We start from the raw sequence: 56,273 nt of genomic DNA, 5'->3' as shown, positions 1-56,273 counted from the left end.
TGTCACTACATGATGGGCGGTATCCCGACCAAAGTCACCGGCCAGGCGTTGACCGTGAATGAGAAGGGCGAAGACGTGGTGATCCCGGGCCTGTTCGCGGTAGGCGAAATCGCCTGCGTATCGGTCCACGGCGCCAACCGTCTGGGCGGCAACTCGCTGCTCGACCTGGTGGTCTTCGGCCGCGCGGCGGGCCTGCATCTGCAGGAATCCATTGCCGAGCAGGGCACGCTGCGCGACGCTAGCGAATCCGATATCGAAGGCTCGCTGGATCGCCTCAACCGCTGGAACAACACCCGCTCTGGTGAAGATCCGGTGGCGATTCGTAAAGCGCTGCAGGAATGTATGCAGCATAACTTCTCGGTGTTCCGCGAAGGCGATGCGATGCACAAAGGTCTGGAGCAACTGAAAGTGATCCGCGAGCGCCTGAAAAACGCCCGTCTCGACGATACCTCCAGCGAGTTCAACACCCAGCGCGTTGAGTGCCTGGAGCTGGATAACCTGATGGAAACCGCCTACGCGACCGCCGTATCCGCTAACTTCCGTACCGAGAGCCGTGGCGCCCACAGCCGCTTCGACTTCCCGGATCGTGATGATGAAAACTGGCTGTGCCATTCCCTGTACCTGCCAGAGTCGGAATCCATGACGCGTCGTAGCGTCAATATGGAACCGAAACTGCGTCCGGCATTCCCGCCGAAGATTCGTACTTACTAATGCGGAGACAGGAAAATGAAACTCGAGTTTTCAATTTATCGCTATAACCCGGATGTTGACGACGCTCCGCACATGCAGGATTACACCCTTGAAGCGGAAGAAGGTCGCGACATGATGCTGCTGGATGCGCTGATCCAGCTGAAAGAAAAAGATCCGTCGCTGTCGTTCCGCCGCTCCTGCCGTGAAGGGGTCTGCGGGTCCGATGGTCTGAACATGAACGGGAAAAACGGTTTGGCGTGCATCACGCCAATCTCCGCGCTGAATCAGCCGGGCAAGAAGATTGTTATCCGTCCGCTGCCAGGATTACCGGTTATCCGTGATTTGGTGGTGGACATGGGGCAATTCTATGCACAATATGAGAAGATTAAGCCTTACTTGTTGAATAATGGGCAAAATCCTCCGGCTCGCGAGCATCTGCAGATGCCTGAGCAGCGTGAGAAACTCGACGGGCTGTACGAGTGTATTCTGTGTGCCTGCTGTTCGACCTCGTGCCCGTCGTTCTGGTGGAACCCGGACAAGTTCATCGGCCCGGCTGGCCTGCTGGCCGCGTATCGCTTCCTGATCGACAGTCGCGATACCGAAACCAGCGAGCGCCTGGACGGCCTGAGCGATGCTTTCAGCGTATTCCGCTGTCACAGCATTATGAACTGCGTCAGTGTGTGTCCGAAGGGGCTGAACCCGACTCGCGCCATCGGCCATATTAAGTCGATGCTGCTGCAGCGCAGCGCGTAAGCAACACGGTCTGTCCCGGATGGCGCTAGCGCTTATCCGGGCTACCAAAGCAGTAGCCCCGGCAAGCGTTAGCGCCGCCGGGGGATATAGCAGGAAATCTTTAAAAACCGCCACAAGATGTACCAGTAATCGAGGCGTTCAGTGCGAGGTAAGGCGGCAACTGAGCGCATCCCCGGGAGCATAGTGAACTATGTGACCGGGGTAAGCGAAGGCAGCCAACGCAACCGCAGCCTGAACGCTGAAGATTAATGGCAGTTTTTAAAGGTTCCTTAGCGGATAGAAACCACAACTCGTCCGCAACAAGTGAACCCCGGCACGTGCACTCGGTGTGCGTGGTAGTTTCTACGGCGAAATAAGCATATGAATGCTTAAGGGATCACGATGCAGAACGGCGCAATGAAAGCCTGGCTGGACTCTTCTTACCTCTCTGGTTCGAACCAGAGCTGGATAGAACAGCTCTATGAAGACTTCTTAACCGATCCTGACTCTGTTGACGCCAACTGGCGTTCAATGTTCCAGCAGTTACCTGGCACCGGAGTTAAACCGGATCAATTTCATTCCAAAACGCGTGATTATTTCCGTCGACTGGCGAAGGATGCCTCACGTTACACTTCTTCGATTTCCGACCCAGACACCAATGTGAAGCAGGTTAAAGTCCTGCAGCTCATCAACGCATACCGTTTCCGTGGCCACCAGCATGCGAATCTCGATCCGCTGGGGCTGTGGAAGCAAGAGAGAGTGGCGGATCTCGATCCGGCCTACCACGATCTGACCGAGGCCGATTTCCAGGAAAGCTATAACGTAGGTTCATTTGCCATCGGTAAAGACACGATGAAGCTGGGCGAGCTGATTGCCGCCCTCAAGCAAACCTACTGCGGCTCCATCGGCGCGGAATACATGCATATCACCTCTACCGAAGAAAAACGCTGGATCCAGCAGCGCATTGAATCGGTAGCTGGCAAAGCGAGCTTTACCGCGGAAGAGAAAAAACGCTTCCTCAGCGAGCTGACCGCCGCGGAAGGTCTGGAGCGCTACCTCGGCGCCAAATTCCCGGGGGCGAAGCGCTTCTCGCTGGAGGGTGGCGACGCCCTGATCCCGATGCTCAAAGAGATGATCCGCCATGCAGGCAAAAGCGGCACCCGCGAAGTGGTGCTGGGCATGGCGCACCGCGGCCGTCTGAACGTGCTGGTCAACGTGCTGGGTAAAAAACCGCAGGACCTGTTCGACGAGTTCGCGGGCAAACATAAAGAACACCTCGGCACCGGCGACGTGAAGTACCACATGGGCTTCTCTTCCGATATGGAAACCGAAGGCGGTCTGGTGCACCTGGCGCTGGCGTTTAACCCGTCGCACCTCGAGATCGTCAGCCCGGTGGTTATCGGTTCCGTACGCGCCCGTCTGGATCGTCTGGACGAGCCAAGCAGCAACAAAGTTCTGCCTATTACCATCCACGGCGACGCCGCCGTCACCGGCCAGGGCGTGGTTCAGGAAACTCTGAACATGTCCAAAGCCCGCGGTTACGAAGTGGGCGGTACCGTGCGCATCGTTATCAACAACCAGGTGGGCTTCACGACCTCTAACCCGCTGGATGCGCGCTCAACGCCGTACTGCACCGACATCGGTAAAATGGTGCAGGCGCCGATTTTCCACGTCAATGCGGACGATCCGGAAGCGGTCGCCTTCGTCACCCGTCTGGCGCTTGATTTCCGCAATACCTTTAAACGCGATGTCTTCATTGACCTGGTGTGCTACCGCCGTCACGGCCACAACGAAGCCGATGAGCCGAGCGCAACCCAGCCGCTGATGTATCAGAAGATCAAAAAGCATCCGACTCCGCGCAAAATCTATGCTGACAAGCTGGAGCAGGAGAAGGTGGCGACTCTGGAAGATGCGACCGAGCAGGTTAACCTCTACCGCGATGCGCTGGATGCCGGCGAATGCGTGGTGCAGGAATGGCGTCCGATGAATATGCATTCCTTTACCTGGTCGCCGTACCTCAACCACGAGTGGGACGAGAGCTATCCGGATAAAGTTGAGCCGAAACGTCTGCAGGAATTGGCCAAACGCATCAGCACGGTACCGGAAGGTATCGAAATGCAGTCCCGCGTGGCGAAAATTTACGCCGACCGCCAGGCGATGGCGGCAGGCGAGAAGCTGTTTGACTGGGGCGGCGCTGAAAATCTGGCCTACGCCACGCTGGTTGACGAAGGTATTCCGGTTCGTCTGTCCGGCGAAGACTCCGGCCGCGGCACCTTCTTCCACCGTCATGCGGTGATCCATAACCAGACCAATGGTTCAACCTACACGCCGCTGCAGCATGTCCATAACGGCCAGGGCCAGTTCCGCGTTTGGGACTCGGTACTGTCTGAAGAAGCGGTGCTGGCGTTCGAATATGGTTACGCCACCGCCGAGCCGCGCACTCTGACCATCTGGGAAGCGCAGTTTGGCGACTTCGCCAACGGTGCGCAGGTGGTGATCGACCAGTTCATCTCCTCCGGTGAGCAGAAGTGGGGAAGGATGTGCGGCCTGGTGATGCTCCTGCCGCACGGTTACGAAGGCCAGGGCCCGGAGCACTCCTCCGCGCGTCTGGAGCGTTATCTGCAGCTGTGCGCTGAACAAAACATGCAGGTCTGCGTGCCGTCCACGCCGGCACAGGTTTATCACATGCTGCGTCGCCAGGCGCTGCGCGGTATGCGTCGTCCGCTGGTGGTGATGTCGCCGAAGTCGCTGCTGCGTCATCCGCTGGCGGTCTCCAGCATGGATGAGCTGGCGAACGGCACTTTCCTGCCGGCTATTGGTGAAATCGATCAACTTGATCCGCAGGCTGTGAAGCGCGTTGTGCTGTGCTCTGGTAAGGTTTACTACGACCTGCTGGAACAGCGCCGCAAAAACGAGCAAAAAGATGTCGCTATCGTTCGTATCGAGCAGCTCTATCCGTTCCCGCATCAGGCGGTGCAGGAAGCGCTGAAAGCGTATGCGCACGTGCATGATTTTGTCTGGTGCCAGGAAGAGCCGCTCAACCAGGGCGCATGGTACTGCAGCCAGCATCACTTCCGTGAAGTGATTCCGTTTGGGGCCTCTCTGCGTTATGCAGGCCGCCCGGCCTCCGCCTCTCCGGCGGTAGGGTATATGTCCGTTCACCAGAAACAGCAACAAGATCTGGTCAATGACGCGCTGAACGTCGATTAATTAAAGGATACACAATGAGTAGCGTAGATATTCTGGTTCCCGACCTGCCTGAGTCCGTAGCTGACGCAACCGTCGCCACCTGGCACAAAAAACCGGGCGACGCGGTCGTCCGTGACGAAGTTCTGGTCGAAATCGAAACTGACAAAGTGGTACTGGAAGTACCGGCATCAGCGGACGGCATTCTGGATGCAGTGCTGGAAGACGAGGGCGCCACCGTCCTGTCTCGCCAGATCCTTGGCCGCCTGCGCGAAGGCAACAGCGCAGGTAAAGAAAGCAGCGAGAAAGCCGATGCGAAAGCGTCCACTCCGGCGCAGCGTCAGCAGGCCTCTCTGGAAGAGCAGAACAACGACGCGCTGAGCCCGGCGATCCGTCGTCTGCTGGCTGAACACAACCTTGACCCAGCGGCCATCAAAGGCACTGGCGTCGGCGGCCGTCTGACCCGCGAAGACGTTGAGAAACATCTGGCGAAAGCCCCGGCGCCGGCAGAAGCCAAAGCGCCAGCCGCCGCCCCGGCAGCCGCGCCGGCGCCGCAGCTGGGCCACCGTTCGGAAAAACGCGTCCCGATGACCCGCCTGCGTAAACGCGTAGCCGAACGTCTGCTGGAAGCGAAAAACTCTACCGCCATGCTGACGACCTTTAACGAAGTCAACATGAAGCCCATCATGGATCTGCGTAAGCAGTACGGTGAGGCGTTCGAAAAACGTCATGGCATCCGCCTGGGCTTTATGTCCTTCTACGTGAAAGCGGTAGTGGAAGCGCTGAAACGCTATCCGGAAGTGAACGCTTCCATCGATGGCGACGACGTGGTGTACCACAACTACTTCGACGTCAGCATGGCCGTATCCACTCCGCGCGGTCTGGTCACCCCGGTGCTGCGTGACGTCGACCTGCTGGGCATGGCGGATATCGAAAAGAATATCAAAGAGCTGGCAGTGAAAGGCCGCGACGGCAAGCTGACCGTAGACGACCTGACCGGCGGTAACTTCACTATTACCAACGGCGGCGTCTTCGGCTCCCTGATGTCCACGCCGATCATCAACCCACCGCAGAGCGCTATTCTGGGTATGCATGCCATTAAAGACCGTCCGATGGCGGTCAATGGCAAGGTAGAGATCCTGCCGATGATGTACCTGGCGCTCTCCTATGACCACCGTCTGATCGACGGACGTGAATCGGTAGGCTTCCTGGTGGCGATTAAAGAGCTGCTGGAAGATCCGACCCGTCTGCTGCTGGACGTGTAGTCAGCAAGCGTATTACCTACCGTAGGCCGGATAACACGCGTTAGCGCCGTTATCAGGCCTACAGGTTTAAAGATAATTACACCCTGAAGGATGGACTGAACACATGAACTTACATGAATATCAGGCAAAACAACTTTTTGCCCGCTATGGCTTACCGGCGCCGGTGGGTTATGCCTGTACTACTCCGCGTGAAGCAGAAGAAGCCGCTTCAAAAATCGGCGCGGGTCCGTGGGTAGTGAAATGTCAGGTTCACGCTGGTGGCCGCGGCAAAGCGGGCGGTGTGAAAGTAGTTAAGAGCAAAGAAGAGATCCGCGCATTTGCCGAGCACTGGCTGGGCAAACGTCTGGTGACCTATCAAACAGATGCGAACGGCCAGCCGGTTAACCAGATCCTGGTTGAAGCGGCGACCGATATTGACAAAGAGCTGTACCTGGGCGCGGTTGTTGACCGTAGCTCCCGTCGCGTGGTGTTCATGGCGTCTACCGAAGGCGGCGTGGAAATCGAGAAAGTGGCGGAAGAGACCCCGCACCTGATCCACAAGATCGCCATCGATCCGCTGGCGGGCCCGATGCCTTACCAGGGTCGTGAACTGGCGTTCAAACTGGGTCTGGAAGGTAAACAGGTTCAGCAGTTCACCAAGATTTTCATGGGTCTGGCGACCATTTTCCTTGAGCGCGACCTGGCGCTGATCGAGATCAACCCGCTGGTGATCACCAAGCAGGGCGACCTGATCTGCCTCGACGGCAAACTGGGCGCTGACGGCAACGCGCTGTTCCGCCAGCCGGATCTGCGCGAAATGCGCGATCAGTCTCAGGAAGACCCACGTGAAGCGCAGGCGGCGCAGTGGGAACTGAACTACGTCGCGCTGGACGGCAACATCGGCTGCATGGTTAACGGCGCAGGCCTGGCGATGGGTACCATGGACATCGTTAAGCTGCACGGCGGCGAACCGGCTAACTTCCTCGACGTAGGCGGCGGCGCGACCAAAGAGCGCGTGACCGAAGCGTTCAAAATCATCCTCTCTGACGACAACGTTAAAGCGGTGCTGGTTAACATCTTCGGCGGCATCGTGCGTTGCGACCTGATCGCTGACGGCATCATCGGCGCGGTAGCGGAAGTAGGGGTTAACGTTCCGGTTGTGGTTCGTCTGGAAGGTAACAACGCCGAACTGGGCGCGAAAAAACTGGCTGACAGCGGCCTGAATATTATTGCAGCGAAAAGTCTGACGGACGCAGCACAGCAGGTTGTTGCCGCAGTGGAGGGGAAATAATGTCAGTTTTAATTAATAAAGATACCAAGGTTATCTGCCAGGGCTTCACCGGTAGCCAGGGGACCTTCCACTCTGAACAAGCGATCGCTTACGGTACGCAAATGGTTGGCGGCGTGACGCCAGGCAAAGGCGGCACCACTCACCTGGGCCTGCCGGTGTTCAACACCGTGCGCGAAGCCGTTGAAGCGACCGGCGCGACCGCGACCGTGATCTACGTTCCGGCGCCGTTCTGCAAAGATTCCATCCTGGAAGCGATCGACGCGGGCATTAAGCTTATCATCACCATCACCGAAGGTATCCCAACGCTGGATATGCTGACCGTGAAGGTGAAGCTGGACGAAGCGGGCGTGCGTATGATCGGCCCGAACTGCCCGGGCGTTATCACTCCGGGCGAGTGCAAAATCGGCATCATGCCGGGTCACATTCACAAGCCGGGTAAAGTGGGCATCGTTTCCCGTTCCGGCACCCTGACCTATGAAGCGGTTAAGCAGACCACCGACTACGGCTTCGGCCAGTCTACCTGCGTCGGTATCGGCGGCGACCCGATCCCGGGCTCCAACTTCATCGATATCCTGAAGATGTTCGAGGAAGATCCGCAGACCGAAGCGATCGTCATGATCGGTGAGATCGGCGGCAGCGCGGAAGAAGAAGCGGCTGCTTATATTAAAGATCATGTCACTAAGCCGGTTGTTGGCTACATCGCGGGTGTTACCGCGCCGAAAGGCAAGCGTATGGGCCACGCGGGCGCTATCATCGCCGGCGGTAAAGGTACAGCGGATGAGAAATTCGCAGCGCTGGAAGCGGCGGGTGTGAAAACTGTTCGCAGCCTGGCCGACATCGGCGAAGCGCTGAAAGCTATTATCAAGTAAACCCTCTCTGCTTGTCCGCAAGCAGAAATCTGTCCGATTTCGACATGGTTGGCCACCGTCAGGTGGCCTTTTTTGTGACCGTTATCCCGTCTCGTCAGAACCGCAGCGCCAACAACGAATTGATTTTCTGCGAAAAGCCCTATCTATCATATTGATTTAATTTATTATTTAATAAGTATTTTCTATGCGCTGTAGTGGCTAAAAAAAAATATACCCCGGCTGTACCGTAGGGAAACAAAAGCGGCAGCGAAAAAGCGTGGGGCAGGGGATAAGGAAGCAGATAAAATACTGTGAGCGGTCTAACATTATTCGGATCGGTTCCTTTTTTTTGTTTTTTTTCCACGACGTTAAATAATATTACCTATGATTCTCATATCTCTCTTTTTAGTAACTGGAAAAGCCATAGTTTAAACACTTAATTAACATTAAGTTCACCAATATTCTTTATTGGGCTACATAATTAACACATAGAGTAAAAATTGATTTATATCAATACTTAATCCTTGGAAAAATCCCTCAAAAAACGTTAAATTGTCTCAAGTCAAATTGGCTGAATTCAGCCATCTTCACTATATATTGATCACCGTCGAAAAATGTAAAACTGGAACAATAAAAACATATTTATTGTAAGGTTATTGCGGCGTAATATATTGGGGAATCAATTGGGTTTTTCGTTAACGTATTTGTAACCTTACCCTGGCATGGTTTTACCTTCGATTGAAACCTGCTGTGGACGGGCGACAAATAAATTTGTATTGGGGCATGCGTATGAGCCAGAGCTTCTCGGTTCATTTTCGGAGTCTTCATGCGATGAGCAAGGAGTCATGATGTTAGATATAGTCGAACTGTCGCGCTTACAGTTTGCCTTGACCGCGATGTACCACTTCCTGTTTGTGCCGCTAACGCTCGGTATGGCGTTCCTGCTGGCCATCATGGAAACGGTCTACGTCCTTTCCGGCAAACAGATTTATAAAGATATGACCAAATTCTGGGGCAAGTTGTTTGGTATCAACTTCGCGCTGGGTGTGGCGACCGGTCTGACCATGGAGTTCCAGTTCGGGACTAACTGGTCGTATTACTCACACTACGTGGGCGATATCTTTGGTGCGCCGCTGGCCATTGAAGGTCTGATGGCCTTCTTCCTCGAATCCACCTTTGTAGGTCTGTTCTTCTTCGGTTGGGATCGTCTGGGCAAAGTTCAGCACATGGCCGTCACCTGGCTGGTTGCGCTGGGTTCCAACCTCTCCGCGCTGTGGATCCTTGTCGCCAACGGCTGGATGCAGAACCCTATCGCATCGGACTTCAACTTCGAAACCATGCGTATGGAGATGGTCAGCTTCTCTGAACTGGTGCTCAACCCGGTCGCCCAGGTGAAATTCGTTCACACTGTGGCGTCGGGCTATGTCACCGGCGCGATGTTCATCCTGGCGATTAGCTCCTGGTACATGCTGAAAGGTCGCGACTTCGCCTTTGCCAAGCGCTCCTTTGCCATCGCAGCCAGCTTCGGTATGGCGGCGATCCTCTCCGTTATTGTGCTGGGTGACGAATCCGGTTACGAAATGGGTGACGTGCAGAAAACCAAACTGGCGGCTATCGAAGCAGAGTGGGAAACCCAGCCTGCGCCGGCGGCCTTCACCCTGTTTGGTATTCCCGATCAGAATGCGCAGACCAACCACTTTGCGATCCAGATCCCCTACGCGCTGGGCATCATTGCTACCCGCTCGGTGGACAAGCCGGTTATCGGCCTCAAGGATCTGATGGTTCAGCACGAAGAGCGTATCCGTAACGGCATGAAAGCCTACGCGCTGCTGGAACAGCTGCGCGCCGGTTCAACCGATCAGGCCGTGCGTGACCAGTTCAATAACGTGAAGAAGGACCTCGGTTATGGCCTGCTGTTGAAGCGCTATACCCCGAACGTCGCTGACGCCACGGAAGAGCAGATCGCCAAAGCGACCAAAGACTCCATTCCAAGCGTCGCACCGCTGTACTTCGCCTTCCGTATCATGGTGGCGTGCGGCATCCTGATGCTGCTGATTATAGGCGCCTCCTTCTGGAGCGTGATCCGTAACCGCATCGGCGAGAAAAAATGGCTGCTGCGCGCCGCATTCTACGGCCTGCCGCTGCCGTGGATTGCCGTGGAGTCGGGCTGGTTTGTTGCCGAATACGGCCGTCAGCCGTGGGCGATTGGTGAGGTCCTGCCGACGGCGGTGGCTAACTCATCATTAACCGCGGGCGATCTGATCTTCTCAATGTTGCTGATCTGCGGTCTGTACACGCTGTTCCTGGTGGCTGAACTGTTCCTGATGTTCAAGTTTGCCCGCAAAGGACCTAGCAGCCTGAAAACCGGCCGCTATCACTTTGAACAGTCCTCTGCGGCTATTCAGTCGGCACGCTAAGACAGGAGTCGTCAAATGATCGATTATGAAGTATTGCGTTTTATCTGGTGGCTGCTGATTGGCATTCTGCTGATTGGTTTTGCCGTCGCCGACGGGTTCGACATGGGGGTGGGCATGCTCACCCGCTTCCTCGGCCGCAACGACACCGAGCGTCGGATTATGATCAACGCCATCGCCCCGCACTGGGACGGTAACCAGGTGTGGCTGATCACCGCCGGCGGCGCGCTGTTCGCTGCCTGGCCGATGGTTTACGCCGCGGCGTTCTCTGGCTTCTATGTGGCGATGATTCTGGTGCTGGCCTCGCTGTTCTTCCGTCCGGTCGGTTTTGACTACCGTTCCAAGATCGAGGACACCCGCTGGCGCAACATGTGGGACTGGGGCATCTTCATCGGTAGCTTCGTGCCGCCGCTGGTGATTGGCGTGGCCTTTGGCAACCTGCTGCAGGGCGTGCCGTTCCACGTCGATGAATATCTGCGTCTGTTCTATACCGGTAACTTCTTCCAGTTGCTGAACCCGTTTGGTCTGCTGGCCGGTATCGTCAGCGTGGCGATGATCCTGACTCAGGGCGCCACCTACCTGCAGATGCGTACCGTAGGCGAACTGCACCTGCGTACTCGCACCGTTTCCATGGTGGCGGCGCTGGTGACGCTGGTCTGCTTCGCGCTGGCGGGCGTGTGGGTCTACTACGGCATCGACGGCTATGTGGTGAAATCGGTGATTGACCATACCGGCCCGTCTAACCCGCTGACCAAGGAAGTGGTGCGGGAAGCTGGCGCGTGGATGGTGAACTTTAACAATATGCCAGCGCTGTGGGCGGTGCCTGCCCTGGGCGTGGTGTTGCCGCTGCTGACCGTCGTTTCGACCAAAGCGGATAAAGGTGCCTGGGCATTCCTGTTCTCCTCGCTGACCCTGGCCTGCATCATTCTGACTGCCGGTATCGCGATGTTCCCGTTCATCATGCCGTCCAGCACCATGCTGAACGCCAGCCTGACAATGTGGGACGCGACCTCCAGTCAACGGACGCTGAACCTGATGACCTACGTGGCGATTGTTTTCGTGCCGATCATTCTGGCCTACACCAGCTGGTGTTACTGGAAGATGTTTGGCCGCATCACGCGCGAAGACATCGAAAAGAATACCCACTCGCTGTACTAAGGTAAGGAGCTATATATGTGGTACTTCGCATGGATTTTGGGAACGCTTCTTGCCTGTGCTTTTGGGGTCATTACCGCGCTGGCGCTTGAGCACGTGGAAGCCACCAAAGCCGGGAAGAAAGAAGAAATCTGATGAAATTTATCGCTACTCTGTACGCGATAATGGACAAGCGCCCGCTCCGGGCGCTTTCCTTATTGATGGCGCTGCTGCTGGCTGGCTGCATTTTCTGGGATCCGTCGCGCTTTGCGGCGAAGACCAGCGAGCTGGAAATCTGGCATGGTTTCTTGCTGATGTGGGCGGTTTGCAGCGGCGTTATTCACGGCGTGGGCTTTCGCCCGCGTGCCGTTCACTGGCAGGGGATTTTTTGTCCGCTTATCGCTGATATCGTGCTCGCTTTAGGTCTCTTCTTTTTCTTCTTTTGAATAAGAGATCTCTGTTAATGCTATGGGCTTGCATAAGCCCATAAAAATTTACGCCCCGTTTACTTTCCCCCATTCCAAAGCACCTTTCCCGCGCGTATAGTAGCGAAGTTTGAAAGCTCTAACCTTTTTTTGCATTACCGGGATGTAAAGTGAATACAACGCTGTTTCGATGGCCGGTTCGGGTCTACTACGAAGATACCGATGCCGGTGGTGTGGTTTACCACGCCAGTTACGTCGCTTTTTATGAAAGAGCACGCACAGAGATGCTGCGCCACCATCACTTTAGTCAACAGGTGCTGTTGGCTGAACGCGTTGCCTTCGTGGTTCGCAAAATGACGCTGGAGTATTTTGCCCCCGCCAGACTCGACGACATGCTCGAAGTCCAGACGGAAATTACCTCGATGCGCGGCACCTCTTTGGTTTTCACGCAGCGAATCGTCAACGCCGAGAATACAGTGTTAAACGAAGCTGAGGTTCTCATTGTGTGCGTTGATCCACTCTTAATGAAGCCACGTGCGCTTCCCAAGTCTATTGTCGCGGAGTTTAAGCAGTGACTGACATGAATATCCTTGATTTGTTCCTGAAGGCGAGCCTTCTGGTAAAACTTATCATGTTGATTTTGATTGGTTTTTCTATCGCTTCCTGGGCTATCATTATTCAGAGAACGCGTATCCTTAACTCGGCCGCGCGTGAAGCTGAAGCGTTCGAGGACAAATTCTGGTCCGGGATCGAGCTCTCTCGTCTGTACCAGGAGAGCCAGGGGCGTCGCGATAACCTGACCGGTTCGGAACAAATCTTCTACAGCGGTTTCAAAGAGTTTGCACGCTTGCATCGGGCTAACAGCCATGCGCCGGAAGCGATTGTCGAAGGGGCATCGCGCGCGATGCGTATTTCGATGAACCGCGAACTGGAAACGCTGGAGACCCATATTCCGTTCCTCGGCACCGTAGGCTCGATCAGCCCGTATATCGGTCTGTTCGGTACCGTCTGGGGGATTATGCACGCCTTTATCGCCCTTGGCGCGGTGAAGCAGGCCACCCTGCAGATGGTGGCGCCAGGTATCGCCGAAGCGCTGATCGCCACCGCGATTGGTCTGTTCGCCGCGATCCCGGCGGTCATGGCGTATAACCGCCTGAACCAGCGCGTGAACAAGCTTGAACTGAATTACGACAACTTTATGGAAGAGTTCACCGCTATTCTGCACCGTCAGGCCTTTACCACCAGCGAAAGCAATAAGGGGTAAGCCATGGCCAGAGCACGTGGACGCGGACGTCGCGAACTGAAGTCCGAGATCAACATCGTTCCGCTGCTGGATGTCCTGCTGGTGCTGCTGCTGATCTTTATGGCAACGGCGCCGATCATTACGCAGAGCGTGGAAGTCGATCTGCCGGACGCCACGGAATCGCAAGCGGTGAAAAGCAATGACGATCCGCCGGTGATTGTGGAAGTCTCCGGGGTAGGGCAGTACAGCGTGAAGGTGGGGCAGGAGACGCTGTCCCAGCTGCCGCCGGAGCAGGTGATTGCCGAAGCGAAGCGTCGTCTTGAAGCCAATGAAAAAACGGTATTCCTGATCGGCGGTGCGAAAGACGTCCCTTACGATGAAATTATTAAAGCGCTGAACCTGTTGCATAGTGCAGGGGTTAAATCGGTCGGCTTGATGACCAAACCTATTTAATCGCTTCAGGTAGGTGCGTCCGCGCGGCGTCCGGTGGCGGGTATCGCTCGCCGTCGGTGCGCATCGCGGATACAGGCGAACAGTTTTTGGGAACCGATAGTGTCAAAGGCAACCGAACAAAACGACAAGCTTAAACGAGCGATCATCATTTCAGTCGCGCTGCACATCATTCTGATCGCGCTGCTGATCTGGAGTTCGTTTGACGAGCATCTGGATGCCTCTGCCGGCGGCGGCGGCGGATCGTCGATTGATGCCGTCATGGTCGATCCGGGGGCGGTGGTAAATAACTATAACCGTCAGCAACAGCAGCAGGCCAGCGCACGTCGCGCCGCTGAACAGCGTGAAAAACAGGCGCAGCAGCAGGCGGAAGAGTTACGTGAGAAACAGGCGGCGGAACAGGAGCGGCTGAAACAGCTCGAACAGGAGCGGCTGCAGGCGCAGGAAGCGGCGAAAGAAGCGAAGGAGCAGCAGAAGCAGGCTGAAGAAGCGGCTGCCAAGGCTGCCGCGGCGGCAAAAGCCAAAGCGGACGCACAGGCAAAAGAAGCGCAGGAAGCCGCTGCCAAAGCGGCCGCCGAGGCGAAAGCGAAGGCGGATGCCCAGGCGAAAGCGGCAGAACAGGCGGCGGCCAAGGCGGCTGCTGACGCGAAGAAGCAGGCCGAAGCCGCTGCAGCGAAAGCCGCTGCCGAGGCGAAGAAACAGGCGGAAGCTGAAGCGGCGAAAGCTGCGGCCGAGGCGCAGAAGAAAGCGGAAGCGGCGGCTGCGAAGAAAGCGCAACAGGAAGCGGAGAAAAAAGCCCAGCAGGAAGCGGCTAAGCAGGCGGCAGCTGAAAAAGCGGCTGCCGAAAAAGCCGCTGAGAAAGCCGCCGCGCAAAAAGCGGCCGCTGAGAAGGCCGCCGCCGAGAAAGCCGCAGCCGCTGAAAAAGCGGCGGCAGCGAAAGCGGCTGCAGCAGAGAAGGCTGCAGCTGATAAAGCGGCCAAAGCGGCAGCAGCAAAAGCCGCGGCGGCGAAGAAAGCGGCGGCTGCGAAAGAAGCGGACGGCGTTGACAACCTGCTCGGCGATCTGAGTTCTGGTAAGAATGCGCCTAAAACAGGCGGTGGGGCCAAAGGAAACAATGCCTCCGCTGCCGGGAGTGGTAATACTAAAAACAGTGCCTCAGGGGCTGATATCAACAACTATGCCGGACAGATAAAATCGGCGATTGAAAGTAAGTTTTATGACGCATCGTCCTATGCGGGCAAAACATGTACCTTGCGTATCAAACTTGCTCCTGACGGCCTGTTGTTAAATATACAGTCCGAAGGTGGTGATCCTGCTCTGTGCCAGGCCGCTCTTGCCGCAGCCCGACAGGCTAAGTTTCCGAAACCACCTAGCCAGGCAGTATATGAAGTCTTCAAAAATGCGCCACTGGACTTCAAACCTCAGTGACATTTTTCCCCGTGCAAACGGGGAAAAACAATCTATGGTAGTCACAGGGTTTTGGTAGTTTTGTATATTTGAGTTTGTTAACATTCTGCTAAATTATCGTGGGCTTTCTGCCCGGATAAGGGAGATATGATGAAGCAGGCATTACGAGTAGCATTTGGTTTTTTAATGCTGTGGGCGGCGGTGCTGCACGCAGAAGTACGTATCGAGATCACCCAGGGGGTGGACTCGGCGCGCCCTATCGGCGTGGTACCGTTCCAGTGGGCCGGCCAGGGCGCTGCGCCGGAAGATGTCGGTGGTATCGTGGCAGCTGACCTGCGCAACAGCGGTAAATTCAATCCGCTGGATCGCTCTCGTCTGCCGCAGCAGCCGACCAGTGCCCAGGAAGTGCAGCCTGCTGCCTGGTCTGCGCTGGGTATTGACGCCGTAGTCGTCGGCCAGGTCACGCAAAATCCGGATGGTTCTTATCAGGTTGCGTATCAACTGGTGGACACCGGCGGAGCGCCGGGCACAACGCTGGCGCAAGGTTCTTTTAAAGTCACTAAGCAGTACCTGCGCTATGCGGCGCACGCGGCCAGCGACGCGGTATTTGAGAAGCTGACCGGCATCAAGGGCGCCTTCCGTACCCGTATCGCCTACGTGGTGCAGAAAAACGGCGGCCAGTACCCTTACGAACTGCGCGTGTCCGACTACGATGGTTACAACCAGTTCCTGGTTCACCGTTCCTCCCAGCCGCTGATGTCCCCGGCCTGGTCTCCGGACGGTTCTAAACTGGCCTACGTTACCTTTGAAAGCGGTCGTTCTGCGCTGGTGGTTCAGACCCTGGCGAACGCCTCTGTGCGTCAGATCGCCTCCTTCCCGCAGCACAACGGCGCCCCGGCGTTCTCACCGGATGGTTCTAAACTGGCGTTCGCGCTGTCGAAAACCGGTAGCCTGAACCTGTACGTAATGGATCTGGGATCGGGTCAGATTCGTCAGGTGACCAACGGTCGCAGCAACAACACCGAACCAAGCTGGTTCCCGGACAGCCAGAATCTGGCCTTCACTTCTGACCAGGCAGGTCGTCCGCAGGTATATAAAGTCAACATTAATGGCGGCACGCCGCAGCGTATCACCTGGGAAGGTTCTCAGAACCAGGACGCCGACGTGAGCGCGGATGGTAAAACCATGGTAATGGTCAGCTCGGCCGGCGGTCAGCAGCACATTGCCAAACAAGATCTGGAAACGGGTGGTGTACAGGTTCTGTCATCAACGTTTTTAGACGAAACGCCAAGTCTGGCACCTAACGGCACTATGGTAATCTACAGCTCTTCTCAGGGGATGGGATCCGTGCTGAATCTGGTTTCTACAGATGGGCGTTTCAAAGCGCGTCTTCCGGCAACTGATGGACAGGTAAAATCGCCTGCCTGGTCGCCGTATCTGTGATAATAAATAATTGATTATTAAAGGAATCAAAGAAATGCAACTGAACAAAGTGCTGAAAGGGCTGATGATCGCTCTGCCGGTTATGGCAATCGCGGCATGTTCTTCTAACAAGAACGCCAGCAACGACCAGAGCGGTGAAGGCATGCTGGGTGCCGGCACTGGTATGGACGCTAACGGTAACGGCGGCAACATGTCTTCTGAAGAGCAAGCTCGTCTGCAGATGCAGCAGCTGCAGCAGAACAACATCGTTTACTTCGATCTCGACAAGTACGATATCCGTTCTGACTTCGCTGCTATGCTGGACGCGCACGCTAACTTCCTGCGCAGCAACCCGTCCTACAAAGTGACTGTAGAAGGTCACGCGGATGAGCGCGGTACGCCGGAATACAACATCGCTCTGGGTGAGCGTCGTGCTAACGCCGTTAAGATGTATCTGCAGGGCAAAGGTGTTTCTGCCGATCAGATCTCCATCGTTTCTTACGGTAAAGAAAAACCAGCAGTACTGGGTCATGACGAAGCGGCATATGCCAAAAACCGTCGCGCCGTACTGGTTTACTAAGAGAATTGCATGAGCAGTAACTTCAGACATCATTTATTGAGTCTGTCGTTACTGGTTGGCATAGCGGCCCCCTGGGCCGCTTTTGCTCAGGCGCCAATCAGTAGTGTCGGCTCAGGCTCGGTCGAAGACCGCGTCACTCAACTCGAGCGTATTTCCAATGCTCACAGCCAGCTTTTAACCCAACTCCAGCAACAACTCTCTGATAACCAGACTGACATTGATTCTCTCCGCGGGCAGATCCAGGAGAACCAGTACCAGCTGAATCAGATCGTTGAGCGCCAGAAACAGATTCTGCTGCAGATAGATAGTCTGAGCAGCGGTGGCGGCGCAGCATCAGGTGCGCAGGCTCCGTCGTCTTCTGGCGATCAGAGCGCGGCTGCCACCAGCGCAGCGCCAGCGGCCACCTCAGGCGCCCCGGCGATGACCGGCGATGCGAACACCGATTATAATGCCGCTATTGCCCTGGTGAAGGATGCCTCACGCCAGGATGACGCGATGGTGGCGTTTCAAAACTTCGTCAAAAAGTACCCGGATTCAACCTACCAGCCAAACGCTAACTACTGGCTCGGGCAGTTGAACTACAATAAGGGGAGAAAAGACGACGCGGCGTTTTACTTCGCTTCGGTGGTGAAGAACTACCCGAAATCGCCAAAAGCGCCTGACGCGATGTTTAAAGTCGGCGTGATCATGCAGGACAAAGGTGATACCGCGAAAGCGAAAGCGGTTTACCAGCAGGTGATCAATAAATTCCCCGGCACCGACGGTGCGAAACAAGCGCAAAAACGACTTAATGCTCTTGGTTGATTACGGCATGACCAGAAATCGTGTTATTTCTGGTCTTGTCGCCTGAATCGCCAGCAGTTAAGTGATCTTTATCGAAATTTTAGTTGCGCTGAATTCTGAAATCAGTAATATATGCCGCCGTTGCCAAGGGATATCAAACAAGCCCAAAGCAATGCCAGAGTGGGTCGTTAGCTCAGTTGGTAGAGCAGTTGACTTTTAATCAATTGGTCGCAGGTTCGAATCCTGCACGACCCACCAATCGTTCTGGTGGAACGCGATAGTAAAACGTGAAGGATAACGTTGCGTCAGCAACGGCCCGTAGGGCGAGGCGAAGCCGAGTCATCCTGCACGACCCACCGCTTAGTAGTATCCAGCGTAGTATCGGGTGATTAGCTCAGCTGGGAGAGCACCTCCCTTACAAGGAGGGGGTCGGCGGTTCGATCCCGTCATCACCCACCACCGGGTCGTTAGCTCAGTTGGTAGAGCAGTTGACTTTTAATCAATTGGTCGCAGGTTCGAATCCTGCACGACCCACCATCTTTAACATCGAACGTCGGTGTTAAACGTGAAGGATAACGTTGCTTCAGCTACGGCCCGGAGGGCGAGCGAAGCGAGTCATCCTGCACTCCAATCATTTTTATGATGGGGTAGGTGGACGCAGTATCGGTAGTATCCAGCGCAGTTTCGGGTGATTAGCTCAGCTGGGAGAGCACCTCCCTTACAAGGAGGGGGTCGGCGGTTCGATCCCGTCATCACCCACCACTCGGGTCGTTAGCTCAGTTGGTAGAGCAGTTGACTTTTAATCAATTGGTCGCAGGTTCGAATCCTGCACGACCCACCAATTTCAGCATTTAACTCAGATGCTGAACGTGAAGGATAACGTTGCGTCAGCAACGGCCCGAAGGGCGAGGCAAAGCCGAGTCATCCTGCACGACCTACCAATTTCTGAATTGGTGTCGAGTGAAATTATTCAGGTAGTACCAGAGCGGGTCGTTAGCTCAGTTGGTAGAGCAGTTGACTTTTAATCAATTGGTCGCAGGTTCGAATCCTGCACGACCCACCAATTTCAGCATTTAACTCAGATGCTGAACGTGAAGGATAACGTTGCGACAGCAACGGCCCGAAGGGCGAGGCGAAGTCGAGTCATCCTGCACGACCCACCATCCTGAATGATGGCAGCAGTAAAATCCCGCAAGGGGTCGTTAGCTCAGTTGGTAGAGCAGTTGACTTTTAATCAATTGGTCGCAGGTTCGAATCCTGCACGACCCACCAATGTAAAAAGGCGCCCTAAAGGCGCCTTTTTGCTATGCGCAGAACTCAACGATTCGACAAAATTGTCGGGAACAATTTTGAACAACGCGGCAGCGTTGGCCCGCAGGGCGAGTCTCAGGATGAGACGAGTTTATCTGCAGCAGGTTCGAGTCGAACGCAGTGAGACAACGGAGCCGCTTGCGGCGACGGCCCGCAGGGCGAGGCGAAGCCGAGTCATCCTGCACGACCCACCAATGTAAAAAGGCGCCTTTTTGCTATCTGCATTTCCCTGCCACTCATCAATGTTAATAATTTCTTAATTCATCATTTTCCCACGGTCACGCTGCGCTTACCGTGCCTGCACAGGATACGAACCGGTCGTTCGGGCATATGCGCAGCACCGTCCCCGGGAAAAGGGTCTGATGTACAAAATTCATCACGACTTTTAGCTCGTAATCGGCTATCTTGTTTAGCATATAAAACACCATGACCGTGTTAAGCCGCCGAAAGGCCATAAAGACGGTTGTAGAGTTAAGCCAGTAAAACGAGATTGCATGATGAGCGTAATGTTTGATCCTGAAACGGCGATTTATCCTTTCCCTGCTAAACCGCAGCCGCTGACCGTCGACGAAAAGCAGTTTTACCGCGAAAAAATCAAGCGCCTGCTGCGCGAGCGCGATGCCGTGATGGTGGCGCATTACTACACCGATCCTGAAATTCAACAGCTGGCGGAAGAGACCGGCGGCTGTATCGCCGACTCGCTGGAGATGGCGCGCTTTGGCGCCCGCCATTCGGCCTCCACGCTGCTGGTCGCCGGGGTGCGTTTTATGGGGGAAACCGCCAAAATTCTCAGCCCGGAAAAGACCATTTTGATGCCGACCCTGAACGCCGAGTGTTCATTGGATCTGGGCTGTCCGATTGAGGAATTCAACGCCTTTTGCGACGCCCATCCTGACCGCACCGTCGTGGTCTATGCCAATACGTCCGCCGCGGTGAAGGCCCGCGCCGACTGGGTGGTGACCTCCAGCATCGCCGTGGAACTCATTGACCATCTGGATAGTCTTGGTCAAAAGATCCTCTGGGCGCCGGACCGCCACCTTGGGCGTTACGTTCAGCGTCAGACCGGCGCAGACGTGCTGTGCTGGCAGGGGGCGTGCATCGTGCACGACGAGTTTAAAACCCAGGCGTTGATACGGATGAAGGCTCTGCATCCCGAAGCCGCCGTGCTGGTCCATCCCGAGTCGCCGCAGGCGATCGTTGAGATGGCCGATGCCGTAGGCTCCACCAGCCAGCTGATTGCGGCGGCGAAAAGCCTGCCCCAGCGCCAGCTGATCGTGGCCACCGATCGCGGTATTTTCTATAAAATGCAGCAGGCGGTGCCGGAGAAAACGCTGCTGGAAGCGCCCACCGCCGGCGAAGGGGCGACCTGTCGCAGCTGCGCGCATTGTCCGTGGATGGCGATGAATGGCCTGAAAGCCATTGCCGAGGGGCTCGAGCAGGGCGGCGCTGAACATGAAATCCATGTCGACGAAGCGCTGCGAACCGGCGCATTAATTCCCCTTAACCGGATGCTGGATTTTGCGGCTACACTACGGGGATAACCTATTGTCGCGTCGCCAGACGCTGAGGGGAGGAAATGGATTTTTTTAGCACGCAGAATATTTTAGTACATATACCCATCGGCGCTGGGGGGTACGATCTCTCCTGGATAGAGGCCGTGGGGACGATTGCCGGGCTGTTGTGTATCTGGCTGGCGAGCCTGGAGAAGATCAGTAACTATGCTTTCGGGCTGGTCAACGTCACGCTGTTCGCCATCATCTTCTTTCAGATCCAGCTGTACGCCAGCCTGCTGCTGCAGCTGTTCTTTTTTGCCGCTAACGTTTACGGCTGGTATGCATGGTCGCGACAAAGCAGCAACCATGAGGCTGAGCTGCAGATCCGCTGGCTGCCGCGCAGCAAAGCGCTGGGCTGGCTGGCGGGCTGCGTGGTAGCGATCGGCTTGCTGACCCTGTTTATCAACCCGTTCTTTGCTTTCCTGACGCGGATCGCGGTCAGCCTGATGCAAGCGCTCGGTTTGCAGGTCACTATGCCGGAACTGCAGCCGGATGCTTTCCCGTTCTGGGACTCCTGCATGACGGTGCTGTCGGTGGTGGCGATGATCTTAATGACCCGCAAGTATGTTGAAAACTGGCTGCTGTGGGTGATCGTCAACGTGATAAGCGTGGTGATTTTTGCCCGTCAGGGCGTCTATGCCATGTCGCTGGAATACCTCTTGCTGACGTTCATTGCGTTGAACGGCAGCCGGATGTGGATAAACAGCGCGCGTGAGCGAGGTTCTCACGCGTTTTCTGGCTAATGGTGGTGGTGATGATCGTGCCCGGCGTGCATCGTGTTGAGATGGCACTCCGGGCCGCTGCAGGGCTGGTACTCCATCTGCACCGTGGCATGCGCAATTTCATATTTATGTTCCAGGAAATGCAGGATGCGGTTGAGTAACGCGTCATGGTCGTGCGGTGGAACGACCTGTACATGGAGCGTCATCACCGGTTTTTCCCCCACCAGCCAGACGTGGACGTGGTGAACATCGCGTACCTCCGGGATAGAGCGACGGATATCCCGCTGCAGGGCCGCCACATCCAGCGAACGCGGCGCGCCTTCCAGCAATTCATTCAGACTCTCTTTCAGTAATCGCCAGGCACTACGTAATACCAGGCAGGAAACCAGCACGGAAAGAATCGGGTCGACAGGCGTCCAGCCGGTGGTGAGGATCACCACGGCCGCCACGATCGCGCCGACCGAGCCCAGCAGGTCGCCAAGCACGTGTAGCGCTGCGGCGCGTACGTTAAGATTCCGCTCCTCGCTACCCCGATGTAGGATCCAAAACGCCAGCACGTTGGCCAGCAGACCGGCGACTGCAATGACCATCATCGTCACGCCGGCTACCGGTTGCGGATGCTGGAAGCGCTGAATCGCCTCCCAGACAATCAGCATGGTGATCACCACCAGAGCAATAGCATTGAGAAACGCCGCCAGGGTGGTTAAACGCAACCAGCCAAAGGTATGGCGGGCATTTGGTGGGCGGCTGGCGAAGCGAACCGCCAGCAGCGCAAACAGCAGAGCGGCGGAGTCGGTGAGCATATGGCCGGCATCCGCCAGCAGGGCCAGCGAGCCGGAGATCGCGCCGCCGACGGCTTCAATCAGCATAAAGCCGGCGGTGACGATAAACGCCCATAGCAGCCGGCGGGCGTTGCTGTTATCCGGAGCCTGGACAGAGGAGTGCGAATGCGAGTGCGCCATAGTGTCGTCCCTTAATAGTTATCATTATTACGCTATGACATCATAAACAGAGAGCGATAAAAAACGAAGAAAAGGCGAGACCGGCTCGCCTTTTCTTCGATCTGCCCACCTCATATGTTACTGGGTGGTGCCGTCGGTTTTGCTGTTGTCTTGGGTCGTATTGCCGCCGTTGTCCAGTTTTTTACCGGTGTCCGGACAGCGGCCGTCTTTACACATCGAGTTTTTATGTACCTCATCGCTCGACATATTATCCTGGGTCATCGTCGAGCCCGTGGTGCCCCCAGAGCCAGAGTTGATCTGACTATTGTCCACGTTGTTCGGCGCCACGTTCTCACGGGCATCCGGCGCCACCTGACCGGCATCCGCGGAAGAGTTGGCCTGGCCATTATTGGACTGGGCGCCGGTGTCTGCCGCCAGGGCCGCGCCGCTGGCAAGACCTAAGGTGGCGGTGAGCAAAAGGGTCGTCAGTTTTTTCATATTCATCGGATACTCCTGTTAAGCCGGGAAGGGGAAATGCGCTTCCCGCGGTGAGTGTGCCAGGGATCTGACTCGCTATGGTTTAAGACTCCGCAGACGATCGCAGTGTCACTATATAATCCTGAAACGTAAGACTTAATTAGCTTTAACAGTTAAATATTGTAGTTCATGAGCCTGGTTTCGCTACTTTATGGCGTATTTTTGCCTATTTCCAGGATTATTCCATCACTACTGTAAAATCACGTTTACACTATTTCAGCGAAGAGATAGATTGGAGGGATTGCATTTCATTGAATAAGTATGGCAACGCTGGAAAGAAGATGAATTATCAGAACGACGATTTACGCATTAAAGAGATCAACGAATTATTACCTCCCGTTGCGCTCCTGGAAAAATTCCCTGCTACCGAAAATGCTGCAAACACCGTTGCACATGCTCGCAAAGCGATCCATCAGATCCTCAAAGGCGACGATGACCGTCTGCTGGTGGTGATTGGGCCTTGTTCTATTCACGATCCGGCAGCGGCGAAAGAGTATGCCGCCCGCCTGCTGACCCTGCGCGAGGCGCTGAAGGGCGAGCTCGAGATCGTCATGCGGGTCTATTTTGAAAAACCGCGCACCACCGTCGGCTGGAAAGGGCTCATCAACGATCCCCATATGGATAACAGCTTCCGCATCAACGACGGGTTGCGCATCGCGCGCAAACTGCTGCTGGACATTAACGACAGCGGCCTGCCGGCGGCGGGGGAATTCCTCGATATGATCACCCCGCAGTATGTCGCCGATCTGATGAGCTGGGGCGCCATTGGCGCGCGAACCACCGAATCCCAGGTGCACCGTGAGCTCGCCTCCGGACTCTCCTGCCCGGTGGGCTTTAAAAACGGTACCGATGGCACCATCAAGGTGGCTATCGATGCGATTAACGCCGCCGGCGCGCCGCACTGTTTCCTGTCGGTCACCAAGTGGGGCCACTCCGCCATCGTGAATACCAGCGGTAACGGCGACTGCCATATTATTTTGCGCGGCGGCAAAGAGCCTAACTACAGCGCGAAGCACGTGGCGGAGGTGAAAATCGGTCTGGCGAAAGCGGGTCTTCCGGCCCTGGTGATGATCGACTTCAGCCATGCCAACTCCAGCAAGCAGTTCAAGAAGCAGATGGAAGTGGGCGCCGACGTATGCCAGCAGATCGCCGGCGGCGAGCGCGCCATTATGGGCGTGATGATTGAAAGCCATCTGGTGGAAGGCAACCAGAGCCTCGAGAGCGGTGAACCGCTGACCTACGGCAAGAGCGTCACCGACGCCTGCATCGGCTGGGAGGATACCGAAACGATCCTGCGTCAGCTGGCGGAAGCGGTGAAAACCCGCCGCGGCTAAGGTACTCCGCGCTAGCGCAGGTCATAAAAAAAGCGTGGAGATTTCCACGCTTTTTTGTTCTCACCAGGAGAAATTACTTCGCTTTACCCTGGTTGGCGACGGCAGCAGCTTTCGCCGCGATCTCTTCCGCGTTACCCAGATAGTAATGTTTGATCGGCTTGAAGTTTTCATCGAACTCATATACCAGCGGTACGCCGGTCGGGATGTTCAGTTCGAGGATCTCGTCTTCGCCCATGTTGTCGAGGTATTTCACCAGCGCGCGCAGGGAGTTACCGTGAGCGGCGATGATCACGCGCTCACCGCTTTTCAGGCGCGGCAGAATGGTTTCGTTCCAGTAAGGCACGACGCGGTCGATAGTCAGCGCCAGGCTTTCAGTGGTCGGCAGTTCGGCGTCGGTCAGTTTTGCATAGCGCGGATCGTGGCCCGGGTAGCGCTCGTCGTCTTTGGTCAGCTCCGGCGGAGTGACAGCGAAGCCGCGACGCCACTGTTTAACCTGCTCGTCACCATATTTCTCAGCGGTTTCCGCTTTGTTCAGGCCCTGCAGCGCGCCGTAATGACGTTCGTTCAGCTTCCAGGATTTCTCAACCGGCAGCCAGGCCTGATCCAGTTCGTCCAGCACGTTCCACAGGGTGTGGATGGCACGTTTCAGCACGGAGGTATAAGCAAAATCAAAGCTGAAGCCTTCAGCCTTCAGCAGTTTACCCGCTGCTTTCGCTTCGCTAACGCCTTTCTCGGACAGATCCACGTCGTACCAACCGGTGAAGCGGTTTTCGTTGTTCCACTGGCTTTCGCCATGACGAACCAGTACCAGCTTAGTTACAGCCATTCTCTCACTCCTCTCTACACGCCATCCCTCGCGCCGCGAACGGTGCGCTGAATGTGATGGTGTATGTGTTATTGATTGATAACTATTCTCATTATATTGCCGTGATTTGGCGCACGGCAATGCTTATCCCTAACCATAGCGAAAATAGTGGCGCAGTGTAAGGTGCTTGTAATACACAGGTTATTTTTTTGTCCTTTGGTGACGGAAAATAGAGCAGGTTGCTGAAAAAAGAGGCGGCAGAGAGGAGGGCGGGGACGAAAAGCAGCGCCCCCTGATGGAGGGCGCTGGCGATTATCGGGCGATAAACTGATATTCCGTCAGGCTGACGTACTCCTGGCCCGGACGTAATACACAGTCCGGCTGCGGCCATTGCGGATGGTTCGGCGAATCCGGCAGGAATTCGCTCTCCAGCGCCAGTCCCTGCCAGTCGGCGTAGGGCTCCGTCGTCTGCGACGGGGTGCCGCCGAGATAGTTGCCGGAGTAAAACTGCAGCGCCGGAGCGGAGGTATAGACCGTCATCTGCAGCTTGCCATCCTGCGACCAGACCTGTGCCGCAGGCTGGCTGGCGTCGCCTTTGGCATCCAGCAGGAAGGCATGATCGTATCCCTTCACCTTTTGCTGATCGGCATCCGCGAGGAAGTCGGCGGCGATGGTTTTCGGCTGGCGGAAATCAAAGCTGGTGTTAGCAACATCTTTCAGTTCGCCATCCGGGATACCGTCGCTTTCCACCGGCAGATACCTCTGGGCGAGGATCTGGAGCTGATGCTGGCGCACATCGCTCTGCTCACCGTCGAGGTTGAAATAGACGTGATTGGTCATATTCACCGGGCAGGGTTGGTCCACGGTGGCGCGATAGGTAATCGCGATGCGGTTATCGTCGGTCAGACGATAGTGCGCGGTGGCCTGCAGGGTGCCCGGAAAGCCTTGATCGCCATCGGGCGAGGTCAGGGCGAACAGCACTTCCTGCTCGTCGGCGCGGACAATGCGCCAGCGGCGCTTATCAAACCCTTCCGGGCCGCCGTGGAGCTGGTGGCCCGCGTCGTTTGACGGCGTGACGTTGACGACCTGGCCGTCAAGCGGGAAGCGGCTGTGGCCGATACGGTTGGCGTAGCGGCCTACCGAGGCGCCAAGAAATGCGGCCTGGCGAGCATAGTCTTCCAGCTTTGCGCAGCCCAGCAGCGGTCGGCGCAGGCTGCCATCGGCCAACGGCACCTCGGCGCTGAGCAGCGTCGCGCCCCAGTCCGCCACGGTGACGGTCATCCCCGACTTATTGCGCAGGGTCACCTGCTGCCATGGCTGACCGTCCGGGGCCAGCGCGGTGGTTTGCGTTAGCATTGCCCGGCCCCCTGTGACGGTTTGCAGACATAGAATGTCTCTTTAATACCGGTTTTCGCTTCATACTCGTTGGCAACGGCCTGCTGAACGGTATCGACCAGATCTTCCGGGATTAACGCTACCACGCAGCCGCCAAAGCCGCCGCCGGTCATGCGCACGCCGCCCTTATCGCCGATCGCGGCCTTAACGATCTCCACCAGGGTGTCGATCTGCGGGACGGTGATCTCGAAATCATCACGCATCGAGGCGTGGGACTCTGCCATCAGCTCACCCATCCGCTTCAGGTCGCCTTTTTCGAGGGCGCTGGCGGCTTCCACAGTGCGGGCATTCTCCGTCAGCACGTGGCGTACGCGCTTCGCGACGACCGGATCCAGCTCATGGGCGACGGCGTTAAATTGCTCAAGAGTGACATCGCGCAGGGCGGGCTGCTGGAAGAAGCGCGCGCCGGTTTCGCACTGTTCACGACGGGTGTTGTACTCGCTGCCGACGAGGGTGCGCTTAAAGTTGCTGTTGATGATCACCACCGCCACGCCTTTCGGCATCGAGACGGCTTTGGTGCCCAGCGAACGGCAGTCGATCAGCAGCGCGTGGTCTTTTTTGCCCAGCGCTGAAATCAGCTGATCCATGATGCCGCAGTTGCAGCCGACGAACTGGTTTTCCGCCTCCTGGCCGTTAAGGGCGATTTGCGCGCCATCCAGCGGCAGATGATACAGCTGTTGGAACACGGTGCCGACGGCGACTTCCAGCGAGGCTGAGGAGCTTAACCCCGCACCCTGCGGTACATTGCCGCTGATCACCAGATCCGCGCCGCCAAAGTGGCTGTTCCGCTGCTGCAGATGCTTTACCACGCCGCGGACATAGTTCGACCACTGCTGGGTGTCGTGGCTGATAATCGGCGCGTCGAGAGAGAACTCATCGGTCTGATTATCGTAATCGGCGGCAATCACCCGCACGGTACGATCGTCGCGCGGCGCACAGCTGATCACTGTCTGGTAGTCGATAGCGCAGGGGAGCACAAAACCGTCGTTGTAATCGGTATGCTCGCCGATCAGGTTGACGCGGCCTGGCGCTTGAATGACATGGCTGGCCGGGTAGCCGAAGGCGTCAGCGAACAGGGTTTGGGTTTTCTCTTTCAGACTCATCATTACACTCCGGATTCACGAAAATGGACGTCGCTGACGGCGCGCAGTCGTTCGGCAGCTTGCTCGGCGGTCAGATCGCGCTGAGTTTCGGCCAGCATTTCATAACCAACCATAAACTTGCGGACCGTCGCGGAGCGCAGCAGCGGCGGATAAAAGTGGGCATGAAGCTGCCAGTGGTTATGGTCTTCGTCGTTAAACGGCGCGCCGTGCCAGCCCATGGAGTAGGGGAATGAGCACTGGAACAGGTTGTCGTAACGGCTGGTCAGCTTTTTCAACGCCAGCGCCAGATCGCTGCGCTGGGCGTCGGTGAGATCGGTAATGCGCTGCACGTGCGCTTTCGGCAACAGCAGCGTTTCGAACGGCCAGGCGGCCCAGTAGGGCACCACCGCCAGCCAGTGCTCGGTGTCCACCACCGTGCGGCTGCCGTCGGCCAGTTCGCGCTGCACATAGTCCAGCAGCATCGGCTGGCCCTGTGCGGCGTAATACTCTTTCTGCAGACGGTCTTCCCGTTCCGCTTCATTGGGCAGGAAACTGTTGGCCCACACCTGACCATGCGGGTGAGGGTTGGAGCAGCCCATCGCTGCCCCTTTGTTTTCAAAAACCTGCACCCACGGGTAGCTTTTCCCGAGGTCCGCGGTCTGTTCCTGCCACGTTTTAACCACGTCTTCCAGCGCTTCAAGGCTCAGTTCCGGCAGCGTTTTGCTGTGGTCTGGCGAGAAGCAGATCACCCGACTGGTGCCGCGGGCGCTCTGGCAGCGCATCAGCGGATCGTCACTCTCCGGTGCGTCCGGGGTGTCGGTCATCAGGGCCGCAAAGTCGTTGGTAAATACGTAGGTACCGGTGTAATTCGGGTTGGTGTCGCCGGTCACCCGGGTGTTGCCCGGGCACAGGAAACAGTCCGGATCGTGGGCCGGCAAGGTCTGTTTTGCCGGCGTTTCCTGCGCCCCCTGCCAGGGGCGCTTGGCGCGATGCGGAGAAACCAGAATCCACTGTCCGGTTAACGGGTTATAACGACGATGTGGATGGTCAACGGGGTTAAATACGCTCATGAAGGTTCCTTAGTCTGGATAACCCTGCGGATGACGGGACTGCCAGTGCCAGGTGTCCTGCGCCATTTCGTCCAGGTTGCGCGTTACGCGCCAGTTCAGCTCGCGGTCGGCCTTGGCAGCATCCGCCCAGTAGGCCGGGAGGTCGCCATCGCGGCGCGGCGCGAAATGGTAGTTAATGGGTTTGCCGCAGGCCTTGCTGAAAGCATTGACTACGTCGAGCACGCTGCTGCCGACGCCGGCGCCAAGGTTGTAGATATGCACCCCGGCTTTGTCAGCCAGTTTTTCCATGGCCGCGACGTGGCCATCGGCGAGGTCCATCACATGGATGTAATCGCGCACGCCGGTACCATCTTCGGTCGGATAGTCGTTACCAAAAACGGCCAGCGATTCGCGACGGCCAACGGCGACCTGGGCGATGTAGGGCATCAGGTTGTTCGGGATCCCCTGCGGGTCTTCCCCCATGTCGCCCGACGGGTGGGCGCCGACCGGGTTGAAGTAGCGCAGCAGGGCAATGCTCCACTCCGGCTGGGCTTTCTGCAGGTCGGTCAGGATCTGCTCTACCATCAGCTTGCTTTTGCCGTAAGGGCTTTGCGGGGTGCCGGTCGGGAAGCTTTCGACATACGGGATTTTCGGCTGATCGCCGTAGACGGTAGCGGAGGAGCTAAAGATAAAGTTCTTCACGCCAGCGGCGCGCATGGCAGAGACTAATTTCAGTGTGCCGGTGACGTTATTGTCGTAATATTCCAGCGGCTTGGCGACGGACTCCCCGACGGCTTTCAGCCCGGCGAAGTGGATCACTGCCTCAATGGCGTGATCGTGGAGGATCTCCGTCATCAGCGCTTCGTTACGAATATCGCCTTCAATAAAGGTGGCTTCTTTGCCGCCGAGACGTTCAATCACCGGCAGTACGCTGCGCTTGCTGTTGCAGAGATTGTCGAGGATCACCACCTCGTGTCCCTGCTGCAGCAGTTGAACGCAGGTATGACTTCCAATGTAACCGCTACCACCTGTAACCAGAACTTTCATGATTCGCTCCATTCGGCTTATCGTTTGTGAGGAAGATAGCATATCAAAGAAGTGAAAAGTGTGACATAGGGCAAGTTAGTGGAATCGTTTACACTTGGGGTGTAAATAACGTAAATTTTATATTTTTAATTTTAATTCAATGTATTAGGTTTGTTTGGCGCTATTTTTCTGAAAAATACCAGGGATCTTTCGACCCCCGGCAGGGGGCATCAGGCCACGGGGCCGAGCTGATAAGTGTAACCGTCTCCACTGGGAACGAACGCCAGGCGATGGGTAATACAGTCCGGGGCATCTTCCGCATGGTGCGAGACAAACAGCAGCTGTGTGGCCCCTTCGCCAATCAACACGTCGACAAAGCGGCGCACCAGCTGGCGGTTGAGGGGGTCCAGCCCCTGCAGCGGTTCATCGAGGATCAGCAGGGTTGGATGCTTCACCAGCGCGCGGACGATAAGCGCCAGCCGCTGCTGGCCCCACGACAGACTGTGAAACGGCGCGTCGGCGGTACGCTTATCGATGCCGAGAATATCCAGCCATTGCTGCACCAGCTTATGCTGCTTGTCGGAGACCGCCTGATAAATGCCGATCGAGTCAAAATAGCCCGACAGGATGACGTTGCGGACGTTGGTGCTGACCCGGTAGTCCAGATGCAGGCTGCTGCTGACGTAGCCGATATGCTTTTTAATATCCCAGATGGTCTCACCGCTGCCGCGCCGGCGGCCAAAGAGCGTGAGATCGTTGCTGTAGCCCTGCGGATGATCCCCGGTGACCAGGCTCAGCAGCGTAGATTTACCGGCGCCGTTAGGACCGACGATCTGCCAGTGTTCGCCCGGATTCACGGTCCATGAGAGGTGATTGATGACCGGGCGATCGTTATAGGAGACCACGCCGTCGTTGAGCACGATACGCGGCGCCGAGTCTGCCAGCGCATGACGGGCCGGTGGGACATCCGGCTCCGGCAGGGTGATGCCGTCCAGTTTTTCACTGTGCGCCAGCTGGGCGACCAGCGCCTGCTGCAGCAGGGAAGACTTCTCGCCGGTCTCGCTAAGGGTGCAGTCAGCCAGCACGCCGGCGAATTGCACAAACTCCGGGATCTCATCGAAGCGGTTGAGCACCAGCACCAGGGTGATGCCGGCGCTGTGCAGGTCGGCCAGCAGGGCAGCCAGCTGCTGGCGGGAGTTGACGTCGAGACCGTCGAAAGGTTCATCGAGGATCAGCAGTTGCGGATCGGTCATCAGGGCCTGACACAGCAGGGTCTTACGCGTTTCCCCGGTCGACAGGTATTTAAACCGGCGGTCCAGCAGGGCGCTGATGCCAAACTGTTCGGCCAGGCGCGCGCAGCGGGCAGGATCTTTCACCTCATCCTGGATAATCTCCGCGGTGGTGCGGCCGGTGTCTTCTTCGCCTGGGCTGAGCAGGTCGGTGTTATTGCGCTGCCACTCGTCGCTGACCAGCTTCTGCAACTGTTCGAAGGAGAGGCGGGTTACGCGGGAGAAGTGGCTTTCGCGCTGGCCGCTGAGCAGGGGCAGGTCGCCGGCCAGGGCCCGCGCGAGGGCGGATTTGCCGCTGCCGTTGCTGCCGACGAACGCCCAGCTTTCACCCGCCGCCACGCTCAGGTGGTCTATTTTTAAGGTCTTTGTATCGCTCAGGCGAAACGTGCCTTGCGAAATTTGCAATGATGACATGATGTATCCCATTTTTTGCAGCGATGTGCATCAGGGATACGACTTCAGGCGCGTAATGTCAATGGGGTCAGCATAACGTCGCGAGAATGATGCGATCGGCATTGAAGTAAGCGATCGCCTCCGTTCCTTCCGCCAGGCCAGCGGCCTGCGCCTGTGGCAGGGTGGCGCACAGGGTTTGACCGTCCGCCAGGGTCATCAGTACTTCGCACTGGCCGGACCCGCATTCGATATGACTGATACGTCCCGACAGCTGGTTATCGGCCTGGCGGGCTGCTGCGGGATCGAGGGTGATGCCGACCCATGGCGCTTTGAGCAGGACCAGCACCTCCTGGCCCTCATCGAGTCCCAGCTTCTCAGCGCTTTGCGCGGTGATGGCGACGTTCAGGCGGGTTTTTCCGTCAGCCAACAGTACTTCCACGTGCTGCTGCACCTGCTGGCGATCGCGGCCGGTAATGGTGCCGAACCACTGGTTGCGGGCGCTGGTCTGCAGGGAAAAGCGCGAGATGGCCGCCAGCAGGCTATCCAGCGGCAGGGCATCGTCATCGCTGAGTACATCAAACGCTTTCTGCTGGATCTGCGCCAGCAGATCGTACAGCTGGATCAGACGCTGCCCGTAGCGGGTCAGCACCGCGCCGCCGCCGCCCTTTCCGCCGGTGGCGCGATCCACCAGCGGCTGTTCGCTGAGCTGGTTCATCTCATTGATGGCATCCCAAGCGCTCTTATAGCTGATACCCGCATGCTTCGCCCCCTGGCTTATCGAACCGGTCTGGTCAATCTGTTTGAGCAGGGCGATCCGCCGCGGATCGGCAAACAGGCGCTGCTGTAGCTTAAGGGTGAGAAGAATTTCGGCCTGCATAATCGTTTCCTGACAAAAAAGGGTATTGTGACCGATAGTCGCCCACTTGCAAAACCTCTCTGCGCGGTTGGTCATTACCCACCGCACAAATGGGACGTGTTTTTTCGGCTGAAATCGTTACAATCAGGAAATCATACTATCTGGAGTGAACCATGTTAGAGCTTTTGAAAAGTCTGGTTTTTGCGGTCATCATGGTACCGGTGGTGATGGCGGTCATCCTGGGACTGATTTACGGTCTTGGCGAAGTGTTCAACCTCTTCTCCGGCGTAGGCCACAAAGATCGCAGCCAGCAAAATCACTGATTTCCCGGCGCCCGGTTTAACCGGGCGCTGTGCTATTTCCCTCCTGTATCATTTCCCTTCGTTTTATTGTCCTGTGTCACTATAAAAACGCTTCGCATATCGTTATATTATCGACTACATAACGCATTGACAGGAGAGTAAGATGGCAGGTTCTTGGTTACGCGGGGTTGTCGGGGTATCACTCACGCTGTGCGTCGCGGGTCAGGCGCTGGCGGCAGAGGGTAAAGTGACCGTTTTCGCCGCCGCATCGTTAACCAACGCGATGCAGGATATTGCCCAGGCGTACAAGAAAGAAAAAAACGTCGAGGTCGTGTCGTCGTTTGCCTCGTCGTCGACGCTGGCGCGGCAGATAGAAGCGGGTGCGCCAGCGGACCTGTTCATCTCCGCCGATCAGAAATGGATGGATTACGCGGCAGATAAAAAGGCCATCGATCCGGCAACCCGCGCCACTCTGCTTGGCAACAGCCTGGTGGTGGTCGCGCCGAAAGCCAGTGCGCAGGGGGCGATAACCATTGATGAGAAAACCGACTGGACCAGCCTGCTGAAAGGAGGCCGTCTGGCGGTGGGCGATCCACAGCATGTCCCGGCCGGTATCTATGCCAAAGAAGCACTGCAGAAACTCGGTGCCTGGGAGACGTTGTCGCCGAAGCTCGCCCCGGCTGAAGACGTGCGCGGTGCGCTGGCGCTGGTGGAGCGCAACGAAGCGCCACTGGGGATTGTCTATGGCTCCGATGCCGTGGCCAGCAAGGGGGTGAAAGTGGTCGGCACCTTCCCGGAAGCCTCGCATCAGAAAGTCGAGTACCCGCTGGCGATTGTCGATGGGCACCGCAATGCGGCCGTGAGCGCCTTCTATGACTACCTGAAAGGGCCGGAAGCGTCCGCTATCTTTAAACGTTACGGATTTACCACCCGCTGATGTTTCTGAGCGAACCCGAATGGCAGGCGGTGCTGCTGAGCCTGAAAGTCTCCTCCCTGGCGGTGGCCTTGAGCCTGCCCTTTGGCATCTTTTTTTCCTGGCTGCTGGTCCGGCGCACCTTTCCCGGCAAGGCACTGCTCGACAGTATTCTCCATCTGCCGCTGGTGCTGCCTCCGGTGGTGGTGGGGTACCTGCTGCTGGTGGCCATGGGGCGGCGCGGGTTTATTGGCAGCTGGCTGTATGACTGGTTCGGCATCAGCTTTGCTTTTAGCTGGCGCGGGGCGGTGCTGGCGGCGGCGGTGATGTCTTTCCCGCTGATGGTGCGCGCCATTCGCCTGGCGCTGGAAGGGGTGGACGTCAAACTGGAGCAAGCGGCGAGAACCCTCGGGGCCAGCCGCTGGCGGGTATTTTTGACCATTACGTTGCCGTTGACTCTGCCGGGGATTATTGTCGGCACGGTGCTGGCCTTCGCCCGCTCGTTAGGGGAGTTTGGCGCGACCATCACGTTCGTTTCCAATATTCCCGGTGAAACGCGCACCCTCCCTTCGGCGATGTACACCTTGATTCAAACCCCGGGCGGGGAGGGGGCGGCGGCCCGCCTCTGCCTCATCGCCATCGGTCTGGCGCTGGTTTCGCTGCTGATTTCGGAATGGCTGGCCCGCGTGAGCCGCCAGCGCATGGGAGGATAATGATGCTGGAGCTGGACTTTACCCAGACCCTCGGCAGTCACTGCCTGCAGATCCGTGAAACCCTGCCCGCCAGCGGGATCACCGCCGTCTTTGGCGTCTCCGGCGCGGGCAAAACCTCGTTGATTAACGCCATCAGCGGCCTGACCCGACCCCAGGCGGGGCGGATCGTGCTCAATGGCCGGGTGCTGAACGACACCGCGCAGCGTATCTGCCTGGCGCCGGAGCAGCGCCGTATCGGCTATGTCTTTCAGGATGCGCGCCTGTTTCCCCATTATAAAGTGCGCGGCAATCTGCAGTATGGGATGGCGAAATCCATGGTCAGCCAGTTCGATAAGCTGGTGGATCTGCTGGGGATTGCGCCCTTGCTGGATCGTCTGCCGGGCCGGTTATCCGGCGGCGAAAAGCAGCGAGTGGCTATCGGCCGCGCCCTGCTGACCGCGCCAGAGCTGCTGCTGCTGGATGAGCCGCTGGCCTCGCTGGACATTCCGCGCAAACGCGAGCTATTGCCCTACCTGCAGCGGCTGGCGCAGGAGATTCATATTCCGATGCTCTACGTCAGCCACTCGCTGGATGAGATCCAGCATCTGGCCGATCGTGTGCTGGTGCTGGAGGCCGGTAAGGTGAAAGCTTTCGGTCCGCTGGAGGAGGTCTGGAGCAGCAACGTGATGCACCCCTGGCTGCCGGCGGAGCAGCAGAGTACGATCCTTAGCGCCACCGTCGCCGCGCAGCACCCGCAGTATGCGATGACGGCCCTGGCGCTGGGGGACCAGTTGCTGTGGGTCAACCGGCTCGAACGTCCCGCAGGCGACACCGCACGGATCCGCATTCAGGCGTCGGACGTTTCGCTGACACTGGCCCAGCCGTCCGGGACCAGCATCCGCAATATCTTGCGCGCCGAGGTGGCTCAGTGTCTGGAGGTCAACGGACAGATTGAAGTGCAGCTCAGAGTGAGTGACCGTCTGCTATGGGCCAGGATTAGCCCATGGGCGCGGGACGACCTGGCGATAGCGCCAGGTCAGCAGGTGTTTGCCCAGATCAAAAGCGTGTCGATCGCCGCCTGATTACAGCAGTTGGCGGTAGATAAACTCGGCGATGCTGGTGGACTCATTGTCGCCGATGACTATGTTGGCGCGGGCTTTCACCTCGTCCACCGCGTTGCCCATCGCCACCCCGGTGCCCGCCGCTTCCAGCATGCTAAGATCGTTGTAGTTATCGCCGAAGGCCACCACATCCTGCATCGACAGCCCCTGGTCGGCCACCCATTGCGCCAGGCGTTTGCCTTTGCTGTTGCCGGCGCGCGCGATATCTACCTGATCGTGCCACGACCATTCGCACTCGAGGCCCAGCGTCTCGCCAACCTGCTGCGCAAACCGCTGCAGGCGGGGAATGTCGTCATCGGTGAGAGCGAATTTCCATACCGCGTTAACTTCGCGAACCGCCTGCGCCAGCGAATCGACCTGAGCGAAAACCGGACGCTGATCTTCCGGTAACGCCTGCGCCCAGTTGCGGGTGCGGATCACATGCCCGGTGGGGTGTTCATAAAGCATCGCGTCGTCCACATATGCCAGGCCGTGGATCTGCTGTTTGGCGAGCATGGCAGTGAGGCTTACCGCTTGCTCTACCGGCATAGGATCGGCGGCCAAAACCTTTTTTGCGTGATAATCATACAAATAGGTGCCATTACAACAAATTGCAGGTGTATCGAGAGCCAGTGCCTGATAAAAAGGATGGATAGCGACGTGATGACGTCCGGTGACGACGATGACCTGATAGCCTGCCTCTCTGGCGCGGGCCAGCGCCTCCAGCGAAGCGGGCAGAATGGTTTTTTTGCTGGTAAGCAGGGTGCCGTCTAAATCCAGGGCAATCACGCGTGTTGTCATGTGTTATTTCCGGTTGATGTTGAAAAGTGACCTGGCCATGATGGTACACCGCCGTGGCGTCAGGACCAATTTTTCCACATCTGCCGTGAATGTCTGTATGCCCTTTGTGCCGCCGTCCGGCGGAAATTCGGCGGACGATGCGAGTATCATGGGCGGATGTCTTATAATTTTCAGGGTGCTGTTATCCTGAAAATGAAAATTCCACGTGCAGTGAGGGAAGGAGTAGTCATGAAACAAACCGTTTATACCGCCAGCCCGGAAAGCCAACAAATACATGTCTGGAGTCTTGAAGCGGACGGCAAACTGACGCTGGTGCAGGTGGTTGATGCCCCAGGGCAGGTCCAGCCGATGGTGGTCAGCCCCAACAAGGAATTTCTGTACGTTGGCGTTCGTCCGGAGTTTCGCGTGCTGGCCTATCGCATCACGCCGGATAACGGGGCGTTAACCTTTGCGGGCGAAGCTGCGCTGCCGGGCAGCCCGACCCATATCTCTACGGATCATCATGGCCGTTTTGTCTTCAGCGCCTCCTACAATCAGGGCTGTGTCAGCGTGACCCCGCTGCACGATGGCCTGCCGGGCGAAACCATCACCGTGGTGGAAGGGCTGGAAGGCTGCCACTCGGCCAATATCTCCCCGGATAATCGCACCCTGTGGGTGCCGGCGCTGAAGCAGGATCGCATTTGCCTGTTTACCCTCAGCGACGATGGTTTCCTCTCGGCACAGGAGCCCGCGGAAGTGACGACCGTCGAGGGCGCCGGTCCGCGTCACATGGTATTCCATCCCAACCAGCAGTATGGTTACTGCGTCAATGAGCTAAACAGCTCGATTGACGTCTGGGAGCTGAAAGATCCTAAGGGCAACATCGAATGTGTACAGACCCTGGATATGATGCCGCCTGATTTTAGCGGCGTGCGCTGGGCGGCGGATATTCATATCACCCCGGATGGCCGTCATCTTTACGCCTGCGATCGTACCGCCAGCATCATCACGGTGTTCAGCGTTTCGGAAGATGGTAGCGTGCTGGCGGTGGAAGGCTATCAGCCTACCGAGACCCAGCCGCGCGGCTTTAACCTCGATCACAGCGGTAAATATCTCATTGCCGCCGGGCAGAAGTCGCACCATATCGCGGTGTACGATATCGTCGGTGAGCAGGGACTGCTGCAGGAGAAAGGCCGCTATGCGGTTGGGCAGGGGCCGATGTGGGTGGTGGTCAACGCCCACTGAACCGCCATCAGGTAAAAGAAAAAACCTCGCCTTAGCGAGGTTTTTTTTGCTCAGAGCGGACAGGCTCTGCGGAGAAGGCGTTGTCCTGGCGGGCCAGAAGCGTGACGACGTTAGATATCGTCCATGGTGTAGCCAACGACAATCTCCAGCGTTTTTCGGATCACGTCCGCGGTCACCACGTCATCGGTGGTTTCCAGCGCCTGAATCAGCCATAAAATAATGGCCTTATTGTTCAGGTGACCCTCGGACTGGAGAATACTGTTGATGGCGAGCGACATGACGGCGGACTCATCAACCAGTTTATCACCGGCGTTACGGAAATAGTCGGAGAGCGCGGTGTCCTGCAGTCTTGCGTAAATATCTGGTTGCTGATGCATAGTCTGTCTCATCACATTCTCACTCTGTTTAATTCACCATGGTTGGGATAATCAGTGGATCTTTTTAGCTTCCGACGGCATGCTGTCTGGCGCCAGCGAACCTCTGGTTTCCCAACGGCCATTGATTTTCTTTACCTGTAAAGGCGCGTACTTCCGCTGACGGATAAGCTTCGCGCAAATTTCTTCGATCACGGCAGCGATGATCTTTCTACGCTGGCGATCTGGTTCTGTCGCCTGCATTAACCGAAGTCGAACCAGCAGGTTCGGGGTGGTAATCGGGCGATTCGTTTTCAGAAGCGCTAGAACCGCCTCGCCGATGATTTCATCGGTTATTTCCTCAGTTTCACTGTTATTCATAACCGTCTCTATGCATGCCACCCTTTTCCTGAATAGGCGAACGGCATTCAGGTCAGCAGCAGGTTTGTGGAAGCGATCGCCCCTCATCTGCTACTGCGGCGCTGCAACAGGCGACGATCGATGACGTTATTCCTGGCCAGCAAACAGCAGACCAATTAAGGTCTGATAGTGGCTCTCTTCCTCCGGCGCGCGAGCGCGGTCCAGGCGGCTCAACAGTTTGGTGCATAGCGCTTTGCGGTTGAGATGACGCCCTTCGTTAAGAATATCCATCACGATCTGACCCAGGGTTTCCTGCTGGGAAGGCAAAGATGCTTTGTTGAAATACTGGGCAATTGCGTTCGCTGTATCTGGAATGTAACCATTCTGCTGCATATGTGCTCCTTTCATTTCATTCATCTGTTAACTGCCATTAAACTTATACAATAATTATTAACCTGTACACACAAAGTTGCACAATAATGATTCATGTTAGTTTAACTATATGATTTTTAATTGTTTAATTTTTTTTTGCCTGGCGCGGTTCTGGCTTGTAAAGGTGGGGTTTAGCGTTGCATGTTGTACAAGGAAAGAAAAAAAGGGAAAACCTTGCACAAAGAAGGGATTTTTAGTGTATCTTTTTTGTTAAGACAAAACGTAGTTTTACGAGACCCTTAGCCTGATAACTGCTACTGTGAATGCTTATCCCTCCCATCTGGAATCACTATGCTAACCACCATCATTTATCGCAGCCATATCTGCGACAATGTCTCATTCAAATCGATCGAGGCCATGGTCGCCAGGGCAAACGAAAGAAATGGGCAGGCGGACGTCACCGGTATTTTACTTTTTAACGGGACGCATTTTTTTCAACTCATTGAGGGGCCTGAAGAAAAGGTTCAGGATATTTATCAGCATATCTGCCAGGATCCTCGCCACTATAATCTGGTGGAGTTGCTTTGCGATTATGCGCCGTCCCGTCGTTTTGGTAAGGTCGGGATGGAACTGTTTGATTTACGCGAACACGATCGCGAGGAAGTTCTGCAGGCGGTGATGGACCGGGGGACGTCAAAATATCAGCTCACCTATGATGACCGGGCGCTGCAATTTTTCCGTACTTTTGTCGAAGCCACAGAAAAAGCGAACTATTTTGAGATTCCTTCCGCAGATAGTTGGGTTTTTATTCCTGATAAGGAGACGTTCTATCCTGATACCCCGATTATCGATAATACGGAAGGTTGTTCCTTTGCCTTCCAGCCGATTGTCGACCCTTTCGCCTGCGAAATTATTTCGTGGGAAGCGCTGTTGCGTACACCGGACGGGCAATCCCCCGGCGCCTATTTTGCCGGGCTGACCGGGGACGATATTTATCTCGCTGACCTGCACAGTAAACGGGTGGCGTTGTCGCTGGCGGGAAAATTAGGTTTACGTAATAAGGCGTTAAGCATTAATTTACTGCCGATGACCATGGTCAAAGCGCCGAATGCGGTGGCTTTCCTGCTCGACGAAATTAGTCGCAATGACCTTATTCCGGAGCAGATTATTGTCGAGTTCACTGAGCGGGAAGTGATTTCGCGGATGGACGATTTTACCGATGCGGTGCGCAAACTGAAGGGCGCGGGAATTAATCTTGCCATCGATCACTTCGGCGCCGGGTTTGCCGGGCTATCGCTGCTGGCGCAATACCAACCCGACAGAATTAAAATCGACCATGAGCTGATCCGCAATATCCACCAGGACGGACCGCGCCAGTCGATTGTACAGGCGATTATCAAATGCTGTACTTCTCTGGAGATTGCGGTCTCAGCCGTCGGCGTTGAGCGTGCTGAAGAGTGGATGTGGCTGGAATCAGCCGGTATTTCACAGTTCCAGGGTAATTTGTTCGCCAGCGCGCGCCTGGGGGGCCTACCCGCCGTCGCATGGCCGGAGAAAAAATGAACCACCGCGAAATCAGCTAAACATTTTTTCATCTTTTTTCCCGGGCGCTGTGAGCCGCAACCTGATATCTTTATCTGTACAAGAAAATAGAGTTGTACAGGATGCCTGAATTCGTTAGTTTAGGTATTAAGGTATCAGGTTGATGTGAGGCTGCTATGGCGTTTTACAGTATCGGTGAAGTCGCCGAACGTTGCGGAATCAATCCGGTCACACTGCGCGCCTGGCAGCGTCGTTACGGTCTACTGAAACCGCAGCGTAGCGAAGGCGGGCATCGACAATTTGATGAAGAAGATATCCTGCGTATCGAAGAGATCAAGCGCTGGATAGAGCGCGGTGTATCAGTAGGGAAAGTCAAAGCGCTGCTGGAGGATAACCTGCCGGCGGCGCGCGACGAATCCGCGCATCTTCAGGAAGAGATGATGTCCATTCTGCGTTATATGCAGCCCGCCAGAATCCGCGCCAAATTAATGGCGCTCAGTCATCAACACCCCGTCGACACCCTCATCGATAGCCTGTTAGTGCCGGTACGACAGCGTCTCAAGCTGGATCAGAATACCTCGCTGGTGATTAGCAGCATGCTGGACGGCCTGTTAATTGACTGCGTAGCGTTGTTTCTCGCCGAAGCGCGTAAAAAAAATGGCAAAGAGACGCTGCTGGTGGGCTGGAGCAATGAGGACAGGACGCGTCTGTGGCTGGAGGCATGGCGTCTTTCCCAACGCGGCTGGCATGTCAACGTTCTCGCCGAACCGCTGGAGTCGCCGCGGCCTGAGCTATTTCCCGGGCAGCATATTTTCGTCTGGACCGGACGTGCCGCCACGCCTCTGCAGGAGGAGCTGCTCAGCCACTGGCAGGAGCAGGGCTTCAGCATCCATTTTCACGGCCAAAATTAAGCGCCCCGATCCGTGGTGCGGATCAGGGCTTGAGTGCTGGGTTACAGGTGAATCTGGCTCCAGGATTTGAACGTTTCGCTGCGGCTGATATTAAAAAAATCGGTTCTACCGCTGCAGCCGAGCTTTTTAATCAGATTCAGCCGGATCTGATAAATGGTTTTTATATGCAGGTTTAGCGACCGGCCAATGCTGGCGACCGCTTCGCCATTGCTGATAAGTTGAATAACTTTCTTTTCCCGCTCGGTAAACTGCACCGAGGCGCCTGGCGCCGGATGGGTTTTGTAATAGCGGGTGGGTTGATGCAGAAATATCTTTAACTCTTCCGGCGTCGAGTTGGCCGGTAAGCGCAGCATAGGCAGTTCACTAAGAAAATTAAGATCGTTGCCTTCGGTTAACAGAATAAATAATGTATCCCGCCGATTATAGTTGTGCTGCAGTACCGCGAAATAATTGTCGCTGGTGAAGAAAACATGTTTTTTGCGGAAGTAAGATGCCGGCAGGCTATTCAGGATCAGCGACATCCCATAGAGAAGAAAACCATTATCAAACCACAGATCGTAATGCTCAGAACGATAGCAAGTATTATGGTGTGACATTTTTTTGCCTCAGTTAGCCGATAGAGACCCAGGCGCGCCGGTACAGCAGGTCGAAGCCTGCTGCCAGCACAGTGGGTTTATTTAATGATGAGGTTTGCTGTACAGCATATCCAGCGCCTGCAGATAGAGATCGGAAAGTATTTCGTTACTTTCCGTTTGCAGACGATGCTGGATTTCCGTAATCATCCGCTCATTATTTACCGTTCTGTGCTGCTTAATGAGCGTATTCTCAATATTCTTCATCAGGGCCGAATTGAAGACAAACTCTGCTGGAATGGTATTTTTAATATGCATAGCTCGAACTCTCCCACGTATAAAGCAAACAGACAATAAAAGTCGCAGCGTACCGTTGGTACGCGCCAAGTCACGAACAGGAAATGTATAACCAGGAACCACCGTCCGACTCGCTGCGCAATCGTCAAGCTTCCCCGCTTTGTTGCGCAACAAGCAGTTAACACTCCAAAACTATAGACGCTGATTTCACTATGTACAACTTTTTTCATTACTATATGTACAACGTAACGGCTTATTTTTTTTGTGTGTGTTTTAATTTGTTGATTTATAACAATTTTATTAAGTGATAACTTGTACAGAAAAGTCGGGTTGTGCAGGATTTAGCTGTAAAACCAGCGGGAAGAAGCTGATGATGGTAGAAGAAAGCCAATTGTGAAAATTCTGTCATGGCTGGCGAAATGCATGAAATTGCGCCGACGCGCGAAGGGGTAAACAGCAACGCTGTCGTCGACAGGTGGCTTTCTTCCGCGTCGGACTCTGAGCATAGCGGAAAATATGATGAGGCTTTGTCTGCTTTTTGCACAGTAAGGTAAAGGGGTAACGTCTGCCATGTCGTAAACGGCCCATTCGATTTGTTGGCGAATAAGGGCTGTGCTACGCTTTTTGGTAACGACGCGGCGGTTTGGCATCGTTATTTTTCCCCCATTTCCCTGTCGAGTCTTATACCCCTGTCACGACCGGTAAATACGGCAAAAGCTTTCTGTCCCTGGACAGGCCTTGAGGACTGAGGAGGGAAAATGCGCGGCAAAAGCGTGATGCTCCTGGCCGGGTTAGCCTCTCTCGCGCAGGCGAACGAACTTAACCTCTATTCGGTGAATACCGGTTCCTATGTTTACCATCTGACCAATAATCACGGACAATATACAGAGAATTTCGAAAATCATTTTTTCTCAGTGGAGCGGAAATTCTCTGCAGACTCCAAATACAGCCTTCTGCTTGGCACTATGAATAACAGCTTCAACGATCGCTGCCTGGCGCTGGGGGTGAGAAGAGACTGGTACCACAGCGGCAGCGGGTGGACCTTCAAAGGCGTTTACGGCTATACCGGCGAATTCTTCTTCGACGCCTTCGAGCATTGCGGCGATCATGGCTCCTATAAAGACTTTAAGGACGCCACGGGGATCGGCTTTTCACCCTATATCTACCACGCTATCCAGTATAACTTCACCGATTATTTCGCCGTTGAAAGCGGCATTATTATTCCCAGCGTGTTTGTGATCAGTATCCAGTGGAGCTTCCGCTAAATCGTCCCGTTGTCGGTTACAAGGTAATCACCTTCCTGAGCAGCGTACTGGAGAGCGCGGCAAGGGTAATGAGCACCGACAGGACAAAGGTCAGCGCTATTACCCCCAACTTGGTGGCTAGCGAATGCACAGGGATGAGCATCACCAGCAGGTGAAACACGGAATAGTGGAGGATATAAACTCCGGTCATCGCTTTACTGACCGTCGCCAGCACGGCCTCTTTCCACTCGCGGTTCTTTTTAAACTGCACGGCGTTAGCGGCGATCACCAGCAGGACGATCAGGATATAAATTTGCGATCCCGTGAGAATGAACGCATTACGATCTGCTTTAAACAGGGCGAAGAAGAAATGGCGTTCATAAAACCAGGTAAATAAATAGACAAAGGGCAGGGCGATAATCGACCCTTTAATCACCTGTGGGTTGCGTATCCACTCCGCGACCTTTGGATCGTTAAACAACTGCCCGGTTAAATAAAACAGTAGCCATGTCCACAGGCGATACTGCGGCGGCAAACTGAAAAGATGTCTGTCCGGGTAGATCACCGAGAGCAGGTCGTAACCGTAGGAGCAGCACAGCAGCGTCAGGAGCACGGCGAAAAAGAGCCCGCGCCGCTGGCTGAGCCAGGCGATCAAAGGATGAAAGGTATAGATGACAATCAGGGCGAAAATAAACCAGGGCTGGATCAGGTAGCCGCGCTGGTAAGGCTCCCAGACATAATAGACCGTCACCCAAAACAGAAAGACGATGACCACGCTTTTAATTTTACCAATTTGCCAGTTGGCATCGTGGCGCGTCTGCGCATCAAGATAACCGGCCACGACAAAAAACAGCGGCGTCGCGATGGTCGAGATAAAGGTCAGCAGCCCGAGGATCCAGTGATAGTCATAATCAAAGCGATCCCAGGTGTTATAGATGGTGAAAAAGGTCACCGCTGTCATACAGCCTAATGTCTTGATAATGCTCAGACCGGTACTGTTCATCGTTGAGGCGTCATATCCTTATGGTGAAAGCAGGCGTAAATCACCGGCAGAACCAGCAGCGTCAGCACGGTGGCAAAGGCGAGGCCGAACATGATCACCACCGCCATACTCTGGAAAAAGACATCGCGCAGCAGCGGGGCCAGACCAAGTACGGTGGTGAAGGCGGTCAGCAGGATCGGCCGCAGACGAGAGGTTGCCGCATCAATAATAGCTTGTCGTTGATCTTTCTCCTGTTTTTGTTGCTCTATCTCTTCTACCAGCACAATGCCGTTACGGATCAGCATACCGCTCAGGCTGAGCAAGCCGATTAAGGCCATAAAGCCGAAGGGGATGCCGGTAAGCAGAAAGCCGGGTGTGACCCCGATCAGCGCCAGCGGAACGGTCAGCCAGATGGCGACGGCGTTTTTCAGCGAACTGAACATCAGCACCGTTATGATAAACATCACCAGATAGCCAAGCGGCAGGGTTGTAAACAGCCCCTGCTGCGCCTCACTGGAGTTCTCGGCATCGCCGCCCCATTCGATACGGTAGCCGTGCGGCAGCGGCAGTGCGTCAATGCGCGGTTTCACCCGCGCGAGAATATCACCCGAGGTTTGGCCGCTTAGCGGGCTGGGGTCGGTCTGGACCGTCAGCACCCGGGTACGATCCCGGCGGAGGATCAACGGATCTTCCCACTCCAGGGCGAAACCATTGATGACGTTACTCAGCGGGATATATTGCTGGCGACTCTGGCTCCAGACCAGCACATTATTCAGATGGTTGGCATCCTGACGTTCTGCTTCCGGCGGCCGGACGATCACTGGCAGCAGATCGGCCCCTTCACGATATAACCCGGCGCGACTCCCGGAGAAATTCATCTCCAGCGCGTTATCAATATCCTGTTTATCCACCCCCAGCTCGCGTCCCAGCGCCGGGGAATACTGCGGGCGGATCACTTTGCTGCGGTTCTGCCAGTCATTACGCACGCTGTCGGTCGCCGGGTCCGCGGCGAGGATATCGCCTACCTGACTCGCCAGCGCGCGCAGCGTATCCGGGTCTGGGCCCTTAATGCGCACCTCAATCGCGCTATCCCCGGAGGGCCCGAACATAATGCGTTTGGTGCTGGCGTTAACCTGCGGGTAGTTTCTGGCAATCCAGTCCTCCACGTGGCGGGTGACAGGGGCGATGCCGCGTTGATCATCCATCCGCACCATAATCTGCGCGTAGTTGCTGTACTGGCGCTGCCCGCTGTAGGTGAGAATGAAACGCATACTGCCCTGGCCGATGGTGGAGACGGTGGTGACCACCCCCGGCTGACCGGCTATCGACCGCTCGATATCCCGGGTCATCTTCTCCGTGGCGTTTATATCGGTACCGTAGGGTAGCCACAGGTCGACAAAGAATATAGGCGTATTCGATGACGGAAAAAAATTCTGCCGAACAAAGGTAAAGCCCCAGATCGCTCCGGCTAACAGCGCACCCATCAGCACCAGGGTCAGGGTCTTTTGCTGCAGCAGTATTCGCAGCGCCTGCTGATAGCCACGGTAAAAGCTGCCGCGGTAAGGATCGGCCTTTTCCTCCGCGGCGGCGGCCGACGGGGCGTTTTTAAACAGCCACCACTTAATAAGCACCGGGGTGATGGTCAGAGCGGAAAACCAGCTCAGCATCAGGGAGATCAGCAGCACCTGGAACAGCGATTTGCAATACTCCCCGGTAGAGTCCTGGGAGAGGCCAATCGGCGCGAAGGCGAGGATGGCGATGATCGTCGCGCCAAGCAGCGGCAGGGCAGAGCGACGGATCACATAGTTAATCGCGCCCAGCAGCGGAGAGCCTTGCTGACGGGCGATGAGCACCCCTTCGACAATCACAATGGCATTGTCCACCAACATACTCAGGGCGATGATTAGCGCTCCGAGGGAGATCCGTTGTAGTTCGATCCCCCAGATATACATGATAAGCAGGGTGCCGAGAACGTTGAGCGCCAGCGACAGAGCAATAATAATCCCGCTGCGCACCCCCATAAATACCAGCAGCACGCCGACGACAATCGCCAGGGCCATCAGAAAATTGGTAATAAAGCCATTGACCGAGTGGGCGACCTCAGCTGCCTGATCGTAAAAAATAGCGATGTCGATGCCCGCCGGTTTGTCGGCGGCCATCTGCTGGAGGCGGGCCTCGAGAGCGTGGCCGACGTCAATAACGTTGACGCCAGGGATAAAAGAAACTCCCATGGTCACCGCCTGGCGCCCGTTGGCATGATAGATACTGGCCGGCGAGTCGGTTAGCCCGCGCGACAGCGTAGCAATATCCCGCAGTCGGGTGGTGGCGCTGGCGCCGTGAGGGCTGACCAGCAGATCTCCCAGCTCATCGATGCTCTGAAACTCACCGGTGGGGTGGAGGCGGATCGATTCGCTGCCAACGCGGATCTCCCCGGCGCTGGACACCACGTTGAGTCGGGCCAGGATTGCGGCGAGCTGGTTGAGGGTGATCCCGCGCGCCGCCATCTTCGCCAGCGAGATATCCACATTGATCTGCTGCGGAATGACGCCGCCGATAGCGACTTTACCGACCCCCGGCACCAGCACCAGCTCCCGGCGCAACTGTTCGGCATAGCGCACCAGCTCCGGGTTGGTAAAACTGTCGCCCGAGATAGCGAAGAAAAAGCCAAACACATCGCCAAAGTCATCGTTGACGAAAGGGGGGACTACGCCAGGGGGGAAAAGGCGGCTGGCGTCACCGACCCGGCGACGTAGCTCATCCCAGATTTGCGGCAGCTCGCTGGAATGGTACTGCGAAGCAATATTCACCGTAATTTGCGATAAGCCATTCGAGGAGATGGAGCTGACGTTATCCAGCGAGGGAAGCTGCTGAATCGCGTTTTCCAGCGGCAGGGTAACCTCCTCTTCCACCTGCTGAGCGGACGCGCCAGGGTAGTGGGTGACGATCACCGCCGTTTTGATGGTGAAGGCGGGATCTTCCAGGCGGCCGATATTGAGCAGGGCGAGCAGGCCACCCACCCCTAACAGCAAAATGGCTAACCAGACGCGGGTCGGGTTGTTAATAAACTGACGGGAAATATCCATTTATAATCCTCGTTCACGCGTCCAGACCCGCACCGGCTGCCCGGCATGCAGCTCGCTCACGCCCGCCGCAACCACCTGTTCACCCGCGCGGAGACCGTCGGTGATCGCCACTCCCTGCGAAGTCACCTCGCCGACGGTGACCTTACGCTCCTCAAGATATCGATGCGCGTTATCGCCTTTCACCACCCAGACTACCGGCTCGTTCTTTGGCCGGTTATCGGGGTTAAACACCGCCTCCGCTGGCACAATGAGGGTTTCCCGTCCGGCGCTGGCCGGTAAATTGCCGAGATTGACCGTCACGGTGCCGCTGACCCCGCCGACGGCGGGAAAATCATCTGGCCGCGGCATGGTTAACACGATCTGCCAGGTGAGGGTGCTATTGTCGCTGCTGCCGGTATGCTCTTTGTATTCCGCGGTAAACTCGCGGCCCGGCAGGGTATTGATCCTGACGACGGGACGGTAGGCGGTATTGCGGATATCCAGGGAGGTGAACAGATTTTCGGGAATGCTGAAGACCACATCCAGCAGGTCGGTCCGCGTCAGGGTGATCACCGGTTGGCCGGCGGCGACCACCTGATGGTTGCGGATATGCACGCCGGCGGCAATCCCGCTAAAGGGCGCGATGAGGCTCATTTGCGCCAGCTCTTCGCGAGCGATTTTTAAGGCCGCATTGGCGGCATCGCGATTGGCGCGCTGCACGTCCATCTCCGCCTGGGAAATCGCCTGGCGCCCGGCCAGAGTCTGGAAGCGGTCGAATTGACGCTGGGCGAGAGTGGCCGCCGTTTGCCGCTCATTGACCCGTTGCTGGGCCTCGCGGGCATTCAGGCGCGCCAGCGTTTGCCCCTGGGCGACGCTTGCCCCCTGACGAATATCTAGCGACTCCACCTGGCCACCCCGCTTAAACGACAGTTCGGTGGAATCGCCAGACTCAATGCGTGCCGGAAACGTTCGCTGCTGGGTATTGCCCACGGCGGTCACCTGCGCCACTTTAACCATGCGCGGGGCGGACTCGACGGTGGGTGCTTTCTGATCGCAAGCGGTTGTAAATATAATAACAACCGGGATGAGAGAAAAATAACGGTTCACAATATTCCCCTCAGATTCAGGATTTATTTTACATTTTTATTACATGGCGCCTGCTTATTCTGCGAGAGCGGCGACGACCAGATAAGTGAAGAGCCCCACCGCTGTGCAGGCGACAATGGCCAGCGCGACAAACAAACCCAGGCGTAACAGGCTATAACCCAACATAATTTCCTCCCTTTACTCCCATCCGAACCGTGAATGTCATTGAATTCGGCCCCCACTGTGACCACCGGACATTCGGAGCGGCATGCCTGCTTGTAATCAGCATAGTCGGAGAAAATATGAAGTGTTAAAAAAGAGAATGCCGCGAGCGTTGGCGGCATTGAGGGGAAAGCGCAGGAGATCCGCAGGGAATATGCGGTTTTTATAATATTTTTCAGTCTATTAATCCGCCATTTTCTAATGTTAATTTTCCTGTGCTACGTTTAATAACATCTATTCCGCTCGCCGCTTCTGTTGTTGAGATTTCGTTCCTCCCCAAGTAAGGGGCTATTCATCACTACGCATTGTATTGGTAATAAAAGGATTATCTCATGTATAAAAATATCGTTGTTCCCGTTGACGTGTTTGATGCGGGCCTGGCCGACAAAGCGCTCTCTCATGCGAAATTCCTCGCCCAACATTCTGCCGGGCAAATTCATCTTATCCATGTTATTCCGGCCTTTTCTCCTGTATTAACCCGCGGATTTATCTCTGATGCCCGAAAGATGGAAGACCATTTGCTTAATACCGCTAAGGAAAAGCTGAGCGAGCTGGTGAAGAAAAATGGGCTTGCGGAAGACGCCAGCCATCTTTATGTGCGCAGTGGCAATGTTCGCGATCAAGTGATTGCCCTGGCCGATGAGCTGAAAGCGGATGTGGTGATTGTCGGTTCGCGCAATCCGGGGATCCAGACTCATCTGCTGGGCTCGGAAGCGGCCAATATCGTGCGCTATGCCCATGTACCAGTGTTCGTTGTGCGCTGATGATGGCGGGATGTCGCCCTGACTTCCGCTTCAGAAATCGAGGGAAAGAGTATGAATACAGATAAACCGGGGGCGCCCTATTATCAGCGCTCCGTCGAGGAGACTCTCGCCAGCGTGCAGAGTTCGCCGGAAGGGATTAGCGGAACAGAGGCGGCTACGCGCCTGCAGCAGTATGGCGAAAACGCCCTGCCGCAGAAGCCGGGTAAACCCGCCTGGCTGCGTTTTATTGCGCATTTTAACGATGTGCTGATCTACGTCCTGCTGGCGGCAGCGTTGCTCAAGGCGGTGATGGGCCATTGGATCGACATGGCGGTGATCCTCGCCGTGGCGGTGGTCAATGCGCTGATCGGCTTCATTCAGGAGAGTAATGCGGAAAAATCGCTGCAGAGTATCCGCAATATGCTGTCCAGCGAGGCGGTGGCGATCCGTCAGGGCAACCATGAAACCATCCCCACCACCTCGCTGGTACCTGGCGATATCGTGGTGATCCGCGCCGGCGACCGTATTCCCGCCGATCTACGGGTGATTGAGGCGCACAACCTGCGGGTGGAAGAGGCGATCCTCACCGGCGAGTCGACGGTGGTGGAAAAAACCACCGAGCCGCTAAGCGGCGATTTACCGCTCGGCGATCGCAGCAACCTGTTGTTTTCCGGGACCACCGTTAGCTCAGGGGCGGGAAAAGGGATCGTGGTGGCCACCGGCGGCGATACCGAGCTGGGCCATATCAACCAAATGATGGCGGGCATTGAAAAACACCGTACGCCGCTGCTGGTGCAAATGGACAAGCTGGGCAAAGCCATCTTTATCCTTATTCTGGTGATGATGGCGGCGCTGTTCGTCTTTAGCCTGCTGTTCCGCGATATGCCGGTCTCCGAACTGATGCTGTCGTTGATTAGCCTCGCGGTGGCATCGGTCCCGGAAGGGTTGCCGGCGATTATCTCGATTATTCTGTCGCTCGGCGTACAGGCGATGGCCCGTCAGAAAGCGATTATCCGCAAGCTGCCGACGGTGGAAACCCTCGGCGCGATGACGGTTATCTGCTCGGATAAAACCGGGACCCTGACCATGAACGAAATGACGGTGAAGGCGGTGATCACTGCCGACAGCGTCTATCGGGTGGAAGGGGATAGCTATGAGCCGGTCGGTAAGATCCACGCCAATGACGATCCGACGCCGGTCACGATCGCGCCCGGCTCGCTGTTCGAGCGCTATCTGCGCACCATCGATCTGTGTAACGACAGCCAGCTTATCAAAGAGGAGAGCGGGCTGTGGAAAATCACCGGCGGCCCGACCGAGGGGGCGCTGAAGGTGCTGGCGGCGAAGGTCACTCTGCCGCCGCTGACCAGCGAACTGCGCAGTAAAATTCCTTTTGATTCGCAATATAAATACATGTCGACCCTCTACCGGCTGGGTGAAGAGGAGGTAGTGCTGGTCACTGGCGCGCCGGATGTCCTGTTCCGCCTGTGCCAGTATCAGCAGAGCGACAGCGGATTGCAGCCGCTGGATCTCCCGTACTGGGAAGGCAAAATTGAAGAGTACGCCCGGGAAGGGCTACGGATGGTGGCCGCAGCCTGGAAGCCGGCTGCCGCAGGCCAGACCGAACTGACCCATCAGGATCTGCAGCAAGGGGTGATTTTGCTAGGGGTCGCCGGGATGATGGATCCGCCGCGTCCGGAGGCCATCACGGCGATTGCCGACTGCCTGCAGGCCGGGATCCGCGTGAAGATGATCACCGGCGACCACCCGCAAACGGCGATGAGCATCGGCAAGATGCTGGGGATTGGCAATGCGGGAAATGCCATTACCGGACGCGAGCTGGAGGTGATGGACGACGCGCAGCTGAGCGTAGCCGCGCAGCAGTTTGATATCTTCGCCCGCACCAGCCCGGAAGATAAGTTCCGCCTGGTGCAGGCTCTGCAGAGTAAGAAAGAAATTGTCGGAATGACCGGCGATGGGGTGAACGATGCCCCGGCGTTGAAGCAGGCTGACGTCGGCGTGGCGATGGGGATCAAGGGGACCGAGGTGACCAAGGAGGCCGCCGATATGGTGCTGACCGATGATAACTTCGCCACCATCGCCAGCGCAGTCCGCGAGGGGCGCCGGGTGTATGACAACCTGAAGAAAACCATTCTCTTCGTCATGCCGACCAACCTTGCCCAGGGGTTACTGATCGTGATCGCGCTGCTGGCGGGCAACGTACTGCCGCTCACGCCGGTGTTGATCCTGTGGATGAACATGGCCACCTCCGCCACGCTGTCGTTTGGCCTGGCGTTTGAAGCCGGTGAGAAAAATATTATGCGGCGGCCGCCGCGCGATCCGAAAATTCACGTGATGGACGGCTTTGCCATCTGGCGCGTAGCGTTTGTGGGGTCAATGATTGCGGTCAGCGCCTTTATTCTCGAAGCCTGGCTGCAGCCGCGCGGCTATTCGCCGGAGTTTATTCGTACCGTGCTGTTGCAGACTCTGGTCACCGCCCAGTGGTTCTATATGCTGAACTGCCGCGTATCGGATGGATTCTCGTTAACCAAAGGTCTGCTGGCCAACAAAGGGATCTGGATCGTCAGCGGCGTACTGCTGCTGCTACAGCTGCTGATTATCTACGCGCCTTTTATGCAGATGCTGTTCGGCACCACCGGGCTGCCGTTCCGCTACTGGGTGATCACCTTTATCATCGGCTTCGCCATGTTCCTGATCGTGGAACTGGAAAAACCGCTGACCCGCAAATGGCGTTCCGCCTGACGGCGTGAAGCGCTGAACGAAAAAGAAAAGAGGGGGCATCGCCCCCTCTCTGGCTGACGACAAACCTGTTTCGTCATTGTGCTCGCATTTCTGCCGGGTGGCGGCATTCGCCTTACCCGGCCTACGAAAGACTTCAATATCAAACCGTTATGCAGTTATCTGTAGGGCCGCGCAAGCGCAGCGCCGCCGGGCAATTCCTGAAGATTGCACGTTGTCAGCAGTTTGAGAGAGGGCATCGCCCTCTCTTTTATTATGGTTCACGCTTGTTGCGCTTTACTGTTTCGGCTCGGCGACCACGGTGCTTCCCACGCCGCGGTTATTGTACTCCCACATGCGGTTGAAGCCGTTGTCGTTGAGGTTGCGCTGCAGATTGCCTTTGTCATCGGCGCTGCCGGTGTTGCCGCTGAACGGGCGGCCGGAGCCTACCGCCGCCGCCCACGGCTGGGCAATATTAAAGCCTTCATTGATAGCGCTGTCGCGGATCACCACCTGGCCGTTGCTGTTGCCATCGACGTCCAGCGCGCGGCCGAGCTGCGCGACGTTATCCCCGGAGGCGGTGAAGCGGCTGTTGGTCGCCAGGAAGCCGTAGGTCACGCTCTTCAGAGTAGCCGGCGCGAAGACGTAGGCCTCTTTCTGGGTACGGGAATTCACCACGCGGAAATCGGTGTTATCAAACACCACCGCGCCGCGGCCGGAAACGATATCCACATCGCCTTCAATGTAGCTGTTGGTCACCAAGGTGCGGGTCTGACGGTTGTCCTGCAGACGGTTTTGCACGCCGCTGTTGGTCACGAAGAAGGTGTTCTGACGGCCAAGAATATTGACCTTATTGATCTGCACCTGGTCGCCATCGCTGCGCAATGCCACCGCCTGGTGGGTACCGGCGTCAACGCTGTCGCCGAGGTTGTTGGCGATGGTCAGGTTCTGCAGCTGCAGACCATTATTCTGTGACCAGAAGACTGCGGAACACATTACGCCGACGGTCGCCGCGGATTTGCTTTGGCAACTGTCGAACATATACCACGCCGGTTTACCCGGCATATATTTACCGCCTGGATTGACCAGACGACGCCAGGTGTTGCGATCCATCTCGGAATCAATGGCTTCGCTGATTTTCACGTCGATTGGCTTATCGCCAGTACCATACAGGGTCAGGGCGCCCGGCGCCGCCGGAACGTAGACGGTTCCCGGGTACTCGCCCGGCATAATCGCGATATACAGACGACGGTTAGAGTGACGGGCAATTGCCGCATCCACCGCCGCCTGAATGGTGGTATGGGTTACGCCCTGGGTTCCCGCAGGGCCGACGATAAAGTCAGGCTGCGCCGGCAGGCTGATAGCAGACGGCGTCCAGGCGGCGGCGTTGGGAGCCAGCGACTGGAAATAGGCCGCCGGCGTGAAGTTTTTCGCTTCTTCGGCGTTGAGTATGGGACGCGCGGTAGTGCCCGGTGCAGTCTGCGTTGAGGGCTGTTGATCGGCAGGCGTCGAGCTACAGGCGGACAGCGTCACGCCGAAGGCCAGCGCCAGCGCCAGACGGGAAACGGAATATGTGTTCATGTTGCTCCGGGCAAAATTAAGCGTAGTGAAATACCCCGGCTGAGACGCCAGGGTATAAGTCCTTTAAAACCTGCTGTTTTATACTAACTTGAACGAAACGGGAAGACGTGGACGGAAAAACTTACCGTCTTTACGCAACGCGCAGCCCTGCCGGATGGTCTTTAGTCACAAAAAAATAACATTTCCCTCCGCTATTGTTGACTTTACCGGCGTTATGAAAATAAATATCTATACAACCCATGACAAGTTAAGCGCTATGACTGAAGCCACTTCCGAACTCGTTATCTGGCGAAACGGGCGTCTCGCCACTCTGAACCCCGATCACGCTCAACCTTACGGCCTGCTGGAGCGCCATGCGCTGCTGGTGCGCGACGGCCGCATCGCGGCGATTGTCGCCGAAGATGACGTCCCCAGCGGGCGCAGTATCGATCTTGAAGGCCGGTTGGTAACGCCGGGATTAATCGACTGCCACACCCATCTCGTCTTCGGCGGCAGCCGGGCCCAGGAGTGGGAGCAGCGGCTGAACGGCGTGTCGTATCAAACCATCAGCGCCAGCGGCGGCGGCATTAACTCCACCGTGCGCGCCACGCGCGACAGCAGCGAAGCTGAACTACTGGCGCTGGCCCAGCCGCGTCTGGAACGCCTGCTGCGTGAAGGGGTGACCACCCTGGAGATCAAATCCGGCTACGGCCTCGACCTGCCAAACGAACGCAAAATGCTGCGGGTCGCCCGACAACTGGCCGATCATAATGGCGTGGAACTGTCGGCGACGCTGCTCTCCGCCCACGCCACGCCGCCGGAATATCAAGGCGATGCTGACGGCTATATTACGCTGGTCTGCGAGACCATTTTGCCGACGCTGTGGCAGGAGGGACTGTTTGAAAGCGTTGACGTCTTCTGCGAAAACGTCGGCTTCAGCCCGCAGCAAACTGAGCGCGTCTTTCAGGCGGCGCAGGCGCTGGGCATTCCGGTAAAAGGCCACGTTGAGCAGCTCTCGTCGCTGGGCGGCGCGCAGCTGGTGAGCCGTTATCATGGGCTTTCCGCCGACCATATCGAGTATCTGACGGAAGAGGGCGTGGCGGCGATGCGCGAAAGCGGCACCGTGGCAGCCCTGCTCCCCGGCGCGTTCTACTTCCTTAATGAAACCCGTAAACCGCCGGTCGAGCTGCTGCGCAAGTACCAGGTGCCGATGGCGGTGGCGACCGATTTCAACCCCGGCACCAGCCCCTTCGCCAGCCTGCATCTGGCGATGAACATGGCCTGCGTCAAGTTTGGCCTGACGCCGGAGGAGGCGTGGGCCGGCGTGACGCGCCATGCCGCGCGGGCGCTGGGGCGCCAGGCCAGCCACGGCCAGCTGGCGCCGGGCTTTGTCGCTAACTTCGCCATCTGGGATGCTGAGCATCCCGTCGAGATGGTGTATGAGCCGGGGCGCAGTCCGCTCTGGCATCGCGTTGTTCAAGGAGAGTTGCAATGATGCTGTGGCAAGCTACGCCAGCCAGTCTCTGGCAGGGACGCGACGACAGCGCGGAAGCGCCCAATGCGCTGCGCCTGTTCCAGACCATCGCCCGCGCGGAACGCTTCGCGCCGCAGGAGATGCCCGGCGATATCGCGCTGCTCGGCTTCGCCTGTGACGAAGGGGTTCGGCGTAACAAGGGGCGTACCGGGGCAGCGGACGGCCCGGCGACCCTGAGCCGGGCGTTGGCCAATATGGCCAGCCATCAGGGTCATGACCGCTGCGTGGATATGGGCACCATCAGCGTCGACGGCGAGCAGTTAGAAGCCGCGCATCAGGCGCTGCGCGAGGCGGTGGCCGACTGTCAGCGGGCGGGTAAACGCACACTGGTCCTGGGCGGCGGCCACGAGACGGCCTTCGGCCACGGCGCTGGGGTACTGGACGCCTTCCCGGGCGAAAAAGTGGGCATTATTAATCTCGATGCGCATCTGGATCTGCGCTTTGCCGACTGCGCCAGCTCCGGGACGCCGTTCCGCCAGTTGGCGCTGGAGTGTGACGCGCAGCAGCGCGGTTTTCACTATACCTGCATCGGGGTTAGCCGGGCGGCGAACACCCAGGCGCTATGGGATGAAGCGGCGCGCCGCCAGGTGGCTATCGTTGAAGATCTGGAGGTGCTGACAGCCTTCGAAACTCGCGTGTTGCCGGAGCTTGAGCGCAATATCGCGCAATTCGACCGTCTGTATCTGACTATCGATCTCGACGTGCTGCCGGCGCGAGAAATGCCGGCGGTGTCGGCCCCGGCGGCGCTGGGCGTGCCGCTGGCCACGCTGCTGCGCATCGTTGAGCCGCTGTGCCGCAGCGGTAAGCTGCAGGCGGTGGATCTGGTGGAGTTTAACCCGCTGTTTGACATTGACGGTCAGGGCGCTCGCGCGGCGGCCCGTGTGGCATGGCAAATCGCCCATTGGTGGCGCTAGCGATCCGCGCTATTATTTTCGTTTCGCCGCTCCGCTTATTACGCATAAGGAAAGCCAGGCCATGTTTGCACAACAACCTCGTTCCGCGCCCGCGCCTTTCTATGAAAAGGTGAAGCAGGCGATCAGCGAAAAGATCCACAGCGGCGTCTGGCGACCGCATGACCGTATCCCGTCGGAAGCTGAGCTGGTGGCCCAGTTCGGCTTCAGCCGGATGACCATCAATCGCGCGCTGCGCGAGCTGACGGACGAAGGCCTGCTGGTCAGGTTGCAAGGGGTGGGAACCTTTGTCGCCGAGCCGAAAGGGCAGTCGGCGCTGTTCGAGGTGCGCAGTATTGCCGCAGAAATTGTCGCCCGTCACCATCAGCACCGCTGTGAGGTACTCCTGCTTGAGGAGACCCGGGCGGATCATATTCAGGCGACGGCGCTCAGCGTCCCGGAAGGCACCCGCATTTTTCACTCGCTGATGGTGCATTACGAAAACGAGGTGCCGGTGCAAATCGAAGATCGCTGCGTCAATGCCGCAGTGGTACCGGACTATCTGCATCAGGACTACACCGCCACCACGCCCCATGATTACCTGTCGCTGATCGCGCCGTTAACCGAAGGTGA

54 protein-coding genes, 7 tRNA genes and 1 other RNA gene (2 of these 62 cut by a window edge) are annotated in these 56,273 nt (G+C 56.7%); 42 read left to right on the top strand and 20 right to left on the bottom strand.

Going from position 1 to position 56,273, the window contains the following annotated elements; all coding sequences use genetic code 11:
- The 25 genes from sdhA to ACR809_RS17565 form a co-directional block, all read left to right on the top strand.
- Positions 1-711 carry the 3' end of a succinate dehydrogenase flavoprotein subunit gene (gene sdhA, locus ACR809_RS17685; RefSeq protein ID WP_004179067.1) on the top strand. Its footprint begins 1,056 nt before the window's first position, so 711 of the gene's 1,767 nt are visible here — the last part of the coding sequence; the start codon falls outside the window, past its left edge; its stop codon occupies positions 709-711.
- A 15-nt stretch (positions 712-726) separates the two neighbouring features.
- Positions 727-1,443 (top strand): succinate dehydrogenase iron-sulfur subunit SdhB, encoded by a 717-nt coding sequence (sdhB, locus tag ACR809_RS17680; protein ID WP_002894954.1) that lies wholly within the window; start codon positions 727-729, stop codon positions 1,441-1,443.
- Positions 1,444-1,824: 381 nt separating this feature from the next.
- Complete coding sequence (gene sucA, locus ACR809_RS17675; RefSeq protein WP_004147623.1) at positions 1,825-4,632, top strand: 2-oxoglutarate dehydrogenase E1 component; 2,808 nt, start codon at positions 1,825-1,827, stop codon at positions 4,630-4,632.
- Positions 4,633-4,646: 14 nt separating this feature from the next.
- Positions 4,647-5,873 (top strand): 2-oxoglutarate dehydrogenase complex dihydrolipoyllysine-residue succinyltransferase, encoded by a 1,227-nt coding sequence (gene odhB / locus ACR809_RS17670; RefSeq protein ID WP_004142209.1) that lies wholly within the window; start codon positions 4,647-4,649, stop codon positions 5,871-5,873.
- Between the two features lie 103 nt (positions 5,874-5,976).
- The gene (gene sucC, locus ACR809_RS17665) at positions 5,977-7,143 is read left to right on the top strand and encodes an ADP-forming succinate--CoA ligase subunit beta (protein WP_002895039.1); all 1,167 of its coding nucleotides are present in this window, start codon (positions 5,977-5,979) and stop codon (positions 7,141-7,143) included.
- Positions 7,143-8,012: a succinate--CoA ligase subunit alpha gene (gene sucD / locus ACR809_RS17660; RefSeq protein WP_002895043.1), complete on the top strand. Its 870-nt coding sequence runs from the start codon at positions 7,143-7,145 to the stop codon at positions 8,010-8,012. Before sucC ends, sucD begins: the two co-directional genes overlap by 1 nt.
- Positions 8,013-8,839: 827 nt before the next feature.
- Complete coding sequence (cydA, locus tag ACR809_RS17655; RefSeq protein ID WP_002895047.1) at positions 8,840-10,408, top strand: cytochrome ubiquinol oxidase subunit I; 1,569 nt, start codon at positions 8,840-8,842, stop codon at positions 10,406-10,408.
- 15 nt (positions 10,409-10,423) lie between these two features.
- On the top strand, positions 10,424-11,563 hold the full coding sequence (gene cydB, locus ACR809_RS17650) for a cytochrome d ubiquinol oxidase subunit II (RefSeq protein ID WP_002895049.1): 1,140 nt from the start codon (positions 10,424-10,426) through the stop codon (positions 11,561-11,563).
- A 15-nt stretch (positions 11,564-11,578) separates the two neighbouring features.
- Positions 11,579-11,695: a cytochrome bd-I oxidase subunit CydX gene (cydX, locus tag ACR809_RS17645; protein WP_002895051.1), complete on the top strand. Its 117-nt coding sequence runs from the start codon at positions 11,579-11,581 to the stop codon at positions 11,693-11,695.
- Positions 11,695-11,985 (top strand): cyd operon protein YbgE, encoded by a 291-nt coding sequence (gene ybgE / locus ACR809_RS17640; protein ID WP_002895053.1) that lies wholly within the window; start codon positions 11,695-11,697, stop codon positions 11,983-11,985. Before cydX ends, ybgE begins: the two co-directional genes overlap by 1 nt.
- Before the next feature lie 149 nt (positions 11,986-12,134).
- Positions 12,135-12,539: a tol-pal system-associated acyl-CoA thioesterase gene (ybgC, locus tag ACR809_RS17635; protein WP_002895056.1), complete on the top strand. Its 405-nt coding sequence runs from the start codon at positions 12,135-12,137 to the stop codon at positions 12,537-12,539.
- Positions 12,536-13,228, top strand: a complete 693-nt coding sequence (gene tolQ, locus ACR809_RS17630; protein ID WP_004152221.1) for a Tol-Pal system protein TolQ — start codon at positions 12,536-12,538, stop codon at positions 13,226-13,228. The genes ybgC and tolQ overlap by 4 nt, the downstream gene beginning before the upstream one ends.
- Before the next feature lie 3 nt (positions 13,229-13,231).
- Positions 13,232-13,660 carry a colicin uptake protein TolR gene (gene tolR / locus ACR809_RS17625; protein ID WP_002895061.1) on the top strand — a complete coding sequence of 143 codons (429 nt, stop codon included), beginning with the start codon at positions 13,232-13,234 and terminating at the stop codon, positions 13,658-13,660.
- Between the two features lie 99 nt (positions 13,661-13,759).
- On the top strand, positions 13,760-15,085 hold the full coding sequence (gene tolA / locus ACR809_RS17620) for a cell envelope integrity protein TolA (RefSeq protein WP_004179068.1): 1,326 nt from the start codon (positions 13,760-13,762) through the stop codon (positions 15,083-15,085).
- A gap of 129 nt (positions 15,086-15,214) precedes the next feature.
- The gene (gene tolB / locus ACR809_RS17615) at positions 15,215-16,507 is read left to right on the top strand and encodes a Tol-Pal system beta propeller repeat protein TolB (protein ID WP_002895066.1); all 1,293 of its coding nucleotides are present in this window, start codon (positions 15,215-15,217) and stop codon (positions 16,505-16,507) included.
- Between the two features lie 34 nt (positions 16,508-16,541).
- Complete coding sequence (gene pal / locus ACR809_RS17610) at positions 16,542-17,066, top strand: peptidoglycan-associated lipoprotein Pal (RefSeq protein ID WP_002895068.1); 525 nt, start codon at positions 16,542-16,544, stop codon at positions 17,064-17,066.
- 9 nt (positions 17,067-17,075) lie between these two features.
- A complete protein-coding gene (gene cpoB, locus ACR809_RS17605) occupies positions 17,076-17,870 on the top strand; it encodes a cell division protein CpoB (RefSeq protein ID WP_002895071.1) in 795 nt (264 codons plus the stop codon).
- Positions 17,871-18,031: 161 nt separating this feature from the next.
- Positions 18,032-18,107, top strand: a tRNA-Lys gene (locus ACR809_RS17600).
- A gap of 125 nt (positions 18,108-18,232) precedes the next feature.
- Positions 18,233-18,308, top strand: a tRNA-Val gene (locus ACR809_RS17595).
- Between the two features lie 2 nt (positions 18,309-18,310).
- Positions 18,311-18,386 (top strand) — tRNA-Lys (locus ACR809_RS17590).
- A 149-nt stretch (positions 18,387-18,535) separates the two neighbouring features.
- Positions 18,536-18,611: transfer RNA gene (locus tag ACR809_RS17585), tRNA-Val, on the top strand.
- Positions 18,612-18,614: 3 nt separating this feature from the next.
- Positions 18,615-18,690, top strand: a tRNA-Lys gene (locus tag ACR809_RS17580).
- 146 nt (positions 18,691-18,836) lie between these two features.
- Positions 18,837-18,912, top strand: a tRNA-Lys gene (locus tag ACR809_RS17575).
- Positions 18,913-19,045: 133 nt separating this feature from the next.
- Positions 19,046-19,121, top strand: a tRNA-Lys gene (locus tag ACR809_RS17570).
- Between the two features lie 95 nt (positions 19,122-19,216).
- Positions 19,217-19,354, top strand: a non-coding RNA gene (locus ACR809_RS17565) — RtT sRNA.
- Positions 19,355-19,438: 84 nt separating this feature from the next.
- Here ACR809_RS17565 and ACR809_RS17560 read toward each other — a convergent pair.
- Entirely contained in the window at positions 19,439-19,588 is a 150-nt protein-coding gene (locus ACR809_RS17560) for a hypothetical protein (RefSeq protein ID WP_004218635.1), read from the bottom strand.
- 69 nt (positions 19,589-19,657) lie between these two features.
- Here ACR809_RS17560 and nadA point away from each other — a divergent pair, with 69 nt between their 5' ends.
- Entirely contained in the window at positions 19,658-20,701 is a 1,044-nt protein-coding gene (nadA, locus tag ACR809_RS17555) for a quinolinate synthase NadA (RefSeq protein WP_122051660.1), read from the top strand.
- Positions 20,702-20,736: 35 nt separating this feature from the next.
- A complete protein-coding gene (pnuC, locus tag ACR809_RS17550) occupies positions 20,737-21,456 on the top strand; it encodes a nicotinamide riboside transporter PnuC (RefSeq protein ID WP_102001754.1) in 720 nt (239 codons plus the stop codon).
- Here the strand turns inward: pnuC and zitB are convergent.
- Together zitB and ACR809_RS17540 are read right to left on the bottom strand one after the other, a co-directional pair.
- The gene (gene zitB, locus ACR809_RS17545; RefSeq protein ID WP_004147641.1) at positions 21,453-22,397 is read right to left on the bottom strand and encodes a CDF family zinc transporter ZitB; all 945 of its coding nucleotides are present in this window, start codon (positions 22,395-22,397) and stop codon (positions 21,453-21,455) included. The two genes, pnuC and zitB, sit on opposite strands and share 4 nt — an antisense overlap.
- A 117-nt stretch (positions 22,398-22,514) precedes the next feature.
- A complete protein-coding gene (locus ACR809_RS17540) occupies positions 22,515-22,880 on the bottom strand; it encodes a YbgS-like family protein (RefSeq protein ID WP_002895084.1) in 366 nt (121 codons plus the stop codon).
- Between the two features lie 314 nt (positions 22,881-23,194).
- Here ACR809_RS17540 and aroG point away from each other — a divergent pair, with 314 nt between their 5' ends.
- Complete coding sequence (gene aroG, locus ACR809_RS17535) at positions 23,195-24,247, top strand: 3-deoxy-7-phosphoheptulonate synthase AroG (protein WP_004214507.1); 1,053 nt, start codon at positions 23,195-23,197, stop codon at positions 24,245-24,247.
- 73 nt (positions 24,248-24,320) lie between these two features.
- Here the strand turns inward: aroG and gpmA are convergent, their stop codons facing one another.
- The 7 genes from gpmA to modE form a co-directional block, all read right to left on the bottom strand.
- Positions 24,321-25,073: a 2,3-diphosphoglycerate-dependent phosphoglycerate mutase gene (gene gpmA, locus ACR809_RS17530; protein WP_002895089.1), complete on the bottom strand. Its 753-nt coding sequence runs from the start codon at positions 25,071-25,073 to the stop codon at positions 24,321-24,323.
- A gap of 291 nt (positions 25,074-25,364) precedes the next feature.
- Positions 25,365-26,408 (bottom strand): galactose-1-epimerase, encoded by a 1,044-nt coding sequence (gene galM, locus ACR809_RS17525; RefSeq protein ID WP_004147646.1) that lies wholly within the window; start codon positions 26,406-26,408, stop codon positions 25,365-25,367.
- A complete protein-coding gene (gene galK / locus ACR809_RS17520) occupies positions 26,402-27,550 on the bottom strand; it encodes a galactokinase (protein WP_004179071.1) in 1,149 nt (382 codons plus the stop codon). Before galK ends, galM begins: the two co-directional genes overlap by 7 nt.
- A gap of 2 nt (positions 27,551-27,552) precedes the next feature.
- Positions 27,553-28,599: a galactose-1-phosphate uridylyltransferase gene (gene galT / locus ACR809_RS17515; protein ID WP_002895147.1), complete on the bottom strand. Its 1,047-nt coding sequence runs from the start codon at positions 28,597-28,599 to the stop codon at positions 27,553-27,555.
- Positions 28,600-28,608: 9 nt separating this feature from the next.
- Entirely contained in the window at positions 28,609-29,625 is a 1,017-nt protein-coding gene (gene galE / locus ACR809_RS17510) for a UDP-glucose 4-epimerase GalE (protein ID WP_004183448.1), read from the bottom strand.
- 209 nt (positions 29,626-29,834) lie between these two features.
- A complete protein-coding gene (gene modF, locus ACR809_RS17505; RefSeq protein WP_002895152.1) occupies positions 29,835-31,307 on the bottom strand; it encodes a molybdate ABC transporter ATP-binding protein ModF in 1,473 nt (490 codons plus the stop codon).
- Between the two features lie 67 nt (positions 31,308-31,374).
- Positions 31,375-32,163 carry a molybdenum-dependent transcriptional regulator gene (modE, locus tag ACR809_RS17500; protein ID WP_002895154.1) on the bottom strand — a complete coding sequence of 263 codons (789 nt, stop codon included), beginning with the start codon at positions 32,161-32,163 and terminating at the stop codon, positions 31,375-31,377.
- 152 nt (positions 32,164-32,315) lie between these two features.
- Here modE and ACR809_RS17495 point away from each other — a divergent pair, with 152 nt between their 5' ends.
- The 4 genes from ACR809_RS17495 (at position 32,316) to modC (ending at position 35,131) form a co-directional block, all read left to right on the top strand.
- Positions 32,316-32,465, top strand: a complete 150-nt coding sequence (locus tag ACR809_RS17495) for an AcrZ family multidrug efflux pump-associated protein (protein WP_002895156.1) — start codon at positions 32,316-32,318, stop codon at positions 32,463-32,465.
- Positions 32,466-32,607: 142 nt separating this feature from the next.
- The gene (modA, locus tag ACR809_RS17490) at positions 32,608-33,381 is read left to right on the top strand and encodes a molybdate ABC transporter substrate-binding protein (RefSeq protein ID WP_004176834.1); all 774 of its coding nucleotides are present in this window, start codon (positions 32,608-32,610) and stop codon (positions 33,379-33,381) included.
- Positions 33,381-34,070: a molybdate ABC transporter permease subunit gene (gene modB, locus ACR809_RS17485; RefSeq protein WP_002895159.1), complete on the top strand. Its 690-nt coding sequence runs from the start codon at positions 33,381-33,383 to the stop codon at positions 34,068-34,070. The genes modA and modB overlap by 1 nt, the downstream gene beginning before the upstream one ends.
- 2 nt (positions 34,071-34,072) lie before the next feature.
- Entirely contained in the window at positions 34,073-35,131 is a 1,059-nt protein-coding gene (modC, locus tag ACR809_RS17480; RefSeq protein WP_122051659.1) for a molybdenum ABC transporter ATP-binding protein ModC, read from the top strand.
- On the opposite strand, the gene ACR809_RS17475 is transcribed toward modC, so the two are convergent.
- Positions 35,132-35,950, bottom strand: a complete 819-nt coding sequence (locus ACR809_RS17475; protein WP_002895164.1) for a pyridoxal phosphatase — start codon at positions 35,948-35,950, stop codon at positions 35,132-35,134.
- Positions 35,951-36,178: 228 nt separating this feature from the next.
- Here ACR809_RS17475 and pgl point away from each other — a divergent pair, with 228 nt between their 5' ends.
- Positions 36,179-37,174: a 6-phosphogluconolactonase gene (gene pgl / locus ACR809_RS17470; protein WP_004183458.1), complete on the top strand. Its 996-nt coding sequence runs from the start codon at positions 36,179-36,181 to the stop codon at positions 37,172-37,174.
- 110 nt (positions 37,175-37,284) lie between these two features.
- On the opposite strand, the gene ACR809_RS17465 is transcribed toward pgl, so the two are convergent.
- The 3 genes from ACR809_RS17465 to ycgZ form a co-directional block, all read right to left on the bottom strand.
- Positions 37,285-37,551: a biofilm development regulator YmgB/AriR family protein gene (locus tag ACR809_RS17465; protein ID WP_002895168.1), complete on the bottom strand. Its 267-nt coding sequence runs from the start codon at positions 37,549-37,551 to the stop codon at positions 37,285-37,287.
- 51 nt (positions 37,552-37,602) lie between these two features.
- Positions 37,603-37,908: a hypothetical protein gene (locus tag ACR809_RS17460; RefSeq protein WP_117065062.1), complete on the bottom strand. Its 306-nt coding sequence runs from the start codon at positions 37,906-37,908 to the stop codon at positions 37,603-37,605.
- A 126-nt stretch (positions 37,909-38,034) separates the two neighbouring features.
- A complete protein-coding gene (gene ycgZ / locus ACR809_RS17455) occupies positions 38,035-38,280 on the bottom strand; it encodes a regulatory protein YcgZ (protein WP_004151693.1) in 246 nt (81 codons plus the stop codon).
- 330 nt (positions 38,281-38,610) lie between these two features.
- On the opposite strand from ycgZ, the gene ACR809_RS17450 reads away from it, so the two are divergent.
- Together ACR809_RS17450 and ACR809_RS17445 are read left to right on the top strand one after the other, a co-directional pair.
- Positions 38,611-39,822 carry a diguanylate phosphodiesterase gene (locus tag ACR809_RS17450; protein WP_004176831.1) on the top strand — a complete coding sequence of 404 codons (1,212 nt, stop codon included), beginning with the start codon at positions 38,611-38,613 and terminating at the stop codon, positions 39,820-39,822.
- Positions 39,823-39,977: 155 nt separating this feature from the next.
- Positions 39,978-40,712, top strand: a complete 735-nt coding sequence (locus ACR809_RS17445) for a MerR family transcriptional regulator (protein ID WP_004176830.1) — start codon at positions 39,978-39,980, stop codon at positions 40,710-40,712.
- Between the two features lie 41 nt (positions 40,713-40,753).
- Here the strand turns inward: ACR809_RS17445 and ACR809_RS17440 are convergent, their stop codons facing one another.
- Entirely contained in the window at positions 40,754-41,308 is a 555-nt protein-coding gene (locus ACR809_RS17440; RefSeq protein ID WP_004151695.1) for a helix-turn-helix transcriptional regulator, read from the bottom strand.
- 81 nt (positions 41,309-41,389) lie between these two features.
- A complete protein-coding gene (locus ACR809_RS17435) occupies positions 41,390-41,602 on the bottom strand; it encodes a biofilm development regulator YmgB/AriR family protein (protein ID WP_002895280.1) in 213 nt (70 codons plus the stop codon).
- Between the two features lie 386 nt (positions 41,603-41,988).
- Here ACR809_RS17435 and ACR809_RS17430 point away from each other — a divergent pair, with 386 nt between their 5' ends.
- Both ACR809_RS17430 and ACR809_RS17425 read left to right on the top strand, forming a co-directional pair.
- On the top strand, positions 41,989-42,135 hold the full coding sequence (locus ACR809_RS17430) for a hypothetical protein (RefSeq protein WP_004229842.1): 147 nt from the start codon (positions 41,989-41,991) through the stop codon (positions 42,133-42,135).
- A gap of 204 nt (positions 42,136-42,339) precedes the next feature.
- Entirely contained in the window at positions 42,340-42,846 is a 507-nt protein-coding gene (locus ACR809_RS17425; RefSeq protein WP_002895283.1) for a hypothetical protein, read from the top strand.
- A gap of 16 nt (positions 42,847-42,862) precedes the next feature.
- On the opposite strand, the gene ACR809_RS17420 is transcribed toward ACR809_RS17425, so the two are convergent.
- Genes ACR809_RS17420 through ACR809_RS17410 form a run of 3 tightly spaced genes read right to left on the bottom strand, consistent with a single transcriptional unit; the run spans position 42,863 to position 47,976 of the window.
- On the bottom strand, positions 42,863-43,786 hold the full coding sequence (locus ACR809_RS17420) for an acyltransferase (RefSeq protein WP_162992584.1): 924 nt from the start codon (positions 43,784-43,786) through the stop codon (positions 42,863-42,865).
- 38 nt (positions 43,787-43,824) lie between these two features.
- Positions 43,825-46,890, bottom strand: coding sequence for an efflux RND transporter permease subunit (locus ACR809_RS17415; protein WP_004223724.1), 3,066 nt, complete (start codon positions 46,888-46,890; stop codon positions 43,825-43,827).
- On the bottom strand, positions 46,891-47,976 hold the full coding sequence (locus tag ACR809_RS17410) for an efflux RND transporter periplasmic adaptor subunit (RefSeq protein WP_004147662.1): 1,086 nt from the start codon (positions 47,974-47,976) through the stop codon (positions 46,891-46,893).
- Between the two features lie 533 nt (positions 47,977-48,509).
- On the opposite strand from ACR809_RS17410, the gene ACR809_RS17405 reads away from it, so the two are divergent.
- Together ACR809_RS17405 and ACR809_RS17400 are read left to right on the top strand one after the other, a co-directional pair.
- Positions 48,510-48,941 carry a universal stress protein gene (locus ACR809_RS17405; RefSeq protein ID WP_004183465.1) on the top strand — a complete coding sequence of 144 codons (432 nt, stop codon included), beginning with the start codon at positions 48,510-48,512 and terminating at the stop codon, positions 48,939-48,941.
- Positions 48,942-48,992: 51 nt separating this feature from the next.
- Positions 48,993-51,680, top strand: a complete 2,688-nt coding sequence (locus ACR809_RS17400; protein WP_122051458.1) for a cation-transporting P-type ATPase — start codon at positions 48,993-48,995, stop codon at positions 51,678-51,680.
- 273 nt (positions 51,681-51,953) lie between these two features.
- Here ACR809_RS17400 and ACR809_RS17395 read toward each other — a convergent pair whose 3' ends face one another.
- The gene (locus ACR809_RS17395) at positions 51,954-53,237 is read right to left on the bottom strand and encodes a putative acyl-CoA thioester hydrolase (RefSeq protein WP_004142122.1); all 1,284 of its coding nucleotides are present in this window, start codon (positions 53,235-53,237) and stop codon (positions 51,954-51,956) included.
- A 154-nt stretch (positions 53,238-53,391) separates the two neighbouring features.
- Between ACR809_RS17395 and hutI the strand changes: the two genes are divergently transcribed.
- The 3 genes from hutI to ACR809_RS17380 form a co-directional block, all read left to right on the top strand.
- Positions 53,392-54,711, top strand: coding sequence for an imidazolonepropionase (hutI, locus tag ACR809_RS17390; protein WP_162992554.1), 1,320 nt, complete (start codon positions 53,392-53,394; stop codon positions 54,709-54,711).
- Positions 54,708-55,664: a formimidoylglutamase gene (hutG, locus tag ACR809_RS17385; RefSeq protein ID WP_122051457.1), complete on the top strand. Its 957-nt coding sequence runs from the start codon at positions 54,708-54,710 to the stop codon at positions 55,662-55,664. Before hutI ends, hutG begins: the two co-directional genes overlap by 4 nt.
- Before the next feature lie 61 nt (positions 55,665-55,725).
- Positions 55,726-56,273 carry the 5' portion of a histidine utilization repressor gene (locus ACR809_RS17380; RefSeq protein ID WP_002895358.1) on the top strand. The gene runs 178 nt beyond the window's last position, so 548 of the gene's 726 nt are visible here — the first part of the coding sequence; the start codon lies at positions 55,726-55,728; its stop codon lies off the right edge, out of view.

Origin of the sequence: Klebsiella sp. CD33, assembly GCF_051992865.1 — a bacterium.
Classification (GTDB): domain Bacteria; phylum Pseudomonadota; class Gammaproteobacteria; order Enterobacterales; family Enterobacteriaceae; genus Klebsiella; species Klebsiella pneumoniae.
This window is presented reverse-complemented; position numbering and strand designations above follow the sequence as displayed.

What these genes read in the sequence shown, in the direction of transcription:
- tolB (WP_002895066.1), top strand. Translation starts at nt 15,215, where the DNA reads ATGAAGCAGGCATTACGAGTAGCATTTGGTTTTTTAATGCTGTGGGCG.
- ACR809_RS17450 (WP_004176831.1), top strand. Translation starts at nt 38,611, where the DNA reads ATGCTAACCACCATCATTTATCGCAGCCATATCTGCGACAATGTCTCA.
- modB (WP_002895159.1), top strand. Translation starts at nt 33,381, where the DNA reads ATGTTTCTGAGCGAACCCGAATGGCAGGCGGTGCTGCTGAGCCTGAAA.
- modE (WP_002895154.1), bottom strand. Translation starts at nt 32,163, where the DNA reads ATGCAGGCCGAAATTCTTCTCACCCTTAAGCTACAGCAGCGCCTGTTT.
- ACR809_RS17430 (WP_004229842.1), top strand. Translation starts at nt 41,989, where the DNA reads ATGGCTGGCGAAATGCATGAAATTGCGCCGACGCGCGAAGGGGTAAAC.
- galE (WP_004183448.1), bottom strand. Translation starts at nt 29,625, where the DNA reads ATGAAAGTTCTGGTTACAGGTGGTAGCGGTTACATTGGAAGTCATACC.
- ACR809_RS17465 (WP_002895168.1), bottom strand. Translation starts at nt 37,551, where the DNA reads ATGCATCAGCAACCAGATATTTACGCAAGACTGCAGGACACCGCGCTC.
- tolR (WP_002895061.1), top strand. Translation starts at nt 13,232, where the DNA reads ATGGCCAGAGCACGTGGACGCGGACGTCGCGAACTGAAGTCCGAGATC.
- ACR809_RS17460 (WP_117065062.1), bottom strand. Translation starts at nt 37,908, where the DNA reads ATGAATAACAGTGAAACTGAGGAAATAACCGATGAAATCATCGGCGAG.
- cydX (WP_002895051.1), top strand. Translation starts at nt 11,579, where the DNA reads ATGTGGTACTTCGCATGGATTTTGGGAACGCTTCTTGCCTGTGCTTTT.
- gpmA (WP_002895089.1), bottom strand. Translation starts at nt 25,073, where the DNA reads ATGGCTGTAACTAAGCTGGTACTGGTTCGTCATGGCGAAAGCCAGTGG.
- cydA (WP_002895047.1), top strand. Translation starts at nt 8,840, where the DNA reads ATGTTAGATATAGTCGAACTGTCGCGCTTACAGTTTGCCTTGACCGCG.
- aroG (WP_004214507.1), top strand. Translation starts at nt 23,195, where the DNA reads ATGAATTATCAGAACGACGATTTACGCATTAAAGAGATCAACGAATTA.
- ACR809_RS17395 (WP_004142122.1), bottom strand. Translation starts at nt 53,237, where the DNA reads ATGAACACATATTCCGTTTCCCGTCTGGCGCTGGCGCTGGCCTTCGGC.
- sucC (WP_002895039.1), top strand. Translation starts at nt 5,977, where the DNA reads ATGAACTTACATGAATATCAGGCAAAACAACTTTTTGCCCGCTATGGC.
- ACR809_RS17445 (WP_004176830.1), top strand. Translation starts at nt 39,978, where the DNA reads ATGGCGTTTTACAGTATCGGTGAAGTCGCCGAACGTTGCGGAATCAAT.
- ACR809_RS17420 (WP_162992584.1), bottom strand. Translation starts at nt 43,786, where the DNA reads ATGACAGCGGTGACCTTTTTCACCATCTATAACACCTGGGATCGCTTT.
- ACR809_RS17560 (WP_004218635.1), bottom strand. Translation starts at nt 19,588, where the DNA reads ATGGTGTTTTATATGCTAAACAAGATAGCCGATTACGAGCTAAAAGTC.
- ACR809_RS17540 (WP_002895084.1), bottom strand. Translation starts at nt 22,880, where the DNA reads ATGAATATGAAAAAACTGACGACCCTTTTGCTCACCGCCACCTTAGGT.
- modA (WP_004176834.1), top strand. Translation starts at nt 32,608, where the DNA reads ATGGCAGGTTCTTGGTTACGCGGGGTTGTCGGGGTATCACTCACGCTG.
- hutI (WP_162992554.1), top strand. Translation starts at nt 53,392, where the DNA reads ATGGTCTTTAGTCACAAAAAAATAACATTTCCCTCCGCTATTGTTGAC.
- nadA (WP_122051660.1), top strand. Translation starts at nt 19,658, where the DNA reads ATGAGCGTAATGTTTGATCCTGAAACGGCGATTTATCCTTTCCCTGCT.
- sucA (WP_004147623.1), top strand. Translation starts at nt 1,825, where the DNA reads ATGCAGAACGGCGCAATGAAAGCCTGGCTGGACTCTTCTTACCTCTCT.
- pal (WP_002895068.1), top strand. Translation starts at nt 16,542, where the DNA reads ATGCAACTGAACAAAGTGCTGAAAGGGCTGATGATCGCTCTGCCGGTT.
- hutG (WP_122051457.1), top strand. Translation starts at nt 54,708, where the DNA reads ATGATGCTGTGGCAAGCTACGCCAGCCAGTCTCTGGCAGGGACGCGAC.
- ACR809_RS17425 (WP_002895283.1), top strand. Translation starts at nt 42,340, where the DNA reads ATGCGCGGCAAAAGCGTGATGCTCCTGGCCGGGTTAGCCTCTCTCGCG.
- cpoB (WP_002895071.1), top strand. Translation starts at nt 17,076, where the DNA reads ATGAGCAGTAACTTCAGACATCATTTATTGAGTCTGTCGTTACTGGTT.
- ACR809_RS17405 (WP_004183465.1), top strand. Translation starts at nt 48,510, where the DNA reads ATGTATAAAAATATCGTTGTTCCCGTTGACGTGTTTGATGCGGGCCTG.
- galM (WP_004147646.1), bottom strand. Translation starts at nt 26,408, where the DNA reads ATGCTAACGCAAACCACCGCGCTGGCCCCGGACGGTCAGCCATGGCAG.
- galT (WP_002895147.1), bottom strand. Translation starts at nt 28,599, where the DNA reads ATGAGCGTATTTAACCCCGTTGACCATCCACATCGTCGTTATAACCCG.
- odhB (WP_004142209.1), top strand. Translation starts at nt 4,647, where the DNA reads ATGAGTAGCGTAGATATTCTGGTTCCCGACCTGCCTGAGTCCGTAGCT.
- ycgZ (WP_004151693.1), bottom strand. Translation starts at nt 38,280, where the DNA reads ATGCAGCAGAATGGTTACATTCCAGATACAGCGAACGCAATTGCCCAG.
- zitB (WP_004147641.1), bottom strand. Translation starts at nt 22,397, where the DNA reads ATGGCGCACTCGCATTCGCACTCCTCTGTCCAGGCTCCGGATAACAGC.
- cydB (WP_002895049.1), top strand. Translation starts at nt 10,424, where the DNA reads ATGATCGATTATGAAGTATTGCGTTTTATCTGGTGGCTGCTGATTGGC.
- sdhB (WP_002894954.1), top strand. Translation starts at nt 727, where the DNA reads ATGAAACTCGAGTTTTCAATTTATCGCTATAACCCGGATGTTGACGAC.
- modC (WP_122051659.1), top strand. Translation starts at nt 34,073, where the DNA reads ATGCTGGAGCTGGACTTTACCCAGACCCTCGGCAGTCACTGCCTGCAG.
- ACR809_RS17440 (WP_004151695.1), bottom strand. Translation starts at nt 41,308, where the DNA reads ATGTCACACCATAATACTTGCTATCGTTCTGAGCATTACGATCTGTGG.
- ybgE (WP_002895053.1), top strand. Translation starts at nt 11,695, where the DNA reads ATGAAATTTATCGCTACTCTGTACGCGATAATGGACAAGCGCCCGCTC.
- sucD (WP_002895043.1), top strand. Translation starts at nt 7,143, where the DNA reads ATGTCAGTTTTAATTAATAAAGATACCAAGGTTATCTGCCAGGGCTTC.
- ACR809_RS17435 (WP_002895280.1), bottom strand. Translation starts at nt 41,602, where the DNA reads ATGCATATTAAAAATACCATTCCAGCAGAGTTTGTCTTCAATTCGGCC.
- ACR809_RS17475 (WP_002895164.1), bottom strand. Translation starts at nt 35,950, where the DNA reads ATGACAACACGCGTGATTGCCCTGGATTTAGACGGCACCCTGCTTACC.
- pgl (WP_004183458.1), top strand. Translation starts at nt 36,179, where the DNA reads ATGAAACAAACCGTTTATACCGCCAGCCCGGAAAGCCAACAAATACAT.
- ACR809_RS17400 (WP_122051458.1), top strand. Translation starts at nt 48,993, where the DNA reads ATGAATACAGATAAACCGGGGGCGCCCTATTATCAGCGCTCCGTCGAG.
- galK (WP_004179071.1), bottom strand. Translation starts at nt 27,550, where the DNA reads ATGAGTCTGAAAGAGAAAACCCAAACCCTGTTCGCTGACGCCTTCGGC.
- ACR809_RS17495 (WP_002895156.1), top strand. Translation starts at nt 32,316, where the DNA reads ATGTTAGAGCTTTTGAAAAGTCTGGTTTTTGCGGTCATCATGGTACCG.
- modF (WP_002895152.1), bottom strand. Translation starts at nt 31,307, where the DNA reads ATGTCATCATTGCAAATTTCGCAAGGCACGTTTCGCCTGAGCGATACA.
- pnuC (WP_102001754.1), top strand. Translation starts at nt 20,737, where the DNA reads ATGGATTTTTTTAGCACGCAGAATATTTTAGTACATATACCCATCGGC.
- ACR809_RS17415 (WP_004223724.1), bottom strand. Translation starts at nt 46,890, where the DNA reads ATGGATATTTCCCGTCAGTTTATTAACAACCCGACCCGCGTCTGGTTA.